This window comes from Pandoraea cepalis, from assembly GCF_902459665.1.
GTDB lineage: Bacteria > Pseudomonadota > Gammaproteobacteria > Burkholderiales > Burkholderiaceae > Pandoraea > Pandoraea cepalis.
The window spans coordinates 342,749-399,122 of sequence record NZ_CABPSL010000001.1 but is presented as its reverse complement, the minus strand read 5'-3'; the positions used below and the strand labels follow the sequence as shown (position 1 = coordinate 399,122).

Below are 56,374 nucleotides of genomic sequence, written 5' to 3'. Positions count from 1 at the left end.
GCGGGACTTTGCGCGCCGCCCATCAGAAGCACCGGCGCATGCAACGCGCCGAGGGCGTCGATCGGCAACGGCGTACGCGGCTCGGCCACCTGACCGATCAGGGTGTGAGCGTTGTCGCGCACCATCTGCTTGAACCACGGCACCATGCGCCGCCACGTATCCGGGCCGCTCACGGTGTCGATAAAGATCGCCAGTCCGCCGTCGATATCGCCGGACTCGATGGCGGCAAGCGCCTGTTCGCGGAAGCTGCCCCGCTCGCGATCGAGCGGCGTCTGCGCCGGGCCGCCGCTGATTTCCACGCCCGGGTCGGCCAGTATCAGCGAGCGTACGGTGTCGGGCGCGAGCAGCGCCGTGCGCAACGCGACATAGCCGCCGCGCGAATGGCCGAGCATATGGACCGGGCCGACGCCCAACGCCGTGACGAATGCGGCCAGGTCCTCGGCGTGCTGCTCCCCCGAGAACGTGCCGTCATGGCCACCCCATGCTTCGGGCCAGTAGTGACGCAGACTCACCGAGATGACCCGCCGCCGCTGCCCCAACGGCGCCATGTTCGGCTTGAAGTAACGGCAATCGCAAAGCGAACCGTGAACCAGCAAGAGCGGTGCGCCACTGGCGTCGGCGGGGGCAGGGGTCTCGACGTACGCCATCGGATAACCGTTGACGTCGATCGTTTGCGGTACAGGAACCGGCATGGGAGACACATCAGGTAAGGCGGGGCCGCCAGTATACCGAGCTTGCCGCGCGCTTGCCGCGGTGCGCCATCGGCATGCCATGCCGCCTTGGAGAGCGGGGACAACGCGCTAGTGTATGCTTGCGACTCCCTTCATTCCTGCGGTTTCCCGGTATGGCACTCAAAGCCACCATATACAAGGCCGAGGTGCAGATCACCAACCTCGACCGCCACTACTACGCCGCCCATAGCCTGACGCTCGCCCGGCATCCGTCGGAAACCGACGAACGCATGATGGTGCGCCTGCTGGCCTTCATGCTGTATGCCGATGAACGGCTCGCGTTCGGCAAGGGCCTCTCCAACGCCGACGAGCCCGACCTGTGGGAACACGACTTCGGCGGCGACATCGTCCGCTGGATCGACGTCGGGCAGCCCGACGCACGGCGCCTTGTCAAAGCCGCGGGCCGTGCGACGCATGTCGACGTCGTGGCGTACGGCGGCAAGCCCGCCGCCGTCTGGTGGCAGGCGACCGAGTCGCAGATCACCCGCTTGTCGAATCTCACGGTGCGCATGCTCGATGAGGCGTCCGCCGAGGCGCTCACGGCACTCGCCGCGCGCACGATGCGCCTCCAGTGCACGATTCAGGACGGTGAAGTCTGGATCGCCGACGACAGCCACAATTTCGCCGTCAACCTCGTGACGTTGCGCGCGGCCGCCAACGACTGACCGGCTTCGGTCATTCCCCGACGGCGGAGCGGCGCGCTGTGCCGCTGCGCCGCGTCACAACGTCACCGCCCCGCCCTCGCCCCCCTCGCCCTCCGCGCGGCTAGTCGCCCTGCGCGCCTCCGGCCTCGCCGCAGTACGCGCGACACCACAAGCTGCGTTACACTTGACGTTAACGTCAATCGAGTGAACGCGGCTGCGTCGCCAACGCCCACCGGAAAGACCGGCACCTGTCGCCCCCTCGCTGGCCCTATCGCCATGACTCATTCCTATACGCGTCTGCCCCGCAACTCATGGACATCCTGATCTTTTCTCCGGACGGCAAGACCGCCGCCTACGAAGCCGGCCTCGCCGAGCATCTGCCGCAGGCCGGCATTCGCGGCTGGCAGCCCGGCGATGCAGCACCCGCCGACTACCTCGTGCTCTGGAAGCCGAATGCCGAAGTGTTGCAACCGCGCGAGCGCCTGAAAGCGATTTTCAACCTGGGCGCCGGGGTGGACGGTGTGCTCGGCACGCACGGCGAAGACGCGCATCGCCTCCCGGCGGGCGTGCCGCTGGTCCGTCTCGAAGACGCCGGCATGGCCGACCAGATGGCGCAGTACGTGAGCGCCGCCGCATTGCGCTACTTCCGCCGTCTCGACGAATTCGATGCGCAGCAAACCCGAGGTCAGTGGAAGTTCCAGAAGCCAAACCGTCTCGCGGATTTCCCCGTCGCGGTGCTCGGTTACGGCACGCTCGGCGCGCACGTCGCCAAGGCACTGAAGGCGTTCGGCTTTCCGGTACGTGCATGGGCCCGCAGCCAGCGCAGCGACGATAGCGGCATCGAATTGCACCACGGCGACGCCGGCTTCGATGCCTGCGTGTCCGGCGCCCGCATACTCGTCAACCTGCTGCCGCTCACGCCGCAAACGGTCGATGTGCTCAACGCCACGCTGTTTGCGAAGTTGGCGCAAGGGGCGTTCCTGATCAACGTCGCGCGCGGCGCGCACCTGGTGGAAGACGACCTCCTTGCCGCGCTGGACAGCGGCCAGATCGCCGCGGCCACGCTCGACGTGTTTCGCACCGAGCCGTTGCCGGCCGACCATCCGTTCTGGCACGCACCTCGCCTGACGCTCACACCGCACATTTCCGCCCTGACGTTGCGCGACGAAACGGTCGCGCAGATCGCCGGGAAGATCGCCGCGCTCGAACGCGGCGAAGCCATCACCGGCATCGTCGACCCGGCGCGCGGCTACTGAGCCGTCGCCCACGCGCGTCATTGCCCGAACCCCTCCAAGGAGACACCGCATGTCCTTGTCCACGTCTAATCTGCCAAAGCACGTGAAAGTGGTCGAAGTCGGCCCGCGCGACGGTCTGCAAAACGAAAAACAGCCGGTACCGACCGATATCAAGATTGCGCTGATCGACCGACTGTCGGCCGCCGGCTTTGCCAATATCGAAGCCACCTCGTTCGTCTCGCCCAAATGGGTGCCGCAGATGGCCGACGGCGCCGAGGTGATGGCGGGCATTACGCGTCGTCCCGGCACGATCTACTCGGTGCTCACGCCGAACCTGCGCGGCTTCGAGGGCGCGGTGGCGGCCAAGGCCGACGAAGTGGTGATCTTCGGCGCCGCGAGCGAAGCGTTCTCGCAACGCAATATCAACTGCTCCATCGTGGAAAGCATCGCGCGCTTCGAACCCGTCGCGCGCGCGGCGAAGGACGCCGGCCTGCGCCTGCGCGGCAGCATCTCGTGCGCGCTCGGCTGCCCGTACCAAGGGGAAGTGTCCGTCGCGAGCGTGGTCGACGTCGTGCAACGACTCGCGGCGCTCGGCTGCGACGAAATCGACATTGCCGACACCATCGGCGTGGGCACGCCCTCGCGCACCCGCGAAGTCATGGAAGCCTGCGCGAAGGTGTTCCCGATCGAGCGTCTGTCCGGCCACTTCCACGACACCTATGGCCAGGCGACGGCCAACGTCTACGCCGCGCTGCTCTCGGGCATTTCGATTTTCCACTCGTCCGTCGCCGGCCTCGGCGGCTGCCCGTACGCCAAGGGCGCGACGGGGAACGTGGCGACGGAAGACGTGGTGTATCTGCTGCATGGTCTCGGCATCGAGACTGGCATCGATCTGGACGCCGTCGTACGCACGGGCGACTTCATTTCGCGCGCCATCGACCGGCCGAACGCGTCACGCGTCGGCCGCGCCATGCTCGCGAAACTGCAGGACGGCGCGCCCACCTGCGTGTGATACCGCGCGGGCCAATGTGCCCGCGTCGACCCTGTGATTCGAAGACACTGACACGACCATGAGCGAGACACCCCGGACTCCCGAACCCGCCCAACAGGACGCTCTTCCCGAAGGCGCACGTCACGTTGCACGGCTGCTCGCCGGCCTGGGCCACGACCAGCCGATCGTGCTGTTGCCGAGCACCGGCAAGACCTCGGCCGAGGCCGCTGCCGGCCTGGGGTGCGATGTGGCCCAGATCGCCAAGTCGATCCTCTTTCGCCGCGCCGCCGACGACACCCCGGTGCTGGTCATCGCGAGCGGCATCAATCGCGTCGACGAGAAGAAGGTGGCGGCACAGGTCGGCGACCTTGCCCGCGCCGATGCGCGTTTCGTCAAGGAGAAGACAGGCTATTCAATTGGTGGCGTCAGCCCGATCGGGCACGTCGTGTCGCCGCTCACGCTGATCGACGAAGACCTGCTCAAGCTCACCAGTCTGTGGGCCGCCGCCGGGCACCCGCATGCCGTGTTCAACCTTACGCCGACGCAGCTCGTGGCGATGACGGGCGCGCCCGTCGTCGACGTGGCGCTGCGCGACTGAGCGAACGCTTCCCTACGTCACCCCAAGGCCATCATGACCCTGCCCGCGTCCCCTGTGCCATCGCCCTGCACCAACATCTGCCGCATGAATCCAGCGACGGGGTGGTGCTCGGGCTGCTGGCGCACGCTCGACGAAATTGCCGCGTGGTCGACGATGGCCGAGGACGACAAGCGCCACATCTGGTCGCTGTTGCCCGCACGACGTGTCGAACACGAACCGCCGCCGGTGCAGTATCGCCGCGTGATCGCCAACGACCCCGGCGCGGGCAACGCATGACGCGCCCCGACGCATAAGGCTTTCAATACCGCATATGGGAAAAATCGTTGCCATTGGTGAGACCTTCGCCGCCACCCACCATTTTTCGCCTGACTCGATCCGCGAATTTTCCGCGCTCGCGCACGACTTCAATCCACTGCACCACGACGCGGATTACGCGGCCGCCGACCTGCGCTTCGGCGGACTGATCTCGTCGGGCACGCAGCAGATGTCGTATCTGGCCGCCCTGCTCGCCACGCACTATTCGAAGACGGCCCAACCGCTCGGGCTTGAATTCGACATGAAGTTGCGCCGCGCCGTGCACGCGGGCGACGACATCACCGTGCGCTGGACCGTGACCGACAGCCTGTGGAAAGACAAACTCGCGGGCGACATCGTGTCGCTCGACGGCGAGGCCGTCAATCAACGCGGCGAGACGGTGATCGCCGCCACGGCCAAGATCCTCGTGAGCGCCAAGCCGGCGTGACACGTCGCCAGCGCCCTGTGTTCTCCCTTATGCCCCTACGTCCATGACCTCGCATGCCCTGCCCGCCGGGCTTCGCGTGTTCGAGCGCGGCTGGCTCTCCTCGAACAATGTCCTGTTCCTCGGCGACGCGCCAACACTCGTCGACAGCGGCTACGTCACACATGCCGAGCAGACGCTCGCGCTCGTCGCGCACGCGCTGCCGCATGGCCAGTCGCTCGCACGGCTCGTCAACACGCATCTGCACTCCGATCATTGCGGCGGCAACGCGGCACTTCAAGCGCGCTACGGTTGCCGCACATGGGTCCCCGCCGCCGACGCCGACCCCGTGCGCCACTGGGATGCACGGCGTCTGTCGTTCGAAGCAACGGGCCAGCAGTGCGCGCGCTTCACCTTCGACGACACCCTCTCGCCCGGCGACGCGATGACGCTCGGCGAGCGCGAATGGCTCGTTCTCGGTGCCCCGGGCCACGATCCGCACGCGCTGATGCTCTACAACGCCAGCGACGGCATCCTGATTTCCGGCGATGCGCTGTGGGAACGCGGCTTCGGCGTGATCTTTCCGGAGCTCGACGGCGAGTCCGGGTTCGCCGAACAGGCCGCCGTGCTCGATCTCATCGAGCAACTCGATGTGGCGCAGGTCATTCCCGGACACGGCAAACCGTTCGGCGATATCGACGGCGCACTCGCCACCGCGCGCGCACGCCTCGACTATCTGCAAAGCGATCCGGCACGCAATGCGCGCAACGCCCTCAAGGTGCTGATCGTCTTCCGTCTCATGGCCGAGACGGAGATGACGGGCACGGTGCTCAAGGCCACCCTCGACACCGCGCGAGCCTGGCGCAGTGCGGCCGCGATGCTTGCGCCGCCGTCGGCCTGGCCCGACCTGCTCGACCGCCTCGTCGCGGAACTCGCCAAAGCAGGCGCCGTGCGCTACGAGCGTGAGACGGATACGTTGTACGCCGTCTAGGCGCACCGGGCTTTCCAGATTTTTGAAAAAACAACGCCGCTTGCCAGTCACGGCAAGCGGCGTTTGAGGACGTGACGTGCCGGACGAACGCTGCGGTCGCTAACGCGGCGCCCGTCCTGTGGCGTCTTGATGCTGACGCCGCTTGGCACGCGCTTTCATCCTAGTCGCGACGCCCCCATCTCCCAAGGGGACTTTCCCTGATACACGCGCGAATTCCCTCCACGGAACCGAAGCTTTCTTCGAGTGCCCGCTCACCGGGCGACGAACGATTCCCCCTATAATCGAACGATCGTTCGCGAAATTAACCCGCTGCGAATTGAGCGTCGACGCAGTGATGTCGCGCGCCGAACGCCCTGCTCGAGGAGACTTCATGGCCCTTCCCAAAATTCTGCAAAACCTGGCACTGCCTGTCGTGGCGTCGCCGATGTTCATCGTGAGCTACCCGGAACTGGTGCTCGCACAGTGCAAGGCCGGGATCGTCGGCTCGTTCCCTGCGCTGAACGCGCGTGAGCCGCAAATTCTCGAAGACTGGCTCTCTCGCATCACCGAAGAACTCGCTGCGTATCAGGCGGCGAATCCGGACGCCATCGTGGGTCCACTCGCCGTCAATCAAATCGTGCATCAGTCGAACCAGCGCCTCGAACACGACGTGCGGGTATGCGTGGAGCATCGCGTGCCGATCTTCATCACGAGCTTGCGCGCGCCGCCCAAGGAGGTGCTCGACGCAGTACACAGCTACGGCGGCATCGTGCTGCACGACGTGATCAATCTGCGCCATGCGAACAAGGCGCTCGAAGCCGGTGTGGATGGGCTGATCCTCGTCGCCGCCGGGGCGGGCGGCCACGCGGGCATGCTCTCGCCGTTCGCGCTGGTGGGCGAGGTGCGCAAGATCTTCGACGGCCCCATTGTGCTCTCCGGCGCGATCGCCAACGGCGGATCGATTCTCGCCGCCCAGGCCATGGGTGCCGATCTCGCCTATATCGGCACGCGGTTCATCGCCTCGTCGGAAGCGAACGCCAGCGACACGTACAAACAGGCGATCGTGGAGGCGAGTGCCAACGACATCATCTACACGAACCTGTTCACCGGCGTGTCGGGCAACTACATCCGCCAGAGCATTCTGAATGCAGGCCTCGACCCCGATGACCTGCCCACGGCCGACAAGAGCGCCATGAACTTCTCCAAGGCGAAGGCGTGGAAGGACATCTGGGGCGCGGGTCAGGGGGTGGGATTGATGGACGACGTGCGCCCGGCAGCCGAGATCATTGCGCGCCTGAAGCAGGAATACGACGACACGCGCAAACGACTGGCCGGCTGAGGACGCACGCTCTCGCGCGTCCTGTCGCTCGATTGACGACGCCAGGCGCAACGAAATCGACAACGGCCCCCGCGGAAGCACAAGCTTGGCGGGCGCCTGATATGCCATCTTCCCTCCCGGGCTGCCGGCAACGCACGCTTCGCTGACGAGGTGTGCAACGGCAGCGCTTCCTGGAGAGGAGTTGCCATGTCGCCGGTATCGAATCAACGTGTCATCCGAACTACGCCCCGCTACGACCTCCCCCCCGCGGCACAAAGGGCCGCGGCATCGCTGGACGCCAGCAAGCCCTTCACCGTCGCGTTCCTTGGGGCACGACGCGGGCGAGCGGCAGCGTACCGTTGGGAACCGACACCCGCACGCCGCGACGACGCCGTGCCGCCCCCCATCTCGGTCTGGCGCACGGCCGTGGCGGCGATGCTGATCACCCGTCTCGCAGCACCCGCCGTCGCCGCACTCCCCCCGCGGGCACCCACGGCCGATGCCATTGGCGACGGGCACCGCGACACCGGCAGCCTCGCCGGTCATCCCGTCGATTCGTTGCCGGACGCGAGCCTCATGCCTGGCCCTGCCGTCGACGTGCGACCGCTGGAACGCCCGTCGATCAAGTCAGGCTATACGCTGCCCGAAGCGCTGCGTTCGGTGGGTGCGGCGCGCGAGCCATTTCGCAATTTCGCCGAGGCGGTCGCCGATGCCTACACCCTCCTCAGCGGTCACGACATCGATCCCGATATCCGTCGACAGATACGGACCGGCACGGGCGCGGTCGATTTCGCCACGGGGTTGATCCCCGAAGTGCAGGTATTGCGAATGCCCAGCGAGTTGGCCAGCGTGGCCGCCGACGGCTTGGAGGGCAAGCGGCCGGACACCGAATCGGTTTCGGGTCTGGCGCAATACGCCGATCCCCGCTCGTTTGCTTCGCACCTTCGGCCCCACGCGCCCCGAGACGCGCCAAGGCCCGGGCACGATACCCCCGCGAATCGCGAAGACCCGTCTGACTCCGGCCGGCCGGAGTCGCCGTCGGAAACGGCCGAGGCGCCGCACACCCGCGAGATCGACGCCGCGGATTTCGTCCCTGCTTCGCCGCCCCTCGAAAATAGCGACCCCGTGCCCGCGACGCCGCTTTATATCGACGGCGAAGCGGAACATCTGCACGGTTATGCCCAAGCCCTCGCGCCCGAGCAATTGCCGCCCGGCCCTCGCCCCCGTCTGGTGCTGGTGAACGGCGACCACTATCTCGGCGGCGACGCCGGCTACTACCGCGCGTCGCACGGACGCAGCGACGATCATTGGCTGATCGATGCGCCGAGACGAGACAAGGCGCAGGTGCCCGTGACGTTCGATGCCGTAACCGGGCAATGGCAGGCGCACGCGCCGTTGCGTCTGTGCGGTGGCGGCTGCGGCAGCAGCAAAGGACGATCGCCGGACAGTATCGCGGGACGCCACTCGGATATCGAGCAGGCCATCAGCCACCTTTACGAAGAGAAGATGCAGGTGGCGATTCTGCAAGCGATGGGCGAACTGGGGGATCTGCATTTGATGCGCACGAACCGTCGCGACAGGCACGGCCACGGCGACAGTTCGATCGTGAACCATCGCAGGGCGTTGCGCGACGCCATGAAACACATCGATCGCTACGCGCCGTTGGTGACGCAACAGCGCAAGGCCGCGGAAGTCACGGCGAGGCATTATTTCTGGAACCACTACGGCGAGGCGTTCTGCCAGGAGAACGCGGAAATCCTCTTTCATCGGTTGTTACAGAACGGGGTGCCGGAGCACCGGCTGTGCATGATCACCATCACGCCGCACCGACGTTCGCCGCATGTGCTGGTGCTATACACCGAAGCGCACGACTTCATCACGTTGCTCGATCTCGCAACGCCGCAGCCGCCGGTCATCGACCGCCGTGACGGCATCAGCGGCGTGACCTTCGGCGGATTCGTCTACATGAACCAGCGAGCAACGCTTCTGCTCGATCCCTGGAGCACCACCAAAGTCATCGAATTCTCTCGCGCCGGCAACGAACTCGACGTGATTCAGACGCTGGACGACGCGTTCGAGGAAATCGGGCACCGAAGCGGCGAACCCTATACCGTGTCGGTCACCCGGCCCTTCGGCACGCGCATTTTCGGCGCCCGCCAGCGCAGCATCTCCAGCCTCGGCAGCGCCGGCAGCCGCAACAGTCTGGGCAGCACCCTCAGCGGGCCCGGCAGTGAGGGCGCCCTCATCGTGCAGCCCGAGGTGTTGAACCGTCCTGACGCCGAGCCGAACGGCAGACGGCACTCGGCGCCTGAGCGTCACGGCGATCCTTCCGTGTGACGTGACATGGCGTCACTTCCGTTTGCGCTGTATGCCAATGCGACGGAATCAACAGCGCGCTCGGCCAAAGCGCAAACACGCGGTGTCGTGCGATGGCAGTCTTCCCCCAACGGTTGCCGGATCGGCTTCGTGTCGGCGCTGCCGCACACCTTTACCCCATCGTCAGGAGGCAAATCCATGCGATTCCCTTCGCACCATCGCGCGATCCATCCCCCGCCCTGCTACCGAGCCCGCGACACCGCGCCCGCTCGCCAGACCGAGGCGCTCACTGCGCAGGCCTTCCCTCACGCGTTCCACGGCACACGCAACGCCCGCCAGCGCATGGGTGGCGACGCCTCGGTCCGGCACCGCGTCGGCCCGCCCACGACGTCGGCCGCCAGCCCCTGGTCGGCGGCCTTCGCTGTGATGCTGGTCGCTAATCTCATGGTTCCACCCGCGCACGCCACGCCAATGCTTCCGCGCCGCACGGACAGGTCTCCGGGAGACAACGACGCACTGGTCAACGCCACGGCGATACCTTCCGACGGGCACGCGGCCGTCCCGAGTGATGTCGAGAGATATCCGCTCTCCGCGCCGCTGATCAAATCACACTACACGTTGCGCGAATTTCTCCGGGCCGTAGCCACGGCGAGTGCACCGTTCCGGCATCTCGGCAAGACGATAGGCGACGCGTACACCGCTGTGACCGGCAACGAAGTGGATCGTCCGACGCTCGAGACCGCGCAGCGCGTCGGCAGCGCCGTGGACGCGGCCACGGGGCTGATCCCGGAAGTCCAACTGAGTCGACTGCCCGGCCAATTTGCCGATCTGGCCGCGGATGTGCTCGAGGGCAAGCCACCGCCGTCGCCGAAGCTCACCGACGTCCTGCAATACGGCGATCCGCGCGCAATGGGGCCCCACGTGCCGATACAGCACGCATCGGCGCCGGCGCAACCGGTACTGTTCAGGCGTGCCCCGATGCATGAGCCGGCGTCGGCACACGGCATCGACGCGGCCGCGCCGGTCGCCCCCGCGGCCGAGGGCGACGGACTCGAACCGCTGCCCTACGCACTGCCTGAACACAGCTTGGAGATCGTAGACGTCCCGATCACCAACGCAGAAAGTATCGGCATCGAACACGGATCGCGCATCGACGGCGAGCACGAATACCTTCAGGGATACGAACAATCTCTGCCGATTGAGCAGATCCCGGACGGCCCGCTTCGTCAACTGATGACGATCAACGGTCGCCACTTTCTCGTCGGGGAATCCGGCTATTACCACGTAACGCCCGGGCAACACGCGCACGACTGGCTGATCCACGCGCCGCGCGGTACACGCGCGCAAGTGCCGGTGACCTACGACGCGTCGACAGGCGAGTGGCGTGCAAGTGCCCCGTTGCGCCTGTGCGGCGGTGGATGCGGACCGAGCCGGGAGTCCACGCCCGACAGCGTCGCCATGAGCAAGAACGACGTCGCCGACGCGATCCGCCATATTGCGGATCACGACGTGCGGAGTGCAATACAGCAGGCGTACAGCGACCTGGCAGGCTTGCACCTGATGCGAACGAACCGTGAGGACCTGCGGGCGTTGCGCGACAACTCGATCATTGAGCATCGCCGCATTCTGGTCCCGCAGTTGATGCGAATCGACCCGCACTCCACCTTGTTCGAGCAACAACGGGAGGCCGCCCTGATCACGGCGATTCACTACGACAACTACTCGGAATATCCCATCCCGAACCTCAGCTCGGAAGCCTTCTGCCAGGAGAACGCGGAGATTCTCTTTCACTATCTCCTGACCCGAGGGGTTCCCAGTCACCATATCCGCATGATCACCGTGCAGCCGCAAGGTCGCCCGCAGCATGTCATGGTGCTCTATTCGGAATCGGATCAATTCATCGATCTGCTCGACCTGTCCACGCCGCAGCCGCCGGTGAAAGGCCATGTCGATGGCGTGGGCAGCGATCGATTTACGGCCGCCGTGTTCCTCACGCGCGACACCACCCTGCTGCTCGACCCGTGGAGCCGAATCAAGGCATCGTCGTTCCGGCGCGCCAACGACGTCGAGGAGTTGATGGGCATGCTGGACATTTCGCTCGCGGATGCCGGCCACCGTGCCGGCAACCCCTACACGGTGTCGCTGACGCGCCCCTACCCGACGCCGCGCGAGCGTGCTGCAGCCGCCCAAGGCAGTGCCGCCAGCATGGGGAATCCACGACGCGCCGAGCATGCGGAGAGTGTGTTGCTACGATCCGGCTCGGTTCGCCGGAACCCACCGATTCAAGCCGCTGGCGGCGAGGCCGGCACGCCGGTTTGAAACCGGCCTGGGTCGCGCCGCGATGCGTTCGTGCACGGCAACGGTCTTCCCCGACCGCGACTGTGAAGGCACCCACTCCTCGCAGGCGCGCGCCAGCGATCCCAATTCGCGGGCCTCGCCTTTGCGCATTCGGATAACGATGTCCCATCCTCTCGGAGGCGTTCATGCCATTGGCATCGCACTACCGCGACATGCGAGTCGCGCCGGCTTACGGATTGCCTCATATGCCGCGCCATCACGGCAACAAGCTGAGTACCGCGGCAGGCTGGCGTCGCGCCTTTCGCGGTGCACACGCCACTTGTCACGACGAAACGGGCCTGTCTGCGCCCTTGCCACGTGAGCGAGCCAAAACTAGCCGGTCGTCGGAGGCAAACGTCTGGCCCGCCGCGCTCGCCATCATGCTTGTCGCCAACCTCGCAGTCCCGGCTGCCGCGCGGGTGCCCTGGCGCTCGCGTCATGCGCGCGACGGCGAGAGCGCCGACACCCAACGCGCCGGAGCGTTGGATGCCGATGCGCTGCCGCCTGCCCACACCGGCGCCACGTCAGCGTCCGAAGACGTGATCATTCGAGCAGTCAGGCACTCGTCAACCGTCAAATCCGACTACAGCCTCCACGACGTCCTGAGCGCCGTGGCCAGCGCGCGCGCCCCTTTCCACTATCTGTGGGAATCGGTCGGTGACACTTACGAAATCCTGAGCGGCCGGCGGATCGATCCTCAAGTTCGTCGCGGTGTTCAACAAGGCGCCGATGTCCTGGACGTCGCGACCGCCGTGCTGCCCGGTGTGCGCTTGTTGCGGCTACCTGGCGATCTGGCTGACATTGCCGACGATGCACTCGAAGGCAAGCCGCCCGATCCCGGCAAGCTCGCAGGCTTTTTGCAATATGCCGACCCGCGCATGATGGGATCGGTGCCGCGCACGCACGGTGACTCACTCGCGCGGGAGAAGGGCAAAGACGTCGACGTGGGCGATGCGGTGGATGCTGTGGATGCCGGGAAGGCGGCGGATGCAGTTGAGCCGGTCGAGCCAGTTGACGCGATCGATCCGGAAAGCGTTGCGCGTGCGCCTCTGCCGCCCGCCGGGCACCGGGCGATTGCGCCTGCACCGGCGCGGCGACCTCGGATCGTCGATGAACACGCCCGTCTGAATGGCTATGCACAATCTCTGCCGCTCGATCAACGCCCAAACGGCGAGACGTCGCTCCTCGTCGTTGTGGACGGTCATCACTACCTGAGGGGCGAGGCGGGCTATTACCGGGCCAATCGCGGCATCAGCGCCGACCATTGGCTGATCGATGCGCCGCCAGGCAGCGAGCAGCGGGCGCAAGTGCCGGTGACATATGAGCCGGGCACCGGCACCTGGCATGCGCACGCGCCACTGCGGCTATGCGGTGGCGGATGTGGGCCGAGTCGGCCCGACGCCCCCCCCGACAGCATCGCCAACAGCGTTGAAGACATCCTCACGACGATACGCCACGTTCCCGACGCGCGCGCGCAGCGGGCGATTCAGAATGCCTTCTCCGACTTGAGCGCCCTGCACTTGCGCAGAACGAATCGCGCCGATCTGCAGTCCGGTCGCGACAACTCGATCGTCGATCACCGAATCGCGCTGAGCGGCGCCATGAGAAAGCGGATTGATCCGAACGCACCGCTGATCAAGCAACAACAGATCGCGTCCACGATCACGGCGGCGCATTACGGATGGCGCGAGGCCGGTGAAGCGTTTTGTCAGGAGAACGCAGAGATTCTTTTTCACAGCCTGCTCGAGCATGGCATTTCGCGAGATCAGATTCGCATGATCACCATCAAACCGCACAACAAGCCTTCGCATGTGGCCGTGCTCTACACCGATTCCGAGAGCTTCATCGCGCTGCTGGATCGCTCGACGCCACAGCCACCGTCTCCCCAACATCACGACGGCATCCGTTACGAGTTGTTCCAGGAAGCCGTCTTCCTGACGCGCCACTCGACGGTACTGCTCGATCCGTGGAGCCGAACGAAAGCCGTTTCCTTTGCCAGTGCGACCAGCCAATACGACGCGGGCCGCATGATCCATCGGGCGCTCAACGACATCGGACACGTCGCCGGAACCCCTTACGTCGTCTCCGTCACGCGCCCGCTCGGCATGCATCGAGCGAACCCGACGGGTCGAACGAGACAGGAGAATCCGCAAAGCCCGGCTGGCCGATCCGACGCAGCGGCGTCGAGTGCCGTGAGCGCCGGCGAACGTCGTTCGTCGGCAGAACAGCCATCCTTGCGCGACGACGACGTCGGTTCAGCGGATTGACCGGCCGCTCACGCCCTATCACGGGGGTGAGGTTGGCGTTCGTCGCGACGCCGCGCTGCGGCGTCCTTGCCTTGCATGCGTTCCCGTGTTCGTGGCCCACACCTCGCGCATGCCGCGCGTCACGGTGATCGGCTTGCTTCGCCGATCGCCCCTCTGGAGATCTTCATGCCATTTGCTTCGCATCATCGCGCCATCCATGTCGCGCCGTGCTACGGACTGCCGCTTGCGCGCCCGCAACGCGAGAACGGTCCGGGTGCCGCCGTGAGTTTGTCCCGCACGTTTCACGGCGCGCGCTCCGGGCGCCCCGAGACCGGGCTACCCGCCGTCGGGCATCCCGCCCGCCCGCGCACTGGCCAGCCGACGCACTGCGCGGCATGGCCCGCTGCGCTCGCGATCCTGCTGGTCGCCAATCTTGCCGCTCCCGTGTCAGGCGCGGTGCCAAGGGGCGCCCGTCCCGCCGAGGGTTTCGAAGAAACAGGCGCCGACATCGACTCGTCGTTCGATCCCGAAGCGCTGCCGCCGGCCAACACGACGGCATGGACAGTGCTCGACGACGTGGTCATCCAACCGGTGGAACGTGCGTTGATCAAGTCGGATTACACCTTCCATGACTTCCTGAAAGCGGTCGCCGCGGCCCGCGCGCCGTTTCGCTACTTCGGCGAATCGGCGGGTGACGCCTACGAGATCCTGAGTGGCGAGGAGGTCGATCCGCAGGTGCGGCGAAACGTTCGCCAAGGCGCCGAAGTGGTGGATCTCGCGACGGGATTTCTGCCTGGCGTGCCGATGTTGCGACTGCCGGGCGATCTGGCGGACATCGCCGACGACGCACTTGAACACAAGGCGCCTGACGCGGGAAAAATCGCCGGTTTTCTTCAGTATGGCGACCCGCGCGTCACCGGATCTGCGCCGCAGCTTCTCGGTGATTCATCGTCGCCGGAGCGCTCGCCGTCGGCGTCTCAACCGGCAGCCAAATCCCTGAAGCCGCGCGATGTCGACCTCATGCCCATCGACCTGATGCGCGACAGCCATGCCGTCGATGGCGTTCACGCCGTCGCGCCCGACGAAATGAGCGACGTCCATGGCGAAGATAGCAACGTTGGCGCCGACGACACGGGAGAGGCTGGGCGTTTTTCCTTTGTGCCGCGCGTCGACGAAGGGGGCAACGTTGCCGTCCCAGGGCTGACGAAGATTGTCGGCGAAGACGACCATCTGCAAGGATACGCACAGCCTTTGCCGGCCGATCAGGTCCCCACCGGCGAGCCTGCGCGCGTCGTTCTCATCAAGGGGCAGCATTACCTGCGGGGAGAAGCCGGTTACTACCTGGCCCGGCGCGGCCTGAGTGACGATCACTGGCTGATCGATGCGCCTCAGGGTGCCGAAAGGCGCGCACAAGTGCCGGTGACATATGACACGGGCACCGGAGAATGGCGGGCCCACGCGCCGCTGCGACTGTGCGGCGGCGGATGCGGTTCGAGCCAGTTCTCGTACCCGCCCGACAGCATCGCCACAAGCTTCGAGGATATTTCGCGTGCCATTCGCCACGTTCCCGACGAAAGCGCGCAGGAAGCCATTCAACTCGCGTTTGCCGAACTGAGCGAACTGCATCTGCTACGAACCAATCGCGCCGATCTGCAACTGATTCGGGACAACTCGATCATCAATCATCGAACCGCCCTTCGCAACGCCATGAGCAAGGAAATCGACCCGACGTTGCCGTTGCCAAAACAACAACGCGCCGCGGCCGAGATCACGTCAATGCATTACGAGTGGAACTCCGCAGCCGAAGCCTTCTGTCAGGAGAACGCCGAAATACTCTTCCATCACCTGCTCGCGCACGGCGTTTCGAAAGACGATATACGCATGATCACCTTCAAGCCGCAGAATCGGCCGCCCCATGTCATGGTTCTTTATACGGAGTCCGAACACTTTATCCAATTAATGGATCGCTCGACGCTGAACCGACCGAACCCGCGATTTCGCGACGGCATCAGTCAGGAATTTTTTCGGGAAGCCGCGTACTTGACGCGCCACACCACGTTGCTGCTGGATCCATGGAGCACCACGAAGGCCATCTCGTTTGCCGGCGCCACGTCCCGCTACGACGCGGGCCGCATGATCAACCGGGCGCTCATCGATATCGGGCATATGCCGGGCAACCCCTACACCGTGTCCCTCACGCGCCCACTGGGCATGCACCGTCCGACGCCGAGGAATTCGGTCGGACTGGAGAGTTCGGGGAGTTCGTCGGGGCAGTCGGCGTCGGCCAGCGGGAGCCAGGACTCTAGCTGGACATCGTTGAAAACCGCGTTGTCGCAAGATGCCGCGCCCGTGTCGTCGCAATGAGGCGCGGGTGACTCGCGAATATCCCGGATAACGCGCATTCCCATCCGGCACCGGCGCGTGGTTCGCGCCGGTGTTTCCGTTCGCTCAACCGGCCATCAATACGTGTAAACGCCGCGCCCGGTCTTGCGTCCGAGATACCCGGCGGCGACCATTTCCTTGAGCAACGGGCACGGACGGTACTTCGAGTCCGCAAATGATTCGTAGTAGACGTTCATCACGGACAGACAAACATCGAGACCGATCATGTCGGCGAGCGCCAACGGTCCGATCGGATGATTGCAGCCGAGCTTCATGCCTTCGTCGATCTCTTCGGGCGACGCCAGATGCTCGGACAGCACGAAGAAGGCCTCGTTGATCATCGGCACCAGGATCCGGTTGACGACGAAGCCCGGCGCGTTCTTCACCGTGATCGGCGACTTGCCGAGTCGGCGCGCGAGGGCATCGACACGCGCATGCGTCTCGTCGCTCGTCTGCAAGCCGCGAATGATCTCCACGAGCGCCATCAGCGGCACCGGGTTGAAGAAGTGCATGCCGATGAATTGCGTCGGCTTGGCGACCACGGCGGCAAGCTGGGTGATCGAGATCGACGACGTGTTGGACGCGAGAATCGCACGGTCCTTCGTCGCGCCCTCGAGCTGTTTGAGGATCTTGACCTTCAGATCGAAGTTCTCGGTGGCCGCCTCGATCACGATGTCGGCGTCGGCCAGCGAGGCGTAGTCGGTTGAGGTCGTGATGTGCGCCAGTGCGGCTTGCTTGTCGGCGGCCGTGAGCTTGTCTTTTTTGATCAGGCGATCGAGGCTGCCGGCAATCGTCGCCACGCCTTTCTGTACGGCGGCATCGCTGATATCGACCATCGTCACCGGCAGCCCGGCCACCGCACAGGCCTGTGCAATGCCGTTGCCCATGGTGCCTGCGCCAATGATGCCTACGTGTTGAATCGTCATGTCGTCTCTACTCCGTTTGTGCTCGGGGGATGGCGGGAATACCGTCTTGCGCGGTGCACAAATCATAGCGCGGACCCGTGGATTCGGTGACACATGAAACCGCTCTGCGAAACGTAGCTGGCGCGAACGTGTGACGCGCCGGGTGAGTCAGTGTCGGCATCGGCGAACAATGGCATCGCGAGCGCCTTAACGAACAAAGGGGGCAGACGCGCCCGATCGGCGTCTACCCCCTTCGATGATTTCCTTCGGCACACGAATCCAGCTCGCGTGCGCCGGGACGTCAGAACTTCATGCGAACGCCGCCGCCGAAGGTATCGCCACCCGAGAGCGTGCTCACCTTGTCGTTCATGTACGCGGCGTAGACATCCGTGCGCTTCGAGAGTGGGTAGTCATAACCGAGCGCCCACGTCTTGCGGTTGACGTTGCTCGCGCCCGAACTCTTCGTATAGGCATACGACGCGAGCACGCTGCCGTTGCCCAGCGGCACCGACACGCCGAGCTGGCCGCCGTTCTCCGACACACCGCCGCCGGTGATGTTGTTGCGGATGTACTGATATTGGCCGAACAACTTCACCACTTGCAGGTCGTACGTCGCCCCCAGTTGCACGGCCTGCTGGCTGCGGAAGCCCGTCATGCCGGCGAGGTCGTCCGGTTGCGAATCGAACTTCACCTGCTGATAAGCGACGGTTGCCGCAAACGGACCGTTGAAGTACAACGCCGACGCGCTCCACTTGTTCTGTCCCGTCTCGCCGGCCTTGTTGCCGAACGCATACGAGACGCTGCCCGACAGCCCCTTGAAGTTCGGCGTCGCGTACATCACCGCGTTGTTCCAGCCGGAGTCGCCCACGATGCCCTGACCGGCCACGCCGATGTACGTGTGGAACACCATCGGACTGAAGGTGTACGAATCGACGAACGGGTTGAACAGGATCGTCGAGACGAAGTACGAGGTGGTGAGACGGCCGAGCGTGACCGTGCCGGCGGTGTCCGACGACAGACCGACGTACGCGTTGCGCGAGAACATCGAGTCGCCCTGGAAGCGGCCGTATTGACCGTTCTGCGGACGGAAGAAGTCTTCCAACACGAACACGGCCTTCAGGCCGCCACCGAGATCTTCATTGCCCTTCATGCCCCAGTACGACGTCGACATGCCGCCGCCGCCCTGCGTCCAGGCGCGATCGCTTCCCGGGTTCTTGACTGCGCCCATCCAGGCGTCGACCTGACCGTACAGCGTGACGTTCGATTGTGCGAACGCCGGCGCGCTCATGCATGCGCCCAACACGAGTGCCCCGCCAATGCCCTTGGCCATGCTCCGCTTCATTCACTTCTCCTTGGTTTATGTCTTTTGTGTGCCCGTTCCCGGTGTGCACGGGAGCGGCCGGCGCCCGCTGGCGAAGCGCCTCCCTGATAAACGGCCGTGATTCTCGCACAGGCTCGCCATGCGCAGATAGGCCGAAACCTCGAGAAAAAAACGCACCACACGAAGTGGCCGGGAAATGGTGGGGAGACAAAATTCAGCCGACCATCCGCGCCAAAGTTAGTCTCGGTATAACGAAATCGATATGTCCCTTACATCAGCAAGTTAGCGATTGCTTACATCCGCCGTGATGTCGGGAAATAATGGAGGCGTGGGACGCGTGATTGGCAGACGTTGCTGGGAATGGACGAGCGCATCCGATGTTGCACATGTGCAACGCCTGGTTCGTCCGAGGACATCGGAGGGGAGGGGGAAAAGCGGGAAACGGGGACAGCAACGTCGGCGGGGAACCGCGCGCGGCAACAAGCGTCAGCGACTGCGACGGCCGCCACCGCCACCGCCGCGCGACCCACGTGGCTCGCCTTGCGGCGAGTACTGGCGCGCACGCGGCTCCGCCGGGGCCGCCCAGTTCGGATAGGCCGCCTGACCGCGACCGCGATCGGCGCTGAAGCGGCTGATGTCTTCCCGCAGCGATGCCTTGTTCAAATCCAGCATGTCGCGCCCGCGCCCACCCCCTGCCCAGGCAGGATAGGCACACACAAGCAGCAACAGGAAACAGTAACGAAGTCGGGCACTCATTTGGGTTCAGCCATCGCACCCGGCCCTAAGGTGGGGCCGGTTGGCACGAGACGCGGACGGCACCGGCGGGTTGCCTGTGCGCCATACGCCTCAAGAATGACTGTACCGGGTCGGTCGAATGAGCGTCGACCGAAAAGATGTTAATGCGTGGCGCGGTCTGCAACCGTTTGTAACGGCAGCATCACGGTGGCGCCAGACGCATCGCCAGCCCCGTTCGGCGGGACTGGGCGCGCCGCCCAGCCGCCGATGGCGAGGCGGTGTTCAACCTCGGCAACGGTAACGCACCGCTTACTTCTCGATCTGCTTTTCGACGGACAGCGAGATTTCTCGCAGGCGCTCGCCGCGCGACGTGATCAAGTCCTGTGCCGTGACGGTGAAGTTGACCGGATGCGCATACTTCCGGCTCGCGCTCTGCCATTCGGCGGGCAAACCGGCAGCGTTTGTCGTGGTCGTGCGCAGCGTGGTCACGCCCCGGGTGCAGCGCGAGACCTGCGTGGCAAATCCCTGCGCCTCGCGGCGCAGATCCGCCGGCGTGATCTTCTGGTAATCCCAGACACATTCGTAAGTCGGTGCGAGACCCTTTGCCCGGAATACCTTGCAGTCGCCGCCCGGTACCGAGTAGGTCGCCTGATAGCTTTCGCCGCGGTCGTTCTTGGCCGCAAGCGGGCCGGAGATGTTGTCAAAGCCGGTCTGCGCGCTCTTGGCCAGCATGAGGATACCCTCGCACTGGTCGGCGGCGATCGCCGACTGCGCCGCACAGAGGCAGGCAAGCAGGGTCCATCGTTGTAGAGAATTCATTGCCATCGTTGGAATGTTCGACTGGGGCCCGGCGTCGTATCGCGCGATGACGATGCGGAAAGCCGCATGCCTTGCGATTACGTCGTGAATGGTGACATTAGACCCCAAAGTCGGCGCGGACGAAACCGGGGGCATGAGGGAAATCCTGTGTCAATTCGGGCGCTCGCCTACCGAACGGTTCGCCCTTGGCGCCCCCCTCATCCGAAAAGTCGATTCGCTTACCCGCGCGCGACCTATACTCAAGGGGCAGTCAAACTGCATGGGCGCGGCCGGGAACTGGAAACGGTTCAGTGCATGACGGCAATGCCTTCCGGTGCCAAGTCTACTTGGCCCATACCATGCCGCGCCGGTACACGCGGCTGGCGACGCCCTGATGGGGCATCAACCGGCGGCTCAGTCCGCCGGTTTTCATTGGGTCGTCGCGCGCCACCTATTCCCTGCCGCCGTCCGGCGCGGGATCGTCGGCGCCTCATGCCGACGGATTAGGCGAAAGTGCGGATTTCGCCCGTTGCAGTCGTCTGCAACTATCAAATCACTAGACCAATATTCGCCGGGCACGCAACTTCGGGAAGTCAACGGAGTGTTTGTGGATACCTGTACGTTATCGGCAATACTTGGCTTGCCGCGCGCACGCATGGTCGTGCGTTACGCGGGGTGAACCATGGGACACCCGACCCTTCCCGGCCGTCTTCGCCCCGGCACGCCAGACCCTGACATTGCGCTGGCGCATGACCCGTCGTGCCTGATGGAGTGCGTTCGCGGTCACGGCGGCACGCTGGCCCACGTGCTCGGCGCCCTCGGCACGTTCCGCTCCCGGCACGGTCATTGGCCCCGCCGCCTCTATCTCTATCCCGAGACGCTCGCCGCGCTGGTGCAGGATCTCACGCCACTGGGCTTCTACCGATGTCAGCAACGGCTCGACATCCTGGCGGACCTGGAGCGCGACCTGTTCTGTGCCGACGAAAGTGGCAACGTGTCGATCTACCGCATACAAGCCACGGTGGACCCGGTAGGCATTGACGCGGCCGCCGTCTGGCTGGGCCTGGCGCCACCGATGGCCGGCAACGCGCACGGCCCGGACGACACGCCACGTTCGTTGGCCACACCGAAACCACCCCGCTGACGACGACTTCCAAACCGCGGGCAGCTGTCACGGCGCTATCGCATTGCGTGGCTAGTCTGGCCTGCCGCCAAGTACCGGCACCTTCCTCTGACTGTTGAACCGCACCCGGACCCCGTCGCCTTGCGCGGGGCGATCTCACCTCCGCACCTTTTTCGTCGGAGAGATGTCATGAACCGAACCGCGATTGTTCTGGATGGTTTGATGCTGCTTTATCTCGCTGCGGCAACGGTCGTCGGCGTGCAATCGAGCGCCGCCGACGGGCATGCACTGCTCGCCAGCGTGCTTGGCGTGCTCCTCGCGCTTTGCGTGCTGGCGCTGATCGCCGCCCCGTTCTATGTCTCGCTGGTCGTGCTCGTGGCGCAATCCGAGCGGCATCTGCGGCTGGCGACGTGGCTGCATCGTGCGATGCTGGCGATCATGGTGGCGTTGACTCTCGTCTCGCTGCTCGCGCGCGACACCATCGAAGTCTCCGCGCCCCTCTTCGCGCTGGTTGCGCTCGTGTGCATCGTCAATCTCGTGGCGCTCTCGCGACGGCGGAACCACTTCGAGGCCTTCCACCTCTTCGAGCATTGACGCCGCGCCTCGCCGCCCCGGCCCCCTGTCCTGCCACGGCGCGCCGACTCACGCGACGACCGGCCGCCTCGTCGCCTCAATCGCTGCGCTTGAGGCCGCCGCTGAGGGCTTGCGTCGCGTCGGCTTCGAACGCCGCCACGTCACGCACCTTCAGGCGTAACCGCAGCGTGACGGCGTCATCGTAGGCGGCGTCGAGCACCTCGGCGCCATGACGCTCCGCCAACCGGCGCAGCGTCGCTTCGTGGGCAAAGGTGCAGCGGTAGCGCGGCTCGGTCGTCGGCTCGACCGCCGTGAGCGTGGCGAGCTTGAGCGCTTCGCTCACCGCCTGCCCGTAGGCGCGGGTCAGGCCGCCCGCGCCCAGTTTGATACCGCCGTAATAGCGCACGACGACCGCCAGCACATTCGTCAGGCCCTTGTGCATGAGCACGTTGTACATGGGCTTGGCCGCCGTGCCGCCCGGCTCGCCATCGTCGTCGAAACCCGACGCGCCCTCGCACAACAACACCCAGCAATAATGCGTGGCGTTGGGATAACGCACGCGCAGCGCGCCGAGTTCGCGCATGGCCGCCTCGCGCGACGTTACCGGCATGACGATGCCAATGAACCGGCTCTTTTTGATGTCCAGCTCGGTGTCGACCGGCGCTGCCAATGCATACATACGGCTGTGGTCCCCCGGGCGCCTTACAGGCGCACCTCGCCGCGCGCGAGTTCGATGACGTTGCCGCCCACCAGGATCCGACGATCCGCCGTGACTTCGAGCGTCAACCGGCACGGTCGCTCAATGGCGTCGCCCTGCGACACGCGCGCGCGCACCGGCAGCGGATACCCTTGTCCGATCAGCCAGCCGCCAAGGTTGGCGCAAGCGGATCCCGTGCCCGGGTCCTCGCTCACACCGCCGCCCTGCGTCGTGAAGAAATAGCGGGCCGTGACCTGCAACTCGCCGCCCGTCTCCTCGTCGATGGAAAACACGTAACCCGTTTTACGCTCCAGACTCGAGAGCGGCCAGCGTTCCAGACGCGCGCTGTCGGGTTGCGCCCGCGCGACCGCGTCGGCGTCGCGCAGCGGAATCAGCAGTTGATCGGCCCCGGTGTCGACCCATTGGGGCGACTGTGCGAGATCGTCGCGCCCCAGCCGCACCAGCGCGGCGATGTCGGCATCGGCCTCGCTCGCAGGCTTGATCTTCGGCTCGCCCGACGACGGGGCCGTGAGCGTCCAGTGATCGCCGCTCGCCTGAACCGGCACCAGGCCGGCGGCGAATTGCAGCGTCACGCGGTCACCCAGGGCGCGCATGGCACGCAGCACGTGCGCCGTCCCCAGGGTGGGATGCCCGGCAAAACGCATCTCGTAGCCGGGCGTGAAAATTCGCACGTGCGCATCGGCCGTCTCGGAGGGCAGAATGAACGTCGTCTCGGACAGATTGAACTGTCGCGCCAACGCGCCCATCTCGTCGTCGCTCAGCCCGCGCGCGTCTTCGAAAACGCACAGCGGATTGCCGCCGAAGGTCGTCTCGGCGAAAACGTTGACGATACGAAATGCATAGGTGCGGCTCATGACGAATCTCCAGTGGGGGCGGGTCGGACGACCGCACGGCCCTCAAGCCATGCGCGCACAAGTGTCCGATAACAGCCTGCCGTGCCTGCTCGCGCATTGGCCGGCCAGCTTTGGGAAAGAAGGCCCGTAGTCTCGCACATCGCGCACCGGCACGCGCGCCAACGCCCGCGCTTTCGGTCGTTTGAACCCCACGCATTAAGAATCGTCCACCTCGCACCCGGAAGATCGGCGATTGTCATCGGCCTCAATTGTCACCTATAACGCGACAATTATTCGCAAATCAAGCGGATTGTGGTTTATCGTCAGGACTATAAAATGACATTCATCGAGGCCAACCCAGCCTCTCAATGAAACGACGAAGACACAGGAGCCCATCATGCTGGACATCAGAAAAGCTGCAGACCGAGGCGTTGCCAACCATGGCTGGCTCAACTCGCGCCACACGTTCTCGTTCGCGAATTTTTACGATCCCAAGCAAGTCGGCTTTTCCGACCTGCTGGTGATCAACGACGACCGCGTGGCCCCGGCGCAAGGCTTCGGCAAGCATCCGCACCGCGACATGGAGATCTTTTCGTATGTGCTCGAGGGCGCCCTCGAACACAAGGACACCATGGGCACGGGGTCGGTGATCGAGCCGGGCGACGTGCAGTTGATGAGCGCGGGACGCGGCGTGGCACACAGCGAGTTCAACCACTCGCCCACCTCGCCGGTGCACTTCCTGCAGATCTGGATCGTGCCGAATCAGACAGGCATTGCGCCCGAGTATCAGCAACAACGCTTCACGCCGGAAGAAAAGCGCGGCCGACTGCGCCTGATCATCTCGCCGGATGGCAGCGACAACTCGCTGCACATCCATCAGGATGCGCGTGTGTACGCCGGTCTGTTCGACGGCGACGAGTCAGCCACGCTCGCGCTTGCGCCGAACCGCTACGCCTATGTGCATGTTGCACGCGGTGGCGTGAGCTTGAACGGCGTGGCGCTGGCGGAAGGCGATGGAGTCCGCGTGCGCAACGAAACCGCCCTCACGCTCTCGCACGGCAACGACGCGGAAGTGCTCGTGTTCGACCTGCGCCCGGTGGAAACGCCTGACTTCTAACGCGCGGCAGCGCAGACGCACCGTACGGCGGCTTTCTCGCCTTGCGGTGCGTCGCGCGTTCAAGGTGGGCAACGATGCCCGCAACGTTTGATCAGGATCAGCCCCCTTCTTCGGCGTGCCACTATTGTGAAGAGATTCCAGATCCGATCTTGGGGAACGCGCCGTGTCGATTCTCGCCAGTACCGCCAGCCAGGACACGACCACGCGCCCAACAACGGCGCAGATGTGTGGACGAGTGTGCGCGGTGCGTGGTGCGGTCGTCGACGTTGCGTTCGAGACGAGCGACCTCCCCGCGGTCGATAGTGCGCTATGGATCACCCTGCGAGGCGGCTCGCCGATCCTCGCGGAAGTCCAGTCACACACCGGCGAGCGCACGATACGCGCGCTTGCGTTGCACGCGAGCGCAGGTCTCGCGCGTGGCGCGGCGGTGCGGGCCACCGGAAAGCCCATCGACGTGCCCGTAGGAGACGCCGTGCTGGGCAGGTTGCTCGACGTCGCCGGCACGACGCGCGACGGTGGTGAGCCTTTGTCCGAAGCCATCGAGCGCCGACCCATCCATCGCGCGCCGCCGCCCCTGTCATCACAGCGCGGCACGACGCGCCTGTTCGAGACGGGAATCAAGATCGTCGATTTGCTGGCCCCGCTCGCGCATGGCGGCAAGGCGGCCATGTTCGGGGGCGCCGGCGTCGGCAAGACCGTGCTCGTGATGGAACTGATTCACGTGATGGCCGCGCAGTATGGCGGAATGTCCGTGTTCGCCGGCGTCGGAGAGCGCTCGCGCGAAGGGCACGAAATGCTGGCGGACATGCGCGGCTCCGGCGTGTTGCCGCGCGCGGTCCTCGTCTATGGGCAGATGAACGAGCCGCCAGGTGCCCGCTGGCGTGTGCCGCTCACCGCGGTCACGATCGCCGAGTATTTTCGTGACGATCGCGGCCAGAACGTACTGCTGCTGATGGACAACATCTTTCGCTTCGTGCAGGCGGGCGCCGAGGTCTCGGGGCTGCTCGGACGCATGCCTTCGAGAGTCGGCTATCAGCCGACCCTCGCGAGCGAAGTTGCGGCCTTACAGGAGCGGATTGTGTCGGTGGGCAATGCGGCGGTCACGGCGATTGAAGCGGTCTACGTCCCCGCCGACGACTTCACCGACCCTGCCGTGACGACGCTCGCATCGCACGTCGACAGCATGATCGTCTTGTCGCGCTCGCTCGCCGCCGAGGGCATGTACCCCGCGATCGATCCGATCGCGTCGTCGTCGATCCTGCTCGATCCGCTCGTCGTGGGTGAGACGCACGCGGCGGTCGCCAACGAGGTTCGGCGTGTGATCGAACATCAGCGCGAACTGCAGGACGTCGTCGCGTTGCTCGGCATCGAGGAACTCGGCATCGACGATCGTCGTGCCGTGCAACGCGCGCGCCGATTGCAACGATTTCTTACGCAGCCGTTCACGGTCACCGAAGCCTTCTCGGGCCAGCCCGGCCGATCGGTCGCGCTCGCGGACACGATCGCCGGCAGCAAGGCGATTCTGGCGGGCGAGTGTGACGACTGGCAGGAGAGTTCCTTATATATGGTCGGAACGCTGGACGAGGCACGCGCGAAGGAAGCGCGCAGCAAAACGGCGACGGCCGGCGCTACGTGAGAGGAGGCCTCGCCATGACAGCGCGTTGCTTCACGCTGACGATCACCACGCCATCGCAAATCGTCGTCGACCGACTGGCGGTCTCGTCCATACGTGCCGAGGACGACAGTGGGGCCTTTGGCGTCCACGCCGGACACGCGGATCTTGTCACGCTGTTGAGTGCCTCCGTCGTGCGCTGGCGTGGGGAAGATGGCAGCGAGCATTACTGCGCGATCGACGGCGGTGTGCTGGTCGTGTCGGGCGGCACCGACGTTTCGCTTGCGTGCCGTGAAGCCATTTCGGGGACTTCGCTCGATCAGCTCGAAGCGGAAGTGCGCCGCGCGCGCGCCGCGCAACTCGACGCGATGCGGCGCGCGCGCGTCGAGCAGACACGGCTGCATGCGCAGGCAGTACGTCAGATGCTGCGCTATCTCCGGCCTCCGCCCAAGCAGGGAGCCGCGCAATGACATCCTGGCCACCTACGGGAGACACCGAGGGGAAAGACGGCGATCGCGTCGCGCAAGCGGCGAAGCGCGCTGCGAGCCACGAGCAGATCGCGCGCGCAAACCCGGAGCCGTCGCTTGGCGTGCGGCTCGGACAGATTGGGATTCTCGGCTGGACGATCGTTCTACCGATACTGCTCTGCCTTGCGCTCGGGCATTGGCTGGACCGCATTGCCGGCACGCGGGTACTTTTTGCGGCACCTCTGGTGATGATCGGCGCGGCCATCGGCCTATGGTCCGCATGGCGCTGGATGCATCGGCAGCAGAGGAGAGATCATGATTGACCTGAACCTATGGCCGTGGGGCAACACCATCATGCTCGCGACCGCCGGGGTCGCGGTGGGGCGGCTGGCTGGCGCGCTGCATTTCACGTCGCTGCACTGGGCCGTGGAGGGCTTCGCGCGAGGCCGCGTGACGCATGCGCTGGGGATACAGTTGGCGCGCCTCGCACTCACCGGCGCGGTGTTCGTAGGGCTGTCGAGAATGGGAGCGCTCGCCCTGTTAGGCGGGACCGGCGGCTTTCTCTGGGCGCGTGGCGTCGCGCTGCGAAGCCGGGGGGTGGCACCGTGATTCACGCGCCATTCATCGCGGAGCCGCTGCTACGAGCGGGCCCTCTGATCGTCACGGCGCCCGTGGTGGTGACGTGGGCGATCATGGCCGCGATGGCGGGCGCCTCGCTGCTGCTGACCCGCAAGCTGTCCGTCATGCCGTCGCGCGTGCAAACCGCGCTCGAACTGCTGGTCGGCACGCTCGACACTGAGATTCGCGCGACGATGCAGACCGACCCCGCGCTGTACCGTTCGCTCATCGGCACCTTGTTCCTGTTCGTCTTGATCGCAAACTGGTCGTCGCTCATTCCGGGGGTTGAACCGCCGACCGCGCATCTGGAAACCGACGCCGCGCTCGCGCTGCTCGTGCTTGCCGCGACGCTCGTGTCCGGCGTGCGCACGCGTGGCATTCGCGGCTACCTTGCCACCTTCGCCGAACCGGCGTGGGTGATGATTCCGTTGAACGTCGTCGAGCAAGTCACCCGAACGTTCTCGCTCGTGGTTCGCCTGTTTGGCAACGTGATGAGCGGCGTTTTCGTGGTCGGCATCGTGCTGTCGCTCGCCGGGCTGCTCGTGCCCATTCCGCTCATGGCGCTCGACCTGCTGACCGGCGCGGTTCAGGCTTACATTTTCGCGGTGCTCGCGATGGTCTTCATCGGCGCGGCCGTCGGCAAGTCAGGCGTTTCCGTTCACGACAAGCCTAAAGGACAGACATGAGCCTCATTGAAATCTTCAGCATCGCCGCGGCGGCACTGGCCGTGTCGTTCGGCGCGATCGGTCCTGCGCTTGCCGAGGGCCGTGCGGTCGCAGCCGCAATGGATGCCATCGCCCGCCAGCCTGATGCGGCGGGCACGTTATCGCGCACACTGTTCGTCGGGCTTGCCATGATCGAGACCATGGCGATTTATTGCCTTGTCGTCGCCTTGCTGCTGTTGTTTGCGAACCCATTCGTGAAATAGAGCGCGCGATGAAACTCGACTGGTCGACGCTGGCACTGCAAACGATCAACGCGCTCATTCTGGTGTGGCTGCTCGCGCGCTTTTTGTTCCGTCCGGTCGCGAAGATCATGGCCGAGCGTCAGGCCAGTGCCAATGCATTGATGAGCGACGCGACGGCCGCAAAGCTCGCGGCGCAGGCCGAGCGCGATGCAGCGCAGGCCGAACGCGAGCAACTTGCCGCACAGCGAGCACAGACGCTCGCGCACGTCGAGAGCGAAGCGCAAGCGCAGCGCGCGGCGCTGCTCGCCGCGGCGCAGGAAGACGCGTCTCGGCTTCGCGCCCAGGCTGCGGCGGAAATCGCGCGCGAGCGGGCGTCGCAGGCCGACGCGGCGGCGTCGGAAAAGCTGCAGCTCGCCGTCGACATTGCCGCGAAGTTGCTTGATCAACTGCCCGATGGCATGCGCGTGACGGCGTTCATCGCCGGACTGGCGAATGGCGTTCACCTGCTGTCGCCGGCCGCGCGCGCAGAAATGGCCGAGGACGCGTCACTGCGGCTCATAGCGCCGCGCGCATTGACGATGGATGAACGTGCGGCGTGCGCCGCAGCGCTCGCCACCGCGCTAGGGCGCCGCGTCGAATTCACTACCGAGGTCGATCGAGCGCTGATCGCAGGACTTGAGTTGTCGGGCACGCACGGCGTAGTCCGCAATAGTTGGCGAGATCGGTTGGCACAGATTCATGACGGGTTGCTTCGCGATGACGGCCGCCAACGCTGATGTCAACGACGACCCGGCGGCCGACGGGTGGCTCGCCCGCCAGCGTGCCGCGCTCGAGCGCCTCACTCCCGAACCGAGTGCGGCCAGCATCGGGCGCATCGAGCTGATCGCCGACGGCATTGCGTTTCTCTCGGGCCTGCCCGACGCGGCGCTTGACGAGGTTGTCGAGATCGAGTGCGGCGCACGCGGATTCATTCATTCGCTCGACGACACCACCGCCAGCATTGTGCTACTCGACGGCGACACGCCAGTGCGGGCCGGGATGCATGTCGTTCGTACCGGACGCGTGCTTGACGTACCCGTTGGCGATGCGCTGCTCGGACGCGTCGTCGATCCGCTTGGCAGACCGCTGGACGCAGGCGAGCCGCCCAAATGCGAAGCGCGCCTGCCCGTGGAACGCCCGGCGCCCGCAATCATCGAGCGCGACGTCGTGCATGAGCCGCTCGAGACAGGTGTACTGGTCGTCGATGCGCTCTTTGCCATCGGACGCGGCCAACGTGAGCTGATCATCGGAGACCGCGCAACTGGCAAGACCTCCCTTGCCATCGATGCAATCGTCAATCAGAAGCATAGCGACGTAATTTGCGTGTATGTCGCGGTCGGGCAACGCTCCACGGCGGTGCAGCGCGCCATCGATGCCGTGCGCGAGCACGGCGCGCCCGAGCGCTGTATTTTCGTCGTGGCATCTGCGGCAACGCCGCCCGGGCTGCAATGGATCGCGCCGTTTGCGGGCTTTTCGATTGCCGAGTTCTTTCGCGATCGCGGCCAGGACGCGTTGATCGTGATCGACGATTTGACAAAGCACGCGGCAACGCATCGCGAGCTTGCGTTGCTCACGCGCGAGCCGCCCGGGCGCGAGGCGTATCCCGGCGATATTTTCTACCTGCACGCGCGCCTGCTCGAACGCGCGGCCAGGTTGTCGGCAGCGCTCGGCGGCGGCTCGCTGACCGCGCTGCCGATCGCCGAGACGCACGCTGGCAATCTGTCGGCGTATATCCCGACGAACCTGATTTCGATCACGGATGGACAAATCGTGCTTGACGCTGCGCTTTTCGCCGCGAATCAACGGCCCGCAGTGGATGTCGGATTGAGCGTGAGCCGCGTCGGTGGCAAGGCGCAGCGCGCGGCACTGCGCGATGTCGCGGGTCGTTTGCGGCTCGACTACGCGCAGTTTCTCGAACTCGAAATGTTCAGCCATTTCGGCGGTCTTGCTGACGCGCGCGTCAACGCGAAAATCGAGCGGGGCAGGCGGATCCGTGCGCTGATCACACAACCGCGCTTCAGCGCATTGCGCGTGGCCGATCAGATTGCGTTGCTCGCGGCCCTGGATGAGGGTGTCTTCGACGGCATCTCGCGCGACGTCACCGCCTGGGTTCGCGACAAACTGAAGCGCGCGGACGAGGCGGCTCGCGATGCGGCCGCTGAGGCGTGGCCGTTGTCCGCGCTCGACGACGCACAGCGCAAGCATCAGGTCGAGCGGATCCGCACGCTTGTCGAACGGGCCGTGCATGAGCACGTCAATGGGAGTACCGGGCGGTGATATCGCGATGACCAGCAAGCTCAGTGAAATTGAGAGCCGCGCCGCGTCAGCGACGCAACTCGAAGCGGTGATTGGTGCGATGCGTGGCATTGCGGCAGCGCGCGAGCGTGAGGCGCAGGCTCGGCTTGCCGGTATTCGCTCGAGCGCAGCCATCGTCGGCGATGCCATCGGCAGGGTGCTGGCGGCCGTGCCTTCAGACGACGCGACCGATCCCGGAACGGCGGAAACCGGCACCCGCATTCTGATCGTCGTGTGCACAGAGCAGGGTTTCGTTGGCGGCTTCAATGAGCATCTGCTCGCGAAGGTCGAGTGCCTGAAGGGGAACGCGCCAGCCGACCTCTTCGTGGTTGGTACGCGAGGCGCGATGCTGGCTCGAGAGCGTGCATTGCCGTACGCGCTGTCTGTGCCGATGGCGTCGCATGCGGACGACGCGATGCGGGTGGCCGGACAGATCGCCGATGCGGTGTTTTCGCGTTTTCGCCATCATGCATCGTCGGCGCTTTGGCTCGTCCATGCGACGCCCGGCCCTGCCCTCGACGAACGCATCGTGACTCGCCAGCTCGTGCCGTTCGAGTTCGCGCGATTCCGACTGTCATCGCACAGGCAGCCGCCGCTCGTCAATCTTCCACTCGACGTATTGCTGACTGGGCTCACCGAACGCTATGTGTACCTCGAGCTATGCGAAGGCCTGATGCAATCGTTCGCGTCGGAAAATGCAGCGCGCCTGGCGGCGATGCTCTCGGCGAGTCATCACGTGAGGGACCAGCTTTCGGCGCTCACGCGCGAGTCTCGTATCGTCCGGCAAGACGCGATTACCACTGAAATCGCCGAGTTGTCGGCGGCCAGGGCCTATGCGCAACCATCGCCCCCCATGCAGCGTCGATAGCGCGGGATGGGGACACGCTGGATTCGGTGCCAATCCAGCAACTCGGCGATCTCGGCAAGCACTCCATTCGTGAACACCAGGAGCGCCCAACCGCGCGTCGGTGCCCGGCTCACCGGTTCACGCGTCCCCGTCCTCGATGGACAGCGGCAGCGCGTGCGCGTCCTCGCGCCAGGCGCCATCGCCGAGCGAGCGTTCCACCACGCTCAGACAGCACGCATCGAACGCCTTTTCAATAGCATCACGATCCATGCCGCGTCCGATGAACACCACTTCGTTGATGCGGTCACCCCAGGGCGCCTCCCAATTCGTCTCGATGGCGGCGCGCTGCGGATCGCCCTCGGGCGGCCATACGGCCTGATCCACGGCCGCCCACCACTGCCCCATCGGCTCCAGCGTCGCCGTATTGCCCGCGCGCGAGTACGCGAGCGCCCACGCCGGGTGACTTGCGGCCCAGACATAGCCCTTCGCACGGATCAGACCGTCGAATGGCTGCGACATGAACGATGCAAAGCGCGCCGGATGCAACGGCGCACGACGACGCAGCACAAAGCTCGTCACCCCGTAGGTGTCGGCCTCTGACACAGGCTCGCCTTCGAGCGCCTGCGCCCAGCCGGCCATTCGCTCTGCCCGCTCGGGATCGAAAAGTCCCGTGCCCAGTACGTCGGCGAGCGGTACCTGTCCGTGCTCGCCCAGCACGATGCGGGCCGACGGATTGAGACCGGCGATCAGCGCCTTGACGGCGTCGAGCCGCGCCGCGTCCACGCGATCCCCCTTGCTCACGACCACCACATCCGCAAACTCGATCTGCTCGGTCAGCAGTTCGGCCAGACGTCGCTCATCCTCCTCACCGGCCACCTCGCCGCGCTGCGAGAGCGTGTCGACACTGTGGAAGTCTTCCAGCACATGGAGGGCGTCGACGACCGTTACCATCGTGTCGAGACGGGCGATGTCGGCGAGCGATTTGCCCGCCTCATCGCGAAATTCAAACGTCGCGGCCACCGGCATCGGCTCGGCAATACCCGTCGACTCGATGAGCAGGTAATCGAAGCGCCCCTCCTGCGCCAGATCGCGCACCGCGATGAGCAAATCCTCGCGCAACGTACAACAGATGCAGCCGTTGCTCATCTCGACGAGACGCTCCTGCGTGCGCGAGAGCGCCGCGCCCGCCTTGGCCGCACCGCGCTCCACGAACGACGCATCGATGTTCACCTCGCTCATGTCGTTGACGAGCACCGCCACACGCAGGCCGTCGCGATTGCGCAGCACATGGTTGAGTAGCGTGGTCTTGCCGGCGCCGAGAAAGCCGGACAGCACGGTGACGGGCAGGCGACGGTCGGCGTCGCCGAATGCCCCGGAAGGAAGCGTCATGGCAGCAAAGTCCTGTGATCTTGTGGGTTCGGCACGGCGCGCATGGCGCACACAGCCCGCGTCACGTTCGCCCGTCCCCAACGCCGCACGATTTGCGGCTCGATTAATGCAACCAAGTTGCAATATGGCGCGATGATACTGAGACCGAGGGAATTTTGCAACTCAGTTGCAAATAACGAACATGCGTCGATGGCATCGTCACGACACATTGCCGCGCGAGACGCGGCCCCCTGGGAACCCGCAGATGGCTGCGTCGGTCTGCAAGGTCTGCGATACTGCGCGAGCGGCGTTGAGCGCGTCTGCGCGCAGGACAACGCGAGCGCCTCGGCGGCGTGTGCGAGCGCGTTCGGCCTACCGCTCGCCTGCGAACACCGCCCCCTAATGTCTTCGCGGCATATTCAAATCATTACCCAACTCGTTAGCCCACTCGATATGCGCATTTCCAAGAAAGCTTCCCATGCTCCTCGTGCCACCGGCTTCCTGCGTCGCGCGACGCACGGACTCACACTGGCGACCGTGGTCGGCTTGACCGGGTTCGCGCAGGGGGCATGGGCCCATGCGCACGTCGTCTCGAGCGATCCGGCCGCGCAGGCGAGTGTCGCGGCGCCGAAGGCCGTGCGCGTAACGTTCGACTCGACGCTCGAAGGCGCGCTCTCGAAACTTGGCGTCGTCGACGCCCAGGGCAGGCCGGTCACGCAGGCCAAGGCCGAACTCGACGCCTCGCGCAAAACGCTCACGTTGTCGCTTCCCGCGCTTGCCGCCGGTCGCTATCAAGCGAATTGGGTCGCCGTCGCGAGTGACGGCCATCGCACGCAGGGCAACATCAAGTTCTCCGTGAAGTGATGTCGGCCGATCTGGCCGCCGGCACCTGGCAGCCTGCCACCGCGGGGCTGCTAAACCTCGCGCTGGCACTGGCCCTCGGCGTGCTGCTGCTGCGCAGTCCGCACGCAGTGCGGCGCGGTCTCACCCTGCGCGTGCTGCCGGCCTTTGCGGCGGGCCTCGCCATACTCGCGTGGATCGCCTACGTGTTCGCCAGCACCGATGCGATGACAGGCGGCGATTGGGAAAGCACGGCCGCCATGATGGGCGACGTATGGGTGGTGCTCACCCAAACCCACTTCGGCCGGATGCAATGGATCGCCGCGCTCGGCGTCGCACTGCTGTGCGCGGGCGTCTGGGCCTGGTACGACGCGCGACGCCGCCTGCGCGCGGCGCTGCCGATCGCCGACGATCCTCGCGACCGGCATCATCGTCGCGAGCATCGTCAGGAGCGCTATGCGCGCATGGTCTACGCCGCCGGCGCCGTGACGCTGGCGCTCGCCCGCGCCGGGACGGGGCACGCGGCCGATGCGGCCGTGCCGTGGCTCGCCGTTGGCATTCACACGCTGCATGTCGCCGCCGCGGCCTCATGGACCGGCGCGCTGCTCGTGGCCGGATGCGCGATCCCGGGCTGGCGTCATTGGCCAGTGGGCGCGCGGGCAGCGTATGGCGAACGGCTTTCCTCGGTCGCCGCGCTGGCCATGGTCGTCGCGCTGGTGACGGGGGCGTTCAACGCATGGCGCACCCTCGGTGAGACGCCCTCGCTGTGGTTCGCCCCCCAGAACGCGCCGTACTTCGCCTGGCTCGTCACGAAGCTCGTGCTCGTCGGCTTTGCCGCATTGCTGGGTGCGTGGAACCGTTGGCATTTCTTGCCGCGTCTTGCGCTGGACACGGGCGAGACGCCGCTGGATACGACGGCCTTCGCGCGCGTGGTCGCCATCGAGGCGCTCGTGCTCGTGATGGTGATGAGCCTTGCGGCCAAGCTTGGCACGACGATGCCGCCGGGCGGCTGACCGAATTCGACAGCAAGAAACGGAGCGCGGCATCGCGACCCGTTCCCTACACTGAAGGCAAGTCCTCAGTCGTCCGGAGCCCCCTGCGATGCCCACCTATCCAATGACCGCCAAACGTCCCCTTCAGCCCGGCGCCCCGACCGGCAGCCCGAGTCGTTCGCAGACCCGGACGCCGACTGTCCCGGCGAGCCAGCTTTCGGCCAAATCGCGCTACGCGACCGACGACGCCAAGTGGGCCGCGGTCGCGGCGCGCGACAAACAGGCGGATGGCCAATTCTTCTATGCCGTGCGTACGACCGGCGTGTATTGCCGCCCCTCGTGTGGCGCGCGGCTCGCGCGGCGCGAAAACGTGACGTTCCATGCCGATAGCGCCGCAGCCGAGCGCGCGGGCTTTCGTGCCTGCAAGCGTTGCCAGCCGGCGCTTGGCGCGTCTGGCGCGCGCCAGGCCCGTCACGCCGCACTGGTGAGCGCCGCTTGCCGGCAGATCGAGGCGGCCGAGGTGCCACTGCGACTGGACGCGCTCGCGGCCGAGGCCGGCCTGAGCCCGCACTATTTCCACCGACTGTTTCGCGCAGTCACGGGCGTGACCCCACGCGCTTATGCCAGCGCGCGTCGCGCCGAGCGTGTGCGCGACATACTGTCCGCCGCCGAGAGCGTCACGTCGGCGTACTACGACGCAGGCTTCAATTCCAACGGCCGCTTCTACGCGAGTGCCGACACCCTGCTCGGCATGAAGCCCGCGGCGTACCGCGCGGGCGGCAAGGCCGAATCGATCCGCTTCGCCGTGGCGCAGTGCTCGCTCGGCGCATTGCTGGTCGCCGCCACGCCGCGCGGACTCTGTGCCGTGTCGTTGGGCGACGACCCCGATACGCTGGTGAAGGCGTTGCAAGACCGCTTTCCGCATGCGGAACTGGTCGGGGCCGACGCCGAGTTCGAGCGATGGGTGGCCCAGGTGGTGGGGTTCGTGGAGTCGCCGCGCGTCGGTCTGTCGTTGCCGCTCGATGTGCGCGGCACGGCGTTCCAGCAACGCGTGTGGCAAGCGCTGCGCGACGTGCCTGCCGGTGCGACCGCCAGCTACACGCAGATCGCCGAGCGCATTGGGGCCTCTCGTGCGGTGCGTGCGGTAGCACAGGCATGCGCATCGAACCCGTTGGCCGTCGTGATTCCGTGCCACCGCATCGTGCGCCAAGACGGCGCGCTGTCGGGCTATCGCTGGGGCGTCGAGCGCAAACGCGCCTTGCTCGCCCATGAAGGCGAGGAAAGTGCCGACGCGACGACCCAGGTGACGCAGTGAGCGCGCGCGTGCTGTCGCTCGATTGGGCCGCCCTCGAAGACGAACTCAATGGCTACGGTGCGGCGCGCATTCCACAACTGCTGAACGCGAGCGAGTGTGCCACGCTTTGCGCGATGTACGGCGAGACCGGCGCGCCACTGAGCACTGCGCCCACGTCGCCGCGTTTCCGCAGCCGTATCGTGATGGCGCGTCACGGGTTCGGGCAGGGCGAATATCAGTACTTCGCTTACCCGCTGCCGCCGCAGGTCGCCGCGTTGCGTGAAGCGTTCTACGCGCCGTTACGCGATATCGCGCACCGCTGGCACGCGGCGATGGGCATCGACACGCAATATCCGCCCACACACCGCGACTATCTCGCGCAATGTCACCGCGCAGGTCAGCGCCGCCCCACGCCATTGCTGCTGCGCTATGCGGCCGGCGACTACAATTGCCTGCATCAAGACCTCTACGGAGAACACGTCTTCCCGTTGCAGGTGGCCATTCTCCTGTCTCAGCCCGGCGAGGATTTCACGGGCGGCGAGTTCGTCGTCACCGAACAGCGCCCGCGCATGCAGTCGCGCGCCGAGGTGGTGCCGCTCACGCGCGGCGATGCGGTCGTGTTCGCCGTGCATCACCGTCCGGTAAACGGCACGCGCGGGGTGTATCGCGTCAACCTGCGACACGGGGTGAGCCGGGTGCGCAGCGGCCATCGACACACGCTCGGCGTGATCCTGCACGACGCCACATGACACTCGACCTTTTCGGCTCAGCGCACGACGACACCGACCACGGCACGCCGCCATTCGACGCACTCGGTCCGGGAGCATTCGTGTTGCGAGGGTTCGCACAGTCACAACTGACGGCCTTGCAGGTCGATATCGACGCGGTGATCGCGCAAGCGCCGCTGCGTCACTGGCTGACGCCGGGCGGCAAGCGCATGTCAGTCGCCATGACGAATTGCGGGGACGTGGGATGGATCAGCGACCGACAGGGATACCGCTACGGCACGCACGATCCGCTCTCGCAACAACCGTGGCCATCGATGCCGGCATCGTTTGTCGCGCTCGCGCGCCGCGCCGCCGGCGCTGCGGGGTATCGCGACTTCGCGCCAGACGCTTGTCTCGTCAATCGTTACTCGCTGGATGCGCGGCTCACGTTGCATCAGGATCACGATGAGCGCGATCTGGGCGCGCCCATCGTGTCGGTGTCGCTTGGACTTCCCGCGACGTTTCTGTGGGGCGGAGTGCACCGTGGCGATCGCACCCGCCGCATTCGTCTGGCCCCGGGCGACGTGGTCGTCTGGGGTGGGCCGTCGCGACTCGTCTATCACGGCATTGCGGGCGTCGAAGGCAGTTTCGACGCGCAAGCCGTGCGTTATAACCTCACGTTCCGGCAGGCATGCTGATCGCGCCAACGATCGACACGCACCGCCGTCGTCTCACGCTCAGTAGCCGACGGTAAAGCGCGCGCGCGGATGCGCGTTGCGCTCGAGTTCGTCGACCAGGGCGATGGCATAGTCTTCCATCGAGATCCAGCTCTTGCCGTTCGCATCGACGAGCAGACCGTCGCCACCGAGACGGAACTGGCCCGTGCGCTCGCCCGGCTCGAACAATGCCGACGGCGACAGGAACGTCCAGTTCAGCGGTGACGCCTTCGGCTCGGCGCGCAGCACTTGCAGGAACGCGCGGCCTGCGCTGGCTTCCGGCTTGTATGCCTCCGGGAATTCTGGCGTATCGATCAGCGCCTTGCCCGGCGCGACGTCCAGACTGCCCGCACCGCCCACCACGAGCAGACGCGGCACCCCGGCCCGCTTGACGGCGTCGATCAGCTTGGCCGCGTCCATGGATGCGAAGCGACCCGCGCTGATCACGGCATCGTGTCCGGCGAGCAGCGGCGCGAGCAACGTCGGGTCAGCGGCGTCGCCCTTGGCGACGGTGAGTCCCTGCTCGGCTTCGACGCGTTCTGGATTGCGGGCGATCCCCGTCACAGTGTGATTGCGTTGCAGCAGTTCGGCGGCAACGCGCGTACCCACGCGGCCGGTAATACCAATCAAGGCGACTTTCATCGGGATTCTCCTGGGAGTGACGAGTGAATTCGGGATAGGTGGCAGACGCTCAGAGCGCGCAGCCGTCGGGGCCGCACTGGGGCAAAGTGCTGGCGTCGCCGTCCGGGGAAGACGCCGCCTGCGCAGACAACAGACGCTCGCGCAACGCGTCGCGCCACACGTCGGGCTGCCCCAGATAATGTCCCACTTCGAGGCGCTCGATGTGACCGCCGATCGCCAGCGCGAACGTCGGGAAGCCGCTGCCGCCGACGCGGGCAAGCCACGCGCGGCTATCGCGGAAGTGCCGCATGAGGGCGTCGGCCGCCTGTGCATCGAGCGCTTGCGCGAAGGCCCCCCGGTCGAGACCGAGATTCGCCGCGACATCGATGAGCACATGGCGATCGGCAATACGTTTGCCATCGACATAATGCGCGCGCTGCAGCGCCGCGAACATGTCGAGCCCGCGGCCGGCCAACGCTTCGGCCGCCAGCGCGGCGGCCGTGGGCGGCGCGGAGTCGAACACGGCGGTGCCATCGCGCAGCAGACCGTCGAAATAGGCGTCGCCGAACGGCTGGCCGGTCAACGCCGCAATGCGACGGTCATGCGGCATGACGTAATCGCGCAGCTGCGGCGTAACCGGTTGCGCGTTCGGCCCGGCCATCATGCCGCCACCGTGAAACACGACATCGAGGCCGACCACGTCGCGCGCAGCGCGCACGAGCGGCGCCGCCGCGTAGCACCATCCGCACAGCGGGTCGGCGATGTAATGCAGAGTTGCCTGGGTCATCTCGATCTGTCCTGTGTCTTGCGACGCCGCCCTTCGACGCCTCTCATGTTTGCCATCGTAGTCGCGTCAGTCGCGCAAAAAAAGCCCATAATGGCGATCACTTTGTTGCATCGATCGAGCAAATCATGGATCGTCTGACGGCAATGCGGGTCTTTACCGAAGTGGCCGAACGCGGTTCGCTGACGGCGGCCGCGCAGCGGTTGGATATGTCGCGGGCGATGGTCTCGCGCTATCTGGCCGAACTCGAGGCGTGGCTCGGCACGCGGCTGCTGCATCGGACGACCCGTGCGGTCAGCCTCACCGACGCCGGGAGCGACGCGTTGCCGCGTTGTCGCGAGATGCTGGGTATCGCCGACGATCTGGCGTGTGCCTCGCACGCCGACAGTGCGCCGCGCGGCCTGTTGCGAGTGGCTTGCAGCACGTCGCTCGCTCAGGCATTCCTGGCGGCGGCGGTCACGCGGTTCATCCTGCGGTATCCCGGTGTCGCCATCGATCTCGTGGTGGCGGACCGCACCGTCGACCTGGTGGACGAGCGCATCGACCTGGCGATTCGCGTAACGTCCGAGCCGTCGCCCGGACTGATTGCCCGTCGTCTCGCCACGTGCCATTCGGTGGTCTGCGCGGCACCGTCATATCTCCGGCGCCATGGCGCGCCGGAGCGCGCCGAAGACCTCGCCCTGCACAACTGCCTGACCTACACGTACTTCGGCAAAAGCCTCTGGCAATTCACGCACAACGGCACACCGCTGGGCGTGCCCGTCGGCGGCAATCTATCGGCCAATGAAGTCAATGTAGTCTTCGCCGCTACGCTCGCGGGCGCGGGCATCTCGATGCAACCGGTGTATTCGGCGTTACCGCATCTGCGCGATGGCACCTTGCGTGCGCTGCTGCCCAATTACGTGCCACGCGAGATGACCGTCTACGGCGTCTACATGTCGCGCAAACAGATGCCCAGCGCATTGCGCGCCCTGCTCGACGATCTGGTCGAACAGTTCCGCACCGAGCTGTTCGAGGACACGGGCTACGCCGTGCCGCCGGAGACGCCCGCCGCGTGAGCCACCAGAGCCACGCAAGTCGATTGCGTCGCGTGCGCCACCCCACCGCGTTTTGTCTGTCGCGACATCGCGACGGCGTCACCGAATTGTCACACTCCCCGCGTAAAAACGTCGTCTGCCCAGCCTGCCCCGGCAGGCCGACGACGCGGCTCCCGCTCGTCAGCCGTTGCCGACCGGACGCGGGTGTGCACGCCTGCCTCGCCGAACGCCTCTGCCCGACTCGCCCATCAAGGACATCATGACGCACGACGCCAAGCCCCAACCTCACGATCCCGCGCTCGACGCCGCCCCAGCGCACGACGACAACCCGGCCGATCCGTCGCGCCGCCGTCTGCTTCAAGGCCTGGCCGCCATCGGTGCGGCCAGCGCGGCGGGCGCCACGACGGCACTGACCGGCTGCGCCGCCGAAGGCAGTGCCGGCGCACCCACGGCCGTCGCCGCGGGCGGCACGTTCGACGCCCAGCTCAAGGCCAACATCAAGACGGTGGTCGTGATCTATCTCGAGAACCGCAGCTTCAACAATCTGTTCGCCGATTTCCCCGGGTTGGAAAAGCCGCTCGCGAAAGTGCCGGCGTCGGTCTGCACCCAACTCGACCGCGACGGCAAAACGCCAATGCCGCTGCTGCCGCCGATCTTCGAGGGTCTCGTGCCGCGCGCTCAGACGATCGGCGGAAAGAAGTATCACATCGCCGAGAAGGACATCGCGCGGCAGCCGAACGCGCCATTCATGCTCAAGGACGCCGAAGGCCAGTTGCTGCCGACGTCGGTCATCACGCGCGATCTATGGCACCTGTTCTGGCAGAACCAGATGCAGATCAACGGCGGCACAAACAACCAGTTCGCCGCATGGGCCAACTCGGGCGGTCTGACGATGGGTTACTACGGCGAGACGGCCAAGACGCTCGACATGTACAAGATCGCGCAGCAGTACACAATGTGCGACAACTTCTTCATGGCGGCTTTCGGCGGTTCGTTCCTGAACCACCAGTTCCTGATCTCTGGACGCCCGCCGGTGTATCCGAACGCCGCGCAAAGTCCGGCCAAGGACAAGATCGCCGTGCTGGCCGACGGGCCGCAAGGTGTACGTCTGGCGGTGTCGCCGGCGTCGCCCGCGTCGGCGGCTGACGGTCCGCCGAAGTTCGTGCGCGACGGTGCCATCACGCCCGACAACTTTGCGGTGAATACGATGATGCCGGCGTATCAGCCGTCGCCGATCAAGCCCGCGGCCTCCGGCGACAAGCGTCTGGCCGATCCGTCGAACCCCGCCACGCTGCCCCCGCAAACGTTCCCCACCATTGGCGATGTGCTCTCGACGAAGGGCGTGTCGTGGGCGTGGTACGCGGGCGCGTGGCAGTCGGCGCTCGATCACAAGGGCGGTGCGGACAAACCGAACTTCCAGTATCACCATCAACCGTTCAACTACTTCGCCCAGTACGCGCCCGGCACGGCCGCACGCGAGATGCATCTGCGCGATGGTGGTGAAGGCGACAGCCCGATCGCGAACAAATTCATCGCCGACGCCATCGCCGGCAAGCTGCCCGCCGTCACGTTCTACAAGCCGCAGGGCAACCTGAACCAACACGCGGGGTATTCGGATGTGGAGTCCGGCGACCAACACGTGGCGAACGTGCTGGCCCATCTGATGAAGTCGCCGCAGTGGCAAAACATGATGGTCGTGATTACGTACGACGAGAATGGCGGCTGGTGGGATCACGTCGCGCCGCCGCAGGGCGACCGCTGGGGACCGGGCTCACGCGTTCCGGCGCTAGTGGTCTCGCCGTTCGCCAAACGCGGCAATGTCGATCACACCTTCTACGACACCACGTCGATCCTGCGCTTTATCACGCGCCTGTACGATCTGCCGACGCTCGAAGGCATCGCCCATCGCAACGCCGCCTTCGCGGCGCGCGGGGCCATGCCGCCGGGCGATCTGACGAAGACGCTGTCGTTCGCTTGAGGAAGGTGAAGGCCCGCGTCACGTGTGCAAAGCGAAGGCGTTGATGACGTCGACGTGCGCGTGGCACAACTGAGCAAAAGGGCATCTGCGTGTCCGCACTCCGATCTTTGGGGCGCTGTTTCACGCGGGTGCGCTTTCCGTTTCCGTGGCACCGCGTAAGTGGCACGCGGCGCATGCCCCCGGGTGAGACCGATCAGCCTTGCCCGTCGAGTTCGTCCGAGCGCAGCAGCAGTTTGTCGAGCAGTTGCTCGTACACGCGCATCTCGTCGTCAGTCAGCGTGTCGAACAATCGGTCGTAGTGGGCGCGCGCCGCATCGATCACCACGCGCCATACGCGCTCGCCCTCCGGCGTGAGCGTGACCTTGACCGCTCGGCCGTCGTGTTCGTCCGGCGCACGACGCACCAGTCCGCGCGATACCAGCCCGTCTGCCCCCCGGCTCGCCTGACTCTTGTCGAGATTCGCGCGACGCGCCAGCTCCGAGTTCGACAACGCCCCCGCCGTGCCCACCGCCGCCAACACGCGCGACTCGGCCAGACTCAATTGCGCCGCGTCGGCATACGACTGCGCGATACGTTTGTCGTGCTGCTTCATCAGGCGGTGCATCTTGTACGTCAAGAACTGGTCGAGCGATGGGTGGACAGGCCGCATCTCAGTGTTTTTCCCTAGTCGAAAACGGTCGATATTTTGTTGCGAGCGCAACCTTAGCACACTAGAATGGTTGTGTTAGCAACTATATGCTCGTTGGCGTTTTTGCCATTCGCGCGCTGCGCTTGCGTCGTCTCCCCGCTGACACGAGACTCGCTGCGTACGTGCCGAGCCGAATTTTTGGGTGTCGCATCATGCATCGACCAGAGACCACCCCGCGCGCGTCGCTTTATCACGCGTACCGCGTCCATCCGCACTTTGCGCCGCAGGGCGAGACAACCCCGGACGTCCCTGTCACCGTCGTGGGCGGCGGCCCCATCGGTATGGTCACCGCACTCGCGCTGGCACGCCATGGGGTGCGCTGTGTCGTGCTCCAGGCCGAACAGCAAGTCTCGGAAGGCAGCCGCGCCATCGTCTTCACGCGTCGCTCGCAGGAGATTCTGCAAGCCGTGGGCGTGGCCGACGCCGTGCTCGCGAAGGGCCTGCCATGGACCAGCGGGAATTCTTACTATCGCGGCCAGCGCGTCTTCCGCATGGAGTCGCCGGTGGACGAAGACGACCGATTCGCGCCGCTGATCAACTTGCAACAGAACGTGCTCGAGAGTTATCTGGTGGACGCCGTCGAGCGCCAGCCGCTCATCGAGATGCGATGGGGCAACAAGCTCGTTGCGCTGACGCAGGATGACCACGGCGTGGCACTGCAGATCGATACGCCCGAGGGCGAGTACACGCAACGCACGCGCTGGCTCGTCGCCGCCGACGGCGCGCGCTCGACGGTGCGCACCGCGCTGGGCCTGCGTTTCGAAGGGGCGAGCTACGAAGGCCGCTTCGTCATCGCCGACATCCGCATCGATCTCGATCTGCCCACCGAGCGCCTGGCGTACTTCGCCCCCGACTGGAATCCCGGCAACACGGTGCTCATGCATCGCGAGCCGGATGGCATCTGGCGCGTGGATTATCAATTGCCGGCGTCGGAGACGTCCGAGCACGCGCTGCAACCCGAGACGATTCGCGAGCGCATCGACGCGCAGCTCGACATGATGGGTCTCGGCGGCACGCCGTGGGAACTCGACTGGTGTTCGGTCTATTCGGCGCGCGCGCTTACGCTGCCCGACTACGTGCACGGACGCATTCTCTTCGCGGGCGACGCCGCTCACCTGCTGCCGATCTTCGGCGTGCGTGGGGCCAACACTGGCTTCCAGGACGCCATCGATCTGTCGTGGAAACTTGCCGCAGTTGCCAAGGGTGCGGCACCGGCGTCGTTGCTCGCGTCGTACACAAACGACCGCGTGGGCGCGGCGCGCGAGATCATCGCGGAGGCCGGCAAGAGCACACGCTTCATGACGCCACCCTCACATGGCTTCCGTGTGTTGCGCGACGCCGTGCTCGATCTCTCGCTCGATCACGAATTCGTGCGGCCGCTGTTCCACTGGCGCACCTCGCGCGCGCACGACTATCGCGACTCGCCGCTCAACAGCCCCAACGACGACAACGCGCGGATGACGGCGGGACCCGGCGTCGGTGCGCCGGCGCCGAACGTCAAGCTCGGCGACAACGACTATCTGTACGACCACCTCGGCGCCGCGTTCCATCTGGTGACGTTTGGCGATGCCCCGCTCGACGATGCCGTGCGTCATGCGCTGGTGACGTGGCGCGAGCGCGGTGTGCCGGTGAAGGTGATCGCGTTCGCGCCGTCGGAAGACGACGTGACGGGCGCGGACCTCACGCTGCCCGATCCGACGGGCCATGCCGCGACGAAGTACGGTGCCGCCAGCGGCACGGCGTACCTCGTGCGTCCCGATCATCATGTCTGCGCCCGCTGGCAGCAGCTCGACGCCACGCGTCTTGCCAGCGCGCTCGCACAGGCGACGGCCCACGCCTGAGCCGTCACCTCACACAAGGAAGCTCTGCCATGACCGCCCAACCAACCGCCATCGCCGGACTCGAGGAGATTTACGACACCCTCGCGCTGGCCATCGACGCCGCACCGGACGACAAGCGCGAGCTGCTGCTCGCCAAAGTCGTTCTGCTGTTGGCACACGAGATCGACGATCCACAGCGCGTGATCGACTGCATTCAGCAAGCCGCCCGCAGCGCACAGGATTAAACACGGTTCCCTTCGGCGTCCGCCCTCGATGGCGGACCCGCTTTCATCACACCGCCACACAATATCCGAGGCGGGGAGCGTTGGAGAAGACACCCATCATGAGTCGTATCACGTCTGCCGCCGGTATCGCCGGCGGAATCGCTGCACCCGCATCGCCCGCCGCTGTCGCCCTCGATGGCACGCCGGCGTCGCAGTGTCTTCCGAACGAGGCCCTGGAGCGCGAAGTCGTACGCAAGGTCTCGCGCCGCCTGCTCGGCTTCCTGTTCGTGCTGTTCCTGTTCTCGTTTCTCGATCGCATCAACGTCGGCTTCGCCGCGCTCACGATGAGCCAGGATCTGAAGCTCACGAGCACGATGTTCGGCATGGCCTCGACCGTGTTCTACCTCACGTATGTGCTGTGCGGTGTGCCGAGCAATCTGATGCTCGTGAAGGTCGGCGCGCGTCGCTGGATCGGCACGATTCTGATCGCGTGGGGCTTCGCTTCGAGCGCCACGATGTTCGCGCACGACGCCACCAGCCTCTATCTGATTCGCGCCATCGTCGGCATTACCGAGGCAGGCTTCCTGCCGGGCATGCTGCTCTATATGGGCGACTGGTTCCCTTCGGCCGCGCGCGCACGCGCCAATGCCTGGTTCATGATCGCCATGCCGGTGACGTCCGCACTCGGCGCCGCCGCATCGGGCTATTTGCTGCGGCTCGACGGCGTAGGCGGACTCGCCGGGTGGCAGTGGCTCTTCGTGCTCGAAGGACTGCCGACGGTCTTGCTCGGCGTCGTCACCTGGTGGTATCTGGACGACAAACCCGCCGACGCGCGCTGGTTGAGCGTCGCCGAAAAGCGCGCGCTCGACACGATGATCGCCCGCGACCGTGCCGCCGCGCTCACGCAACAGACGGGCGGTGCGGCGCACGCCGGCAACAGTATGTGGCGCGCCATTCTCACACCGAGCGTGGCGAAGTTTGCGCTGGGGTATTTCTGCCTCGTCAACACGCTCTCGCTGGCGTCGCTGTGGATTCCGCAGATCGTGAAGAGCTTCGGCACGACGAGCAGCAACGTGACCATCGGCCTGCTCGCGGCGATTCCGTCGGTCTGCACAATTGCCGGCATGATCTGGTGGGGACGCCGCTCCGACCGGCTGCAGGAACGCCGCTGGCATCTGGTGCTGCCCATGCTCTTCTCCGCGGCGGGCTGGGTCGTCACGTGCTTCGCGCCGGAGCCGGCGCTGCGCCTCGCCGGGGTAGCGATGGCCTCGACCGGCGCCTACACCGCCATGGCGATCTTCTGGACGGTGCCCGACCGCAGTCTCGCCCCGCATACGCGCGCCCTCGGACTGGCGGTCATCAACGCCGTCGGCAATCTCGGCTCGGCGCTCAGTCCGATTGTCGTGGGCGCACTCAAGGACTGGACGCACTCGTTCACCTCGGGCCTGATGTTCGCTGCCGTAAGCTTGCTCGTCGGCATTGCGGTGCTGTGGTTCGCCCCGCTGGGGCAGCGTCGCGGCAACCGCTGATTCCGGTCACGGCATGACGGACACCGTTCCGGGCCATAATGCGAAACGTCTTCGCGTTCAAGGAACCCCGTCATGCCAGTGACACCCCCTGTGGCCGCCCAAGGCCCCACGCTCGTCGTTCTGATCGACGCCGATAACGCCGCGCCCGCCATCGTCGAAGGACTGCTCACCGAAGTGGCCAAGTACGGCGTGGCGAGCGTGAAGCGCATCTACGGCGACTGGACCAAACCCAATCTCGACGGCTGGAAGAAGTGCCTGCTCGAATACTCGATCCAGCCGATTCAGCAGTTCCGCTACACCGTCGGCAAGAACGCCACCGACAGCGCCATGATCATCGACGCGATGGATCTGCTCTACACGGGACGCTTCGACGGCTTCTGCCTCGTCTCCAGCGACAGCGATTTCACGCGGCTCGCCTCGCGCATTCGTGAGCAGGGACTGATCGTGTACGGCTTCGGCGAGCGCAAGACGCCGCAGCCGTTCGTCACGGCCTGCGACAAGTTCATCTACACGGAATTGCTGCGTCAGGACGACGAGCCGGACGGCGACGAAGCCCCGGCGCCGCGCAAGCGCCGCAGCGCGTCGGACCTGAAGCGCGACACGCGCCTCGTGCGGCTGCTGCGTAACGCGGTGACCGGCGTGTCGGACGAGGACGGCTGGGCGAGTCTTGGCCCCATCGGCAGCCATATCGCCAAACAGGCGCCGGACTTCGACTCGCGCAATTATGGCTTCGGCAAGCTGAGCGACCTCGTGGCGACCATCGGCCTGTTCGACGTCGAGCAGCGCACGGGCAGCGGCGGGAACAAGAGCCTCTGGGTACGGATCAAGCCCAGGCGCGGCACGGCGAAACGCGGCGAATGAGCGCGCTCGAAACTTTTTTCGACGATATCGCGCGAAACACTTGTCAGGTTCCGGAATTCCCCCTATACTCGCGGTCTTTCTAGGCTCGTAGCTCAGCTGGTTAGAGCACCACCTTGACATGGTGGGGGTCGTTGGTTCGAGTCCAATCGAGCCTACCAACGAATCAAAAGCACAAGGCGTTGCGCGTTTTTCGCGTAACGCCTTTTGTTTTTTCCGCGACCGCGCGAAGCCCATCGCCCGCGTTACAAAACGACACATCCCCGACAAACTGGTAGCACCTGCCGCGCGGGGTCATCGATACACTGGCTTCAACGGTTCGACGAAAGGCATCAGGATGGGAATGCTTCCCGGCTTGCACGGCCTTCGCGAATCGATCCGACTCACTGGCTTCATTGCCCACGCGCACGCAGTCGCACCATGTCATCGAACGATGCATCGACCTGCGAGCGTCACTGGAGGACATCATGAAACGCATGCTTATCGTCGCTGCCCTTGGCGCCGCCGCCGCTCTTGCTTCCAGCGCCGCGTCGGCCCGTGTCGATGTTGGCGTCTATCTCGGCTTGCCCGCGCCAGTGATTGAAGCGCCGCCGGTCTACGTGGCACCGCAGCCTGTCTATGTGCAGCCGCGCCCCATGTACGAAGCCCCGCGTCCGGTTGTCTACTACGGTCGCGACCGCTGGGACGACTGGCGTGATCGCCGCTGGGAAGACCGTCACGATCGCGGCCACCACCGCGGTTGGGGCTGGCGTCACGGCGACGACGACTGATTCCACAACGAACGAAGCGGTCCGCCGATTGGCGTCGGCGGGCTTTTTACGCGGGAAGCGGCACTGTCGCTTTCCGCGTTCTTTTGTTCATCGCATCGACACGTCGCGCAACTCCCGCTTCATCCACTCCACGAACACGCGCGTGCGCGATGGCAGCAGTCGCGCGTGGGGATACACGATATTGACCGGCCGTGCCGGACCTTCGTAGTCCTTGAGCACGCGTACCAGACGGCCGTCGGCCATCGGCGCAGCGACCTGATACGAGAGGAAGCAGCCGTAGCCCATTCCGCCCAGGCACGCGTCGATGGCCGTGAGGCCGTGGCTGACCTCGAGATTGCCGTCGACCGGTACGACGAATTCGCGCCCTCCCTCCCAGAACCGCCACTGTCCGAAGCCGCCACCATGCGAGCGGATGCAATTTTTGCCCGCCAGGTCGTGCGGGTGCGTCACTTCCCCCTGCTCGGCCAGACACGCCGGACTCGCCACCACCACGCGACGAATGGCCCCGAGGCTTTGCGCAACGAGCGTGGAGTCGTCCAGCGGCGAGATGCGAATCCCGACGTCGATGCCTTCCTCCCAGAGATTCACCACGCGATCGTTGAGCAACAGCCGGCATTTGACGGCCGGATACGCGCGCAGGAAGCGATATAGCGCGGGCGCGACGTGCAACTGCCCGAACAGCACCGGCGCCGTGACCACGAGTGTGCCGCTCGGCGCCTCGTGCCGCGCCGCCAGCCGCGCTTCCGCCTCCTGGAGTTCGCTCAGGATCTGGCGGCACGTGTCGAGATACGTCCGCCCCTCTTCGGTGAGCGCGATACGGCGCGTGGTGCGATTGAGCAACCGGACATCGAGCGATGTTTCGAGCGCCGCCAGCGTGCGCACGACCGCCGGGAGGGAGGAGTCGAGCGCGCGCGCCGCCGCACTCAGGCTGCCCTGATCGACGATGGCGACGAACGTCTGCATGGCACGAAGTTTATCCATACCGCGCATCATTACTCCGAATATTGGAGCAGTCAAATCAGCTCTGCGGCATTTATCCGGAAATCGGCTTGATGGAAAATCGGTGCATCGCGTGACACGCCTGAGCGCAGGACTCACGCGGCCTCGCTCACCACCGGAGACATCTCATGGCCCACCCCGCCGAAACGCATGCCCCCTCACCCGAGCCGTCCTTGCGCCCAACGCGTCCGATTCGCCTGTATCGGCATGCGCTGTCAGGCCATTGCCATCGTGTCGAACTGATGCTGCACCTGCTGGATCTGCCATACGAGACCATCGACATCGACCTGATGACGGGGGAGCAAAAGCAACCGGCGTTTCTTGCGCTCAACCCGTTCGGGCAAGTACCGGCCATCGACGATGACGGGCAGGTGATTGCCGATTCGAATGCGATTCTCGTCTACCTCGCAAGTCGCTACGATGCGCATGGGACCTGGTTGCCCCGTGACCCCCTGACGGCCGCCACGGTGCAGCGCTGGCTGTCGGTGGCTGCGGGCGATCTGGCCTTCGGACCGGCGGCCGCGCGCGTGGTTGTCGTGTTCAAGCGTCCCATCGACGCCACGGCGATGATCGAGCGCGCCACACTCCTCCTGTCGCGCATGCAAGCCCATCTGTCGGCACCGCAGGCGACGCCGTTTCTCGCCGGCGACACGCCAACGATCGCCGACGTGGCGTGCTATACGTATCTCGCGCATGCGCCCGAGGGCAACGTCTCGCTCGAACCGTATCCGGCCGTGCTTGCGTGGTTGGCCCGTGTCGCCGCGTTGCCGCGCTTCGTGCCGATGGTGTCGAGCGCTTGCGGCCTGAACGCCGCCTGAGCCTCGGGAGGACATCATGAATACGTCCGAATCCCCTTCGGTCCCCACGTCACCGTTCCATGCAGGCGAACTCGCCGTGCAGACACTGGCCGGTTCGCGCGAAGCGATAGCGGATATCGGGGCGCGGGTGATCCGCAGCGCGATGCCCGATCAGCATCGTCAGTTCTTCGCCCAGTTGCCGTTTCTGGTCGTGGGTGCGCTCGACGCGCGGGGGCAACCCTGGGCAACGCTGTTAAGCGGCACGCCCGGCTTCGCTCAGGCGCCGGAGCCGACGTTGCTGCGGGTGAATGCCTTGCCGCCCGCCACCGATCCTTTGTACGGCGCCGTGACGCCAGGCGCGCCGGTGGGCGTGTTGGGGCTCGAGCCGTCGACACGCCGCCGGAATCGTGTGAACGGACAGGTCGTCGACGCAGATGCGCAGGGCTTTGCGATTCGCGTTGCGCAGAGCTTCGGCAACTGCCCGCAGTACATCCACAAACGCGATATCACGCCGCAAGCGCACGCGGCACCGGCACTGGCCGAGCCGCCGCGGGCATCGCTCGACGACGATGCGCAATGGCAGATCGCGAGCGCCGACACGTTCTTCATCGCCACGCATTACGCGGGCGACGGCGCGACCGAGCGCAGCGCCGGTACGGACGTCTCGCATCGCGGCGGCAAGCCGGGCTTCGTGCGTGTCGACGATGCCAACACGCTGACGTGGCCCGACTTCCGTGGCAACGCCTACTACAACACGCTGGGCAATCTGCACGCCAATCCGAGGGCGGGACTGGTGTTCGTCGACTTTGCGTCGGGCGACTTTCTGCACGTGGCAGGCGACGCGGAAATTCTTTGGCAGGACGAAACGACGAGCGGCTTCGCCGGCGCGCAGCGGCTTGTGCGCATGCGGGTGCGCGAGGTTCGGCGCGTGCATGGCGCGCTGCCGGCCGCGTGGCGCGATGGCGAGACGTCACCGAGTGTCGAGCGCACGGGCACGTGGCCAACGGCTTGATATTGCGCGCTCACATCCCATTCGCCTAGGGCTCGCCTCAGGTTCGCCACCGATTCGGCTCGGGTTCACGTCGGGTTCGCCTCGCGCTTGCCGCAAGGGATCGCTGCGTGTAAAGTGTGCCCACGCCCGTCGAGAGACGGGCGCCTCTTTTCTCCTCATCGATCCATGACTGTTCACACGTCCCTTCGACTTGCCGTAGCACCGCCGCAACGCGCGGTGGGTGCACGTCTGCGCGGACGTTTTGCAGCAGTCGCGCCTCCCCCGCCGGCCGGCGTGGCACCGCCCGCTGGGGTGGTCGCTGCCGCAGTCGCCGATACCGGCGTCGTGGCCTGACGCCACCGTTGGCGCGCCGGGCGTTCGTCGCCCGGCACAACACCTTTTCATTCGAATTTCAGTTTCGATCCGCCTGTCAGCGCATCGTGCGTCGAACGCCGTGACGTTGTGTCATGCCGTGTCGGCGACGGCGTCGCGTCACAGGGAGCGGCGTTCTTGAGCCGTTTTCATTGACGTCGCGCCCGGCAGGCTGGACATCCTGTTCAGGGGAAGATCGATGCAATCAGAAGGTCTCGCGTGGCGCCGGCACGGCGCGACGCTCTTGTTTGTTCTGCTATGGAGCGGCGGCGCACTGGCTGCCAAATGGGGGCTGGCGCATGCGTCGGCGTTTGCGTTTCTTGTCATTCGGCTTGGGGTGGCGCTGGCTGCGCTCACACTCATCGCACTGACGCGCCGTCAATGGTGGCCGGCCGCGAACACCCGGTGGCAAGTGGCAGGCACCGGCGTGCTGCTCATTGGCGGCTATCAGGCGGCGTACCTGCTGGCGCTCTCGCATGGCATCACGCCCGGCGCACTCGCCACGGTGCTGGGCGTGCAGCCGATTCTCACGCTGGTGGCGCTGGAGCGGGCGCATAGCGCGCGACGTCTCGCGGGACTAGCGCTCGCTCTCGCCGGTCTCGCACTGGTCGTCGCGCAAAGCCTGATGTCGGCGCGGTTGTCGGCGGCGGGCTCGCTGTGGGCGCTGGCCGCGCTGGCGTGCATGACGCTGGGTACCCTCGCGCAGAAAGGCTCGCGACAAACGCCGCTCGACGTACTGCCGCTGCAATACGCGGTCGGGTTCGCGCTGGCGTTGGTCGTCGTGCCCACGCAACCGTGGCACGTCGACGCGTCGCTCGGTTTCTGGCTGCCGCTGCTCTATATGGCGCTCGTGATTTCGGTCGGTGCAACGCTGCTGCTCTACCGCATGATCGCGACGGGCAATCTCGTCACCGTCACCAGCCTGTTCTATCTGGTGCCCGTGGTGACGGCGCTGCTCGACTGGGGCATCTTCGGCCATCGTCCCACGGCGCTCGCCGTCGCAGGCACCGCCGCAATCCTGCTGGGACTACGACTGGCGCTTCGATAGGCCGGCTGCGCGTCATCTCGGCTAAGATTGTCGCTTACCGGGTGACAATATTGGGGTGAATCCCCTCGTTGTCACCTGGATCTTCTTATGACTGGGAGCTTGCGGATGGATTTACTCGACGACATGCGGATCTTCGTCACTTCGGTCGATGCCATGAGCTTCACGGGCGCGGCGGCAAAGCTCAGCCTGTCGAAACAGTTCGTGAGCCGCCGCATCTCGTCGCTGGAGCAGGCGCTTGGCGTGCGTTTGTTGTTGCGCACGACGCGGCGACTCGCGGTCACGGACCTCGGCCGCGTCTATTACGAGCGCGCGCGGCGCATTCTCGACGACGTGGAGGCGGCCAACCTCGCCGTGAGCAGTCAAGGGGAGCGCCCGCGTGGCAATCTGCGGGTCTCCGCCCCCATGTCATTCGGCACGATGTTTCTCGGGTCGGTCATTCCGTCGTTTCTCACGACCTATCCGGACGTCACCATCGAGCTGGAACTCAACGACCGCACCGTCGACATCATCGGCGAAGGCTACGACGTGGCGGTGCGCATCGGTGCACTGGCCGATTCGTCGCTGATCGGCCGGGCGGTCGCGCCCATGCGCATGGTGACCTGCGCCAGCCCGCGGTATCTGGAGGCGCACGATGCGCCGCAAACGCCGGAAGCGCTGCGCGAGCACGCCCTGCTGCCCTATGGGCATAGCCAGCGCGTGAGCTGGACTTACACGCGAGACGGTCATCCGGTCGAAATTCCGGTGACCGGTCGCCTGCGCGTGAACAACGGCGAACTGGCACGTGACGCCGCCGTGGCCGGGCTCGGCATCACGTGGCTGCCGGTGTTCATCGTGGCGCCCGCCTTGCTGAGTGGACGGCTGGTCACGGTCCTCGACGCGTTCGAGCCCGCCCCGTCGGCGATCCACGTGGTCTATCCGCAGCATCGACAGGCATCGCTCGTGATTCGCGCGTTTTCCGATTTCCTGTCGTCCGCATGTAGCGTGGCCGGCACTCAATGGTGACCTTTTGCGCAATGTTTGGCGTCCCGACGCACGGGAATCGGCCGTCAGACTTGACCATCCATAGCCCGGACGGGGATACTTGACAGGTTAAAAACCCAGCTTTTCCACGCCGATGACCACGATTCTGCAACACATTCCCACGGGACAACGGGTCGGCATCGCCTTTTCGGGCGGTCTCGACACCAGCGCTGCGCTGCTTTGGATGCGCCAAAAGGGCGCGATTCCGTACGCTTACACGGCCAATCTGGGTCAGCCGGACGAACCGGACTATGACGAAATCCCGCGCCGCGCCATGGGTTACGGCGCCGAGAACGCCCGTCTGATCGACTGCCGTGCGCAACTCGTGGCCGAGGGCATCGCCGCCCTGCAATCGGGCGCGTTCCACATCTCGACCGCCGGCGTCACGTACTTCAACACCACGCCGATCGGCCGCGCCGTCACGGGCACGATGCTCGTCGCGGCAATGAAGGAAGATGACGTCAATATCTGGGGCGATGGCAGCACGTACAAGGGCAATGACATCGAGCGCTTCTACCGCTACGGTCTCTTGACCAACCCGGGCCTGCAAATCTACAAGCCGTGGCTCGACCAGACGTTCATCGACGAACTGGGCGGCCGCAAGGAAATGTCGGAATTCCTGATCGCCAACGGCTTCGATTACAAGATGTCGGTCGAGAAGGCGTATTCGACGGACTCGAACATGCTGGGGGCGACGCACGAAGCCAAGGACCTCGAGCATCTGAATTCGGGCATCAAGATCGTGCAGCCGATCATGGGCGTGCCGTTCTGGCGCGACGACTGCGCGATCAAGGCCGAAGAAGTCACCGTGCGCTTCGAAGAAGGCCAGCCGGTGGCGCTCAATGGCAAGACGTTCGCGAGCGCCGTCGAGTTGTTCGAGGAAGCCAATCGCATCGGCGGCCGTCACGGCCTGGGCATGAGCGATCAGATCGAGAACCGCATCATCGAAGCCAAGAGCCGTGGCATCTATGAAGCCCCGGGCCTCGCGCTGCTGTTCATCGCGTACGAGCGTCTGGTCACCGGCATCCACAACGAAGACACCATCGAGCAATATCGCGAGAATGGCCGCCGCCTCGGCCGTCTGCTGTATCAGGGCCGCTGGTTCGACCCGCAAGCCATCATGCTGCGCGAGTCGGCACAGCGCTGGGTGGCGCGTGCCGTGACCGGCGAAGTGACCGTCGAGCTGCGTCGCGGCAACGATTACTCGCTGCTCAACACGACGTCGCCGAACCTGACGTACAAGCCCGAGCGCCTGACGATGGAAAAGGGCGACTCGGTGTTCACGCCGCTCGACCGTATCGGCCAGCTCACGATGCGCACGCTCGACATCGTCGACACGCGCGAGAAGCTCATGACCTATGCCAAGGCCGGTCTGCTCACCGCATCGAGCGGCGACGCCCTGCCGCAGCTCGAAAGCAAGAAGGACTGAGTCGGCCAACACTCGCCGTGCCTCTCGGGGCGCTGCGAGTATCGCCCGCCACAACAGGCGGCGCGCCCTGAAAGGAGCGCGCCGCCTTTGTTTTTGGTCTGTCACGGTTCACGCGCTAAGATAGCGTCAAAATCAGCCACATCCCCAATCGTCACGCATTCGGGGTGCGCGCCGTGTCCCGTCTCGAGGACAGGCGCATGCGATGGAGACCCTGCGTTGGTACGCTTGATATTGCTGTTGCTCGGCGTCGATTACTTGCGCCGCCGCGCCCTCGCCCTGATCTGGATCGGGGCGATTTTCTTCGCTTTCGGGCTGGCGCTGATCGTCGATGCCCTCGACGGGGTGGTGCACTTCCCGCTCAACGTGTTCGCCTGGCTGCTGCTGCTCGAAGGCCTGGCGACGCTGGCCATCGTCAGCATCGGCGTTGGCGGCCAGCGCATCGTGCGCGCACTCAAGGGCGGCACCTTTACCCTCGCTGCGTTGCTGGTGCTCTTCTTTCATCAACAGCACGGTAACTTCTGGCTGTCGATGCTGTTCGGTACGCTATTCCTCGCCGATGGGCTGCTGCAATGCGTGGCGGCCTATGTCGTGCGGTATCCGCGCTGGATGTGGGCCACGGCGGGGGGATTGGTCGAGATTGCCGTGGCGATCTTCTTTTATCAGCCGTATCCGACGCACTACAAGGGCACCTTGCCCTACGCCATCGGGCTGGGGCTCGCGTTCACCGGGTGGAACTTACTGGTCCTCGCCATGCGCGCGCGGCGCCTGCGCCGCGACTTCCGCGTCGAGCAGATTCTCGGCAGCCCCAGCGACAAACGCGGCTTGTGGAGGAATCGTCCCCGCGCACCGCGCTGGGAGGGCCCGCCCGCCGACGGCGAACCCGCGTTGACGGTGCACGTCTGGACACCATCGGGATCGTCCAAGACCCCGGCGCGCCGTCACCCGGTCATCGATCGTTATATCGCCGCCGTCGACGGGAATGGCGTGATCTCGACGGGTCACGCCGCGCTGGAGAGTCACGAAGGCGTGTATGTGAGTCTGTATCCCGCCAAGGAAATCGACCGTTCTCCGGATCAATTCGGACAATTGCTGCGCGCCACGCGCGAGAATGACGTCCCCGGCGTGTTCCAGCCGGACTATGCAACGGAATCGAAGGCCTGGTGCGCGTCCACCGTCAAGGTGCGTATTCGCAATTACAGCCCGCGTCAGCTAGGCACGTTCTGGCAGGCTTACCGTCAGGACGCCACCTATAACCTCACGCACCGCAACTGCTCGAGCAGTGTGGCCAAGGCGCTCGAAGCCGCAATCGAAGGCCGCGTGGGTCAACTGCCCGGCGGGGCGGATGCCGGCTGGTGGACGTTCGTACGTCTGTGGCTCACGCCCGAGTTGTGGGTCGCCGCGCAACTGCGCAAGCGGGCCGAGACGATGGCGTGGACGCCGGGCCTGGTGCTCGATTACGCGCGTGCCGTGAGCATGCTTGTCGACCCGCGTCCGTTCGGCTGGATCACGATGTCGTCGCTCGCGCTGCGTCGTATGCGCCGGGCGCGTCGCGCGTGGCAGGACGCCGCCGATCAGGCGAGCGTCGCTCAATCGCAGGAAAATCGGCCGTAGCACGGCCGACGGAACACAGAAACGCCCGAGACATCTGAATGGCGACGGCGTAACGTCATGAATACGACGCAAGGCAATGGCAGCAGGTCCGCGGGCGACGCGTGAACTTCACTCACGCATGCTTCAGAAGCACAACTCAATACGAGGACAGTTCAGTATGTTCCATCGCCTGTGGCGCTTTATCAGCGCCGCCCTGTTTGCCAGTCTGGTCATCGGCCGCGCGGCCCACGCGATCACGCCCGAAACCGCGCCCGCCACACTTCCACACGGGGCGATCGTCGACCGGCAGCCGCTCGATGCCGACCACGGCTTGCCCGAGGCCGGCGAGCAATTCCGCATTCGTTACAGCTCCATCGATGGCGTGGGTGGCATTGAAGCGCGAGAAGACACGGGTGCCGTCTTCCTTCCCAAAGGACCGACACCGCCCGGTGGCTGGCCGGTCGTTGTGTGGGCGCACGGTACGGTGGGCGTCGCCAGCGCGTGCGCG

55 protein-coding genes and 1 tRNA gene (2 of these 56 cut by a window edge) are annotated in these 56,374 nt (G+C 65.6%); 44 read left to right on the top strand and 12 right to left on the bottom strand.

Translation table 11 applies throughout. The annotated features are described in order from the left end of the window. A protein-coding gene (locus tag PCE31106_RS01805; protein ID WP_017233236.1) for an alpha/beta fold hydrolase crosses the window boundary here: on the bottom strand, positions 1-692 show its 5' portion. It extends 145 nt beyond the left edge of the window; the window shows 692 of its 837 coding nt (coding positions 1-692); the start codon lies at positions 690-692; its stop codon lies off the left edge, out of view. A gap of 152 nt (positions 693-844) precedes the next feature. On the opposite strand from PCE31106_RS01805, the gene PCE31106_RS01800 reads away from it, so the two are divergent. The 12 genes from PCE31106_RS01800 (at position 845) to PCE31106_RS01745 (ending at position 16,468) form a co-directional block, all read left to right on the top strand. Next, positions 845-1,396, top strand: coding sequence for a YaeQ family protein (locus PCE31106_RS01800; RefSeq protein ID WP_017233237.1), 552 nt, complete (start codon positions 845-847; stop codon positions 1,394-1,396). Between the two features lie 290 nt (positions 1,397-1,686). After that, entirely contained in the window at positions 1,687-2,631 is a 945-nt protein-coding gene (locus tag PCE31106_RS01795; protein WP_150562197.1) for a 2-hydroxyacid dehydrogenase, read from the top strand. Positions 2,632-2,680: 49 nt separating this feature from the next. Next, positions 2,681-3,622 carry a hydroxymethylglutaryl-CoA lyase gene (locus tag PCE31106_RS01790; RefSeq protein WP_150562196.1) on the top strand — a complete coding sequence of 314 codons (942 nt, stop codon included), beginning with the start codon at positions 2,681-2,683 and terminating at the stop codon, positions 3,620-3,622. A 58-nt stretch (positions 3,623-3,680) separates the two neighbouring features. Beyond that, the gene (locus PCE31106_RS01785) at positions 3,681-4,199 is read left to right on the top strand and encodes a YbaK/EbsC family protein (protein WP_150562195.1); all 519 of its coding nucleotides are present in this window, start codon (positions 3,681-3,683) and stop codon (positions 4,197-4,199) included. Positions 4,200-4,232: 33 nt separating this feature from the next. Then, complete coding sequence (locus tag PCE31106_RS01780) at positions 4,233-4,475, top strand: DUF1289 domain-containing protein (RefSeq protein ID WP_150562194.1); 243 nt, start codon at positions 4,233-4,235, stop codon at positions 4,473-4,475. Between the two features lie 34 nt (positions 4,476-4,509). Continuing rightward, the gene (locus tag PCE31106_RS01775; RefSeq protein WP_017233243.1) at positions 4,510-4,941 is read left to right on the top strand and encodes a MaoC family dehydratase; all 432 of its coding nucleotides are present in this window, start codon (positions 4,510-4,512) and stop codon (positions 4,939-4,941) included. A 43-nt stretch (positions 4,942-4,984) separates the two neighbouring features. Continuing rightward, positions 4,985-5,908: an MBL fold metallo-hydrolase gene (locus PCE31106_RS01770; protein WP_150562193.1), complete on the top strand. Its 924-nt coding sequence runs from the start codon at positions 4,985-4,987 to the stop codon at positions 5,906-5,908. A gap of 370 nt (positions 5,909-6,278) precedes the next feature. Next, positions 6,279-7,226 carry an NAD(P)H-dependent flavin oxidoreductase gene (locus tag PCE31106_RS01765; RefSeq protein ID WP_130024673.1) on the top strand — a complete coding sequence of 316 codons (948 nt, stop codon included), beginning with the start codon at positions 6,279-6,281 and terminating at the stop codon, positions 7,224-7,226. A 186-nt stretch (positions 7,227-7,412) separates the two neighbouring features. Then, a complete protein-coding gene (locus tag PCE31106_RS01760; protein ID WP_150562192.1) occupies positions 7,413-9,542 on the top strand; it encodes a hypothetical protein in 2,130 nt (709 codons plus the stop codon). A 177-nt stretch (positions 9,543-9,719) separates the two neighbouring features. Continuing rightward, the gene (locus PCE31106_RS01755) at positions 9,720-11,840 is read left to right on the top strand and encodes a hypothetical protein (protein ID WP_150562191.1); all 2,121 of its coding nucleotides are present in this window, start codon (positions 9,720-9,722) and stop codon (positions 11,838-11,840) included. Positions 11,841-12,004: 164 nt separating this feature from the next. Beyond that, a complete protein-coding gene (locus PCE31106_RS01750; protein ID WP_150562190.1) occupies positions 12,005-14,125 on the top strand; it encodes a hypothetical protein in 2,121 nt (706 codons plus the stop codon). A gap of 165 nt (positions 14,126-14,290) precedes the next feature. Then, complete coding sequence (locus tag PCE31106_RS01745) at positions 14,291-16,468, top strand: hypothetical protein (protein WP_150562189.1); 2,178 nt, start codon at positions 14,291-14,293, stop codon at positions 16,466-16,468. 95 nt (positions 16,469-16,563) lie between these two features. On the opposite strand, the gene PCE31106_RS01740 is transcribed toward PCE31106_RS01745, so the two are convergent. The 4 genes from PCE31106_RS01740 to PCE31106_RS01725 all read right to left on the bottom strand — a co-directional run bounded on the left by PCE31106_RS01740 (position 16,564) and on the right by PCE31106_RS01725 (position 20,266). Further along, positions 16,564-17,412, bottom strand: a complete 849-nt coding sequence (locus tag PCE31106_RS01740; RefSeq protein ID WP_150562188.1) for a 3-hydroxybutyryl-CoA dehydrogenase — start codon at positions 17,410-17,412, stop codon at positions 16,564-16,566. A gap of 280 nt (positions 17,413-17,692) precedes the next feature. After that, on the bottom strand, positions 17,693-18,733 hold the full coding sequence (locus tag PCE31106_RS01735; protein WP_150562187.1) for a porin: 1,041 nt from the start codon (positions 18,731-18,733) through the stop codon (positions 17,693-17,695). A 465-nt stretch (positions 18,734-19,198) separates the two neighbouring features. After that, a complete protein-coding gene (locus PCE31106_RS01730; RefSeq protein ID WP_150562186.1) occupies positions 19,199-19,468 on the bottom strand; it encodes a hypothetical protein in 270 nt (89 codons plus the stop codon). A gap of 288 nt (positions 19,469-19,756) precedes the next feature. After that, positions 19,757-20,266 (bottom strand): hypothetical protein, encoded by a 510-nt coding sequence (locus PCE31106_RS01725; RefSeq protein ID WP_150562185.1) that lies wholly within the window; start codon positions 20,264-20,266, stop codon positions 19,757-19,759. A gap of 661 nt (positions 20,267-20,927) precedes the next feature. On the opposite strand from PCE31106_RS01725, the gene PCE31106_RS01720 reads away from it, so the two are divergent. Further along, entirely contained in the window at positions 20,928-21,389 is a 462-nt protein-coding gene (locus PCE31106_RS01720; RefSeq protein WP_150562184.1) for a hypothetical protein, read from the top strand. A gap of 168 nt (positions 21,390-21,557) precedes the next feature. Beyond that, positions 21,558-21,962, top strand: coding sequence for a hypothetical protein (locus tag PCE31106_RS01715; protein WP_017233251.1), 405 nt, complete (start codon positions 21,558-21,560; stop codon positions 21,960-21,962). Between the two features lie 76 nt (positions 21,963-22,038). Here PCE31106_RS01715 and PCE31106_RS01710 read toward each other — a convergent pair whose 3' ends face one another. Continuing rightward, entirely contained in the window at positions 22,039-22,620 is a 582-nt protein-coding gene (locus tag PCE31106_RS01710) for an IMPACT family protein (RefSeq protein ID WP_150562183.1), read from the bottom strand. Between the two features lie 23 nt (positions 22,621-22,643). Then, entirely contained in the window at positions 22,644-23,513 is an 870-nt protein-coding gene (locus PCE31106_RS01705; protein WP_017233253.1) for a PhzF family phenazine biosynthesis protein, read from the bottom strand. A gap of 376 nt (positions 23,514-23,889) precedes the next feature. Here PCE31106_RS01705 and PCE31106_RS01700 point away from each other — a divergent pair, with 376 nt between their 5' ends. From PCE31106_RS01700 to PCE31106_RS01655, 10 genes are all read left to right on the top strand, one after another. Continuing rightward, a complete protein-coding gene (locus PCE31106_RS01700; protein ID WP_150562182.1) occupies positions 23,890-24,609 on the top strand; it encodes a pirin family protein in 720 nt (239 codons plus the stop codon). 223 nt (positions 24,610-24,832) lie between these two features. Next, positions 24,833-26,245 carry a F0F1 ATP synthase subunit beta gene (atpD, locus tag PCE31106_RS01695; protein WP_083902258.1) on the top strand — a complete coding sequence of 471 codons (1,413 nt, stop codon included), beginning with the start codon at positions 24,833-24,835 and terminating at the stop codon, positions 26,243-26,245. A gap of 14 nt (positions 26,246-26,259) precedes the next feature. Further along, positions 26,260-26,691 carry a F0F1 ATP synthase subunit epsilon gene (locus PCE31106_RS01690; protein ID WP_017233256.1) on the top strand — a complete coding sequence of 144 codons (432 nt, stop codon included), beginning with the start codon at positions 26,260-26,262 and terminating at the stop codon, positions 26,689-26,691. Beyond that, positions 26,688-27,011: an AtpZ/AtpI family protein gene (locus tag PCE31106_RS01685; protein ID WP_017233257.1), complete on the top strand. Its 324-nt coding sequence runs from the start codon at positions 26,688-26,690 to the stop codon at positions 27,009-27,011. The genes PCE31106_RS01690 and PCE31106_RS01685 overlap by 4 nt, the downstream gene beginning before the upstream one ends. Then, the gene (locus PCE31106_RS01680; RefSeq protein WP_150562181.1) at positions 27,004-27,297 is read left to right on the top strand and encodes an ATP synthase subunit I; all 294 of its coding nucleotides are present in this window, start codon (positions 27,004-27,006) and stop codon (positions 27,295-27,297) included. The genes PCE31106_RS01685 and PCE31106_RS01680 overlap by 8 nt, the downstream gene beginning before the upstream one ends. Beyond that, entirely contained in the window at positions 27,294-27,992 is a 699-nt protein-coding gene (locus tag PCE31106_RS01675) for a F0F1 ATP synthase subunit A (RefSeq protein WP_150562180.1), read from the top strand. Before PCE31106_RS01680 ends, PCE31106_RS01675 begins: the two co-directional genes overlap by 4 nt. Further along, on the top strand, positions 27,989-28,234 hold the full coding sequence (locus PCE31106_RS01670) for a F0F1 ATP synthase subunit C (protein WP_150562179.1): 246 nt from the start codon (positions 27,989-27,991) through the stop codon (positions 28,232-28,234). Before PCE31106_RS01675 ends, PCE31106_RS01670 begins: the two co-directional genes overlap by 4 nt. 8 nt (positions 28,235-28,242) lie before the next feature. Beyond that, positions 28,243-28,989 carry a F0F1 ATP synthase subunit B family protein gene (locus PCE31106_RS01665; RefSeq protein ID WP_150562178.1) on the top strand — a complete coding sequence of 249 codons (747 nt, stop codon included), beginning with the start codon at positions 28,243-28,245 and terminating at the stop codon, positions 28,987-28,989. Further along, positions 28,952-30,529 (top strand): F0F1 ATP synthase subunit alpha, encoded by a 1,578-nt coding sequence (locus PCE31106_RS01660; protein WP_437343780.1) that lies wholly within the window; start codon positions 28,952-28,954, stop codon positions 30,527-30,529. Before PCE31106_RS01665 ends, PCE31106_RS01660 begins: the two co-directional genes overlap by 38 nt. A gap of 7 nt (positions 30,530-30,536) precedes the next feature. After that, entirely contained in the window at positions 30,537-31,415 is an 879-nt protein-coding gene (locus PCE31106_RS01655; RefSeq protein ID WP_254440881.1) for a F0F1 ATP synthase subunit gamma, read from the top strand. 117 nt (positions 31,416-31,532) lie between these two features. Here the strand turns inward: PCE31106_RS01655 and PCE31106_RS01650 are convergent, their stop codons facing one another. Continuing rightward, positions 31,533-32,783, bottom strand: a complete 1,251-nt coding sequence (locus tag PCE31106_RS01650) for a GTP-binding protein (protein ID WP_150562177.1) — start codon at positions 32,781-32,783, stop codon at positions 31,533-31,535. Between the two features lie 432 nt (positions 32,784-33,215). On the opposite strand from PCE31106_RS01650, the gene PCE31106_RS23925 reads away from it, so the two are divergent. The 5 genes from PCE31106_RS23925 to alkB all read left to right on the top strand — a co-directional run bounded on the left by PCE31106_RS23925 (position 33,216) and on the right by alkB (position 37,293). Then, entirely contained in the window at positions 33,216-33,626 is a 411-nt protein-coding gene (locus PCE31106_RS23925; RefSeq protein ID WP_174974915.1) for a copper resistance protein CopC, read from the top strand. Next, on the top strand, positions 33,626-34,615 hold the full coding sequence (locus PCE31106_RS01640; protein WP_150562175.1) for a CopD family protein: 990 nt from the start codon (positions 33,626-33,628) through the stop codon (positions 34,613-34,615). Before PCE31106_RS23925 ends, PCE31106_RS01640 begins: the two co-directional genes overlap by 1 nt. Positions 34,616-34,703: 88 nt before the next feature. After that, positions 34,704-35,909, top strand: coding sequence for a bifunctional DNA-binding transcriptional regulator/O6-methylguanine-DNA methyltransferase Ada (gene ada / locus PCE31106_RS01635; RefSeq protein ID WP_254440880.1), 1,206 nt, complete (start codon positions 34,704-34,706; stop codon positions 35,907-35,909). Then, the gene (locus PCE31106_RS01630) at positions 35,906-36,637 is read left to right on the top strand and encodes a 2OG-Fe(II) oxygenase (RefSeq protein ID WP_150562174.1); all 732 of its coding nucleotides are present in this window, start codon (positions 35,906-35,908) and stop codon (positions 36,635-36,637) included. Before ada ends, PCE31106_RS01630 begins: the two co-directional genes overlap by 4 nt. Then, on the top strand, positions 36,634-37,293 hold the full coding sequence (gene alkB, locus PCE31106_RS01625) for a DNA oxidative demethylase AlkB (protein ID WP_150562173.1): 660 nt from the start codon (positions 36,634-36,636) through the stop codon (positions 37,291-37,293). The genes PCE31106_RS01630 and alkB overlap by 4 nt, the downstream gene beginning before the upstream one ends. Positions 37,294-37,332: 39 nt before the next feature. Here alkB and PCE31106_RS01620 read toward each other — a convergent pair whose 3' ends face one another. Together PCE31106_RS01620 and PCE31106_RS01615 are read right to left on the bottom strand one after the other, a co-directional pair. After that, positions 37,333-37,953, bottom strand: a complete 621-nt coding sequence (locus tag PCE31106_RS01620) for an NAD(P)-dependent oxidoreductase (RefSeq protein ID WP_150562172.1) — start codon at positions 37,951-37,953, stop codon at positions 37,333-37,335. A gap of 49 nt (positions 37,954-38,002) precedes the next feature. Continuing rightward, positions 38,003-38,719, bottom strand: a complete 717-nt coding sequence (locus PCE31106_RS01615) for a DsbA family protein (RefSeq protein ID WP_150562171.1) — start codon at positions 38,717-38,719, stop codon at positions 38,003-38,005. Positions 38,720-38,844: 125 nt separating this feature from the next. Between PCE31106_RS01615 and PCE31106_RS01610 the strand changes: the two genes are divergently transcribed. Both PCE31106_RS01610 and PCE31106_RS01605 read left to right on the top strand, forming a co-directional pair. Beyond that, positions 38,845-39,774: a LysR family transcriptional regulator gene (locus PCE31106_RS01610; RefSeq protein ID WP_150562170.1), complete on the top strand. Its 930-nt coding sequence runs from the start codon at positions 38,845-38,847 to the stop codon at positions 39,772-39,774. A 238-nt stretch (positions 39,775-40,012) separates the two neighbouring features. Beyond that, the gene (locus tag PCE31106_RS01605) at positions 40,013-41,731 is read left to right on the top strand and encodes an acid phosphatase (protein WP_150562169.1); all 1,719 of its coding nucleotides are present in this window, start codon (positions 40,013-40,015) and stop codon (positions 41,729-41,731) included. Positions 41,732-41,924: 193 nt separating this feature from the next. Here PCE31106_RS01605 and PCE31106_RS01600 read toward each other — a convergent pair whose 3' ends face one another. Then, positions 41,925-42,380: a MarR family winged helix-turn-helix transcriptional regulator gene (locus PCE31106_RS01600; protein ID WP_017235705.1), complete on the bottom strand. Its 456-nt coding sequence runs from the start codon at positions 42,378-42,380 to the stop codon at positions 41,925-41,927. Positions 42,381-42,571: 191 nt separating this feature from the next. On the opposite strand from PCE31106_RS01600, the gene PCE31106_RS01595 reads away from it, so the two are divergent. From PCE31106_RS01595 to PCE31106_RS01570, 6 genes are all read left to right on the top strand, one after another. Continuing rightward, the gene (locus PCE31106_RS01595) at positions 42,572-44,260 is read left to right on the top strand and encodes an FAD-dependent monooxygenase (RefSeq protein ID WP_150562168.1); all 1,689 of its coding nucleotides are present in this window, start codon (positions 42,572-42,574) and stop codon (positions 44,258-44,260) included. 29 nt (positions 44,261-44,289) lie between these two features. Beyond that, positions 44,290-44,484: a DUF2783 domain-containing protein gene (locus PCE31106_RS01590; RefSeq protein WP_150562167.1), complete on the top strand. Its 195-nt coding sequence runs from the start codon at positions 44,290-44,292 to the stop codon at positions 44,482-44,484. A 98-nt stretch (positions 44,485-44,582) separates the two neighbouring features. Beyond that, entirely contained in the window at positions 44,583-45,992 is a 1,410-nt protein-coding gene (locus PCE31106_RS01585; protein WP_150562166.1) for an MFS transporter, read from the top strand. Between the two features lie 72 nt (positions 45,993-46,064). After that, on the top strand, positions 46,065-46,853 hold the full coding sequence (locus tag PCE31106_RS01580; protein ID WP_051060351.1) for an NYN domain-containing protein: 789 nt from the start codon (positions 46,065-46,067) through the stop codon (positions 46,851-46,853). An 81-nt stretch (positions 46,854-46,934) separates the two neighbouring features. Continuing rightward, positions 46,935-47,011, top strand: a tRNA-Val gene (locus PCE31106_RS01575). Between the two features lie 306 nt (positions 47,012-47,317). After that, positions 47,318-47,620, top strand: a complete 303-nt coding sequence (locus PCE31106_RS01570) for a hypothetical protein (RefSeq protein WP_150562165.1) — start codon at positions 47,318-47,320, stop codon at positions 47,618-47,620. Between the two features lie 87 nt (positions 47,621-47,707). Here the strand turns inward: PCE31106_RS01570 and PCE31106_RS01565 are convergent, their stop codons facing one another. Further along, the gene (locus PCE31106_RS01565; RefSeq protein WP_150562164.1) at positions 47,708-48,601 is read right to left on the bottom strand and encodes a LysR family transcriptional regulator; all 894 of its coding nucleotides are present in this window, start codon (positions 48,599-48,601) and stop codon (positions 47,708-47,710) included. Positions 48,602-48,747: 146 nt separating this feature from the next. On the opposite strand from PCE31106_RS01565, the gene PCE31106_RS01560 reads away from it, so the two are divergent. The 7 genes from PCE31106_RS01560 to PCE31106_RS01530 form a co-directional block, all read left to right on the top strand. Continuing rightward, on the top strand, positions 48,748-49,437 hold the full coding sequence (locus tag PCE31106_RS01560) for a glutathione S-transferase family protein (RefSeq protein ID WP_150562163.1): 690 nt from the start codon (positions 48,748-48,750) through the stop codon (positions 49,435-49,437). 16 nt (positions 49,438-49,453) lie between these two features. Next, positions 49,454-50,428, top strand: coding sequence for a pyridoxamine 5'-phosphate oxidase family protein (locus PCE31106_RS01555; RefSeq protein WP_254440879.1), 975 nt, complete (start codon positions 49,454-49,456; stop codon positions 50,426-50,428). A 550-nt stretch (positions 50,429-50,978) separates the two neighbouring features. Further along, positions 50,979-51,827: a DMT family transporter gene (locus tag PCE31106_RS01550; RefSeq protein ID WP_150562162.1), complete on the top strand. Its 849-nt coding sequence runs from the start codon at positions 50,979-50,981 to the stop codon at positions 51,825-51,827. A 105-nt stretch (positions 51,828-51,932) separates the two neighbouring features. After that, a complete protein-coding gene (locus PCE31106_RS01545; protein ID WP_150562161.1) occupies positions 51,933-52,829 on the top strand; it encodes a LysR family transcriptional regulator in 897 nt (298 codons plus the stop codon). A 112-nt stretch (positions 52,830-52,941) separates the two neighbouring features. Then, the gene (argG, locus tag PCE31106_RS01540; RefSeq protein WP_017235717.1) at positions 52,942-54,276 is read left to right on the top strand and encodes an argininosuccinate synthase; all 1,335 of its coding nucleotides are present in this window, start codon (positions 52,942-52,944) and stop codon (positions 54,274-54,276) included. Between the two features lie 216 nt (positions 54,277-54,492). After that, a complete protein-coding gene (locus PCE31106_RS01535; protein ID WP_150562160.1) occupies positions 54,493-55,887 on the top strand; it encodes an HdeD family acid-resistance protein in 1,395 nt (464 codons plus the stop codon). A gap of 157 nt (positions 55,888-56,044) precedes the next feature. Continuing rightward, positions 56,045-56,374 carry the beginning of an alpha/beta fold hydrolase gene (locus tag PCE31106_RS01530; protein WP_150562159.1) on the top strand. Its footprint extends 843 nt past the window's final position, so the window shows 330 of its 1,173 coding nt (coding positions 1-330); it begins with the start codon at positions 56,045-56,047; its stop codon lies beyond the right edge, outside the window.

Bases quoted from the DNA above. Each gene is read 5' to 3' on its own strand.
- PCE31106_RS01765 (WP_130024673.1), top strand. From the start codon at position 6,279: ATGGCCCTTCCCAAAATTCTGCAAAACCTGGCACTGCCTGTCGTGGCG.
- alkB (WP_150562173.1), top strand. From the start codon at position 36,634: ATGACACTCGACCTTTTCGGCTCAGCGCACGACGACACCGACCACGGC.
- PCE31106_RS01640 (WP_150562175.1), top strand. From the start codon at position 33,626: ATGTCGGCCGATCTGGCCGCCGGCACCTGGCAGCCTGCCACCGCGGGG.
- PCE31106_RS01780 (WP_150562194.1), top strand. From the start codon at position 4,233: ATGACCCTGCCCGCGTCCCCTGTGCCATCGCCCTGCACCAACATCTGC.
- PCE31106_RS01770 (WP_150562193.1), top strand. From the start codon at position 4,985: ATGACCTCGCATGCCCTGCCCGCCGGGCTTCGCGTGTTCGAGCGCGGC.
- PCE31106_RS01730 (WP_150562186.1), bottom strand. From the start codon at position 19,468: ATGAGTGCCCGACTTCGTTACTGTTTCCTGTTGCTGCTTGTGTGTGCC.
- PCE31106_RS01685 (WP_017233257.1), top strand. From the start codon at position 26,688: ATGACATCCTGGCCACCTACGGGAGACACCGAGGGGAAAGACGGCGAT.
- PCE31106_RS01745 (WP_150562189.1), top strand. From the start codon at position 14,291: ATGCCATTTGCTTCGCATCATCGCGCCATCCATGTCGCGCCGTGCTAC.
- PCE31106_RS01775 (WP_017233243.1), top strand. From the start codon at position 4,510: ATGGGAAAAATCGTTGCCATTGGTGAGACCTTCGCCGCCACCCACCAT.
- PCE31106_RS01740 (WP_150562188.1), bottom strand. From the start codon at position 17,412: ATGACGATTCAACACGTAGGCATCATTGGCGCAGGCACCATGGGCAAC.
- PCE31106_RS01555 (WP_254440879.1), top strand. From the start codon at position 49,454: ATGAATACGTCCGAATCCCCTTCGGTCCCCACGTCACCGTTCCATGCA.
- PCE31106_RS01655 (WP_254440881.1), top strand. From the start codon at position 30,537: ATGACCAGCAAGCTCAGTGAAATTGAGAGCCGCGCCGCGTCAGCGACG.
- PCE31106_RS01660 (WP_437343780.1), top strand. From the start codon at position 28,952: ATGACGGGTTGCTTCGCGATGACGGCCGCCAACGCTGATGTCAACGAC.
- PCE31106_RS01565 (WP_150562164.1), bottom strand. From the start codon at position 48,601: ATGGATAAACTTCGTGCCATGCAGACGTTCGTCGCCATCGTCGATCAG.
- PCE31106_RS01750 (WP_150562190.1), top strand. From the start codon at position 12,005: ATGCCATTGGCATCGCACTACCGCGACATGCGAGTCGCGCCGGCTTAC.
- PCE31106_RS23925 (WP_174974915.1), top strand. From the start codon at position 33,216: ATGCGCATTTCCAAGAAAGCTTCCCATGCTCCTCGTGCCACCGGCTTC.
- PCE31106_RS01595 (WP_150562168.1), top strand. From the start codon at position 42,572: ATGCATCGACCAGAGACCACCCCGCGCGCGTCGCTTTATCACGCGTAC.
- PCE31106_RS01550 (WP_150562162.1), top strand. From the start codon at position 50,979: ATGCAATCAGAAGGTCTCGCGTGGCGCCGGCACGGCGCGACGCTCTTG.
- PCE31106_RS01710 (WP_150562183.1), bottom strand. From the start codon at position 22,620: ATGTATGCATTGGCAGCGCCGGTCGACACCGAGCTGGACATCAAAAAG.
- PCE31106_RS01615 (WP_150562171.1), bottom strand. From the start codon at position 38,719: ATGACCCAGGCAACTCTGCATTACATCGCCGACCCGCTGTGCGGATGG.
- ada (WP_254440880.1), top strand. From the start codon at position 34,704: ATGCCCACCTATCCAATGACCGCCAAACGTCCCCTTCAGCCCGGCGCC.
- PCE31106_RS01755 (WP_150562191.1), top strand. From the start codon at position 9,720: ATGCGATTCCCTTCGCACCATCGCGCGATCCATCCCCCGCCCTGCTAC.
- PCE31106_RS01600 (WP_017235705.1), bottom strand. From the start codon at position 42,380: ATGCGGCCTGTCCACCCATCGCTCGACCAGTTCTTGACGTACAAGATG.
- PCE31106_RS01790 (WP_150562196.1), top strand. From the start codon at position 2,681: ATGTCCTTGTCCACGTCTAATCTGCCAAAGCACGTGAAAGTGGTCGAA.
- PCE31106_RS01680 (WP_150562181.1), top strand. From the start codon at position 27,004: ATGATTGACCTGAACCTATGGCCGTGGGGCAACACCATCATGCTCGCG.
- argG (WP_017235717.1), top strand. From the start codon at position 52,942: ATGACCACGATTCTGCAACACATTCCCACGGGACAACGGGTCGGCATC.
- PCE31106_RS01610 (WP_150562170.1), top strand. From the start codon at position 38,845: ATGGATCGTCTGACGGCAATGCGGGTCTTTACCGAAGTGGCCGAACGC.
- atpD (WP_083902258.1), top strand. From the start codon at position 24,833: ATGTGTGGACGAGTGTGCGCGGTGCGTGGTGCGGTCGTCGACGTTGCG.
- PCE31106_RS01545 (WP_150562161.1), top strand. From the start codon at position 51,933: ATGGATTTACTCGACGACATGCGGATCTTCGTCACTTCGGTCGATGCC.
- PCE31106_RS01785 (WP_150562195.1), top strand. From the start codon at position 3,681: ATGAGCGAGACACCCCGGACTCCCGAACCCGCCCAACAGGACGCTCTT.
- PCE31106_RS01670 (WP_150562179.1), top strand. From the start codon at position 27,989: ATGAGCCTCATTGAAATCTTCAGCATCGCCGCGGCGGCACTGGCCGTG.
- PCE31106_RS01725 (WP_150562185.1), bottom strand. From the start codon at position 20,266: ATGAATTCTCTACAACGATGGACCCTGCTTGCCTGCCTCTGTGCGGCG.
- PCE31106_RS01560 (WP_150562163.1), top strand. From the start codon at position 48,748: ATGGCCCACCCCGCCGAAACGCATGCCCCCTCACCCGAGCCGTCCTTG.
- PCE31106_RS01590 (WP_150562167.1), top strand. From the start codon at position 44,290: ATGACCGCCCAACCAACCGCCATCGCCGGACTCGAGGAGATTTACGAC.
- PCE31106_RS01700 (WP_150562182.1), top strand. From the start codon at position 23,890: ATGCTGGACATCAGAAAAGCTGCAGACCGAGGCGTTGCCAACCATGGC.
- PCE31106_RS01605 (WP_150562169.1), top strand. From the start codon at position 40,013: ATGACGCACGACGCCAAGCCCCAACCTCACGATCCCGCGCTCGACGCC.
- PCE31106_RS01690 (WP_017233256.1), top strand. From the start codon at position 26,260: ATGACAGCGCGTTGCTTCACGCTGACGATCACCACGCCATCGCAAATC.
- PCE31106_RS01620 (WP_150562172.1), bottom strand. From the start codon at position 37,953: ATGAAAGTCGCCTTGATTGGTATTACCGGCCGCGTGGGTACGCGCGTT.
- PCE31106_RS01570 (WP_150562165.1), top strand. From the start codon at position 47,318: ATGAAACGCATGCTTATCGTCGCTGCCCTTGGCGCCGCCGCCGCTCTT.
- PCE31106_RS01720 (WP_150562184.1), top strand. From the start codon at position 20,928: ATGGGACACCCGACCCTTCCCGGCCGTCTTCGCCCCGGCACGCCAGAC.
- PCE31106_RS01735 (WP_150562187.1), bottom strand. From the start codon at position 18,733: ATGAAGCGGAGCATGGCCAAGGGCATTGGCGGGGCACTCGTGTTGGGC.
- PCE31106_RS01795 (WP_150562197.1), top strand. From the start codon at position 1,687: ATGGACATCCTGATCTTTTCTCCGGACGGCAAGACCGCCGCCTACGAA.
- PCE31106_RS01705 (WP_017233253.1), bottom strand. From the start codon at position 23,513: ATGAGCCGCACCTATGCATTTCGTATCGTCAACGTTTTCGCCGAGACG.
- PCE31106_RS01580 (WP_051060351.1), top strand. From the start codon at position 46,065: ATGCCAGTGACACCCCCTGTGGCCGCCCAAGGCCCCACGCTCGTCGTT.
- PCE31106_RS01665 (WP_150562178.1), top strand. From the start codon at position 28,243: ATGAAACTCGACTGGTCGACGCTGGCACTGCAAACGATCAACGCGCTC.
- PCE31106_RS01760 (WP_150562192.1), top strand. From the start codon at position 7,413: ATGTCGCCGGTATCGAATCAACGTGTCATCCGAACTACGCCCCGCTAC.
- PCE31106_RS01650 (WP_150562177.1), bottom strand. From the start codon at position 32,783: ATGACGCTTCCTTCCGGGGCATTCGGCGACGCCGACCGTCGCCTGCCC.
- PCE31106_RS01715 (WP_017233251.1), top strand. From the start codon at position 21,558: ATGAACCGAACCGCGATTGTTCTGGATGGTTTGATGCTGCTTTATCTC.
- PCE31106_RS01800 (WP_017233237.1), top strand. From the start codon at position 845: ATGGCACTCAAAGCCACCATATACAAGGCCGAGGTGCAGATCACCAAC.
- PCE31106_RS01585 (WP_150562166.1), top strand. From the start codon at position 44,583: ATGAGTCGTATCACGTCTGCCGCCGGTATCGCCGGCGGAATCGCTGCA.